General features: G+C 61.2%; 57 protein-coding genes and 1 rRNA gene (1 of these 58 running past the window's edge). 23 read left to right on the top strand and 35 right to left on the bottom strand.

Annotated elements, in window-relative coordinates:
• Positions 1–151, bottom strand: partial view of a glucose-6-phosphate isomerase gene (pgi, locus tag LLY24_RS11455; RefSeq protein ID WP_259036432.1) — the start only. 1,556 nt of this gene lie to the left of the window's left edge; only the first 151 of its 1,707 coding nucleotides appear in the window; the start codon lies at positions 149–151; its stop codon lies beyond the left edge, outside the window.
• Between the two features lie 102 nt (positions 152–253).
• On the opposite strand from pgi, the gene cmoA reads away from it, so the two are divergent.
• Positions 254–997 (top strand): carboxy-S-adenosyl-L-methionine synthase CmoA, encoded by a 744-nt coding sequence (gene cmoA, locus LLY24_RS11450; protein WP_259036431.1) that lies wholly within the window; start codon positions 254–256, stop codon positions 995–997.
• A gap of 1 nt (position 998) precedes the next feature.
• The gene (gene cmoB / locus LLY24_RS11445; protein ID WP_259036430.1) at positions 999–1,991 is read left to right on the top strand and encodes a tRNA 5-methoxyuridine(34)/uridine 5-oxyacetic acid(34) synthase CmoB; all 993 of its coding nucleotides are present in this window, start codon (positions 999–1,001) and stop codon (positions 1,989–1,991) included.
• A gap of 20 nt (positions 1,992–2,011) precedes the next feature.
• On the opposite strand, the gene LLY24_RS11440 is transcribed toward cmoB, so the two are convergent.
• The 3 genes from LLY24_RS11440 to LLY24_RS11430 form a co-directional block, all read right to left on the bottom strand.
• Entirely contained in the window at positions 2,012–3,082 is a 1,071-nt protein-coding gene (locus tag LLY24_RS11440) for a siderophore-interacting protein (RefSeq protein ID WP_259036429.1), read from the bottom strand.
• Positions 3,083–3,196: 114 nt separating this feature from the next.
• Positions 3,197–3,679 (bottom strand): hypothetical protein, encoded by a 483-nt coding sequence (locus LLY24_RS11435; protein WP_259036428.1) that lies wholly within the window; start codon positions 3,677–3,679, stop codon positions 3,197–3,199.
• Between the two features lie 86 nt (positions 3,680–3,765).
• Positions 3,766–5,211, bottom strand: coding sequence for an alkaline phosphatase (locus tag LLY24_RS11430; RefSeq protein ID WP_259036427.1), 1,446 nt, complete (start codon positions 5,209–5,211; stop codon positions 3,766–3,768).
• 233 nt (positions 5,212–5,444) lie between these two features.
• Here LLY24_RS11430 and LLY24_RS11425 point away from each other — a divergent pair, with 233 nt between their 5' ends.
• Positions 5,445–6,527, top strand: coding sequence for a PA0069 family radical SAM protein (locus LLY24_RS11425; protein WP_259036426.1), 1,083 nt, complete (start codon positions 5,445–5,447; stop codon positions 6,525–6,527).
• A 54-nt stretch (positions 6,528–6,581) separates the two neighbouring features.
• Complete coding sequence (locus LLY24_RS11420) at positions 6,582–6,932, top strand: winged helix-turn-helix domain-containing protein (protein ID WP_259036425.1); 351 nt, start codon at positions 6,582–6,584, stop codon at positions 6,930–6,932.
• Here the strand turns inward: LLY24_RS11420 and LLY24_RS11415 are convergent.
• From LLY24_RS11415 to coxB, 4 genes are read right to left on the bottom strand one after another with little or no spacing between them, the layout of a single operon-like run.
• The gene (locus LLY24_RS11415) at positions 6,894–9,146 is read right to left on the bottom strand and encodes a heavy metal translocating P-type ATPase (RefSeq protein WP_345799652.1); all 2,253 of its coding nucleotides are present in this window, start codon (positions 9,144–9,146) and stop codon (positions 6,894–6,896) included. The genes LLY24_RS11420 and LLY24_RS11415 overlap by 39 nt on opposite strands.
• A complete protein-coding gene (locus LLY24_RS11410) occupies positions 9,137–9,493 on the bottom strand; it encodes a hypothetical protein (protein WP_259036424.1) in 357 nt (118 codons plus the stop codon). The genes LLY24_RS11415 and LLY24_RS11410 overlap by 10 nt, the downstream gene beginning before the upstream one ends.
• A gap of 3 nt (positions 9,494–9,496) precedes the next feature.
• Complete coding sequence (ctaD, locus tag LLY24_RS11405; protein ID WP_259036423.1) at positions 9,497–12,031, bottom strand: cytochrome c oxidase subunit I; 2,535 nt, start codon at positions 12,029–12,031, stop codon at positions 9,497–9,499.
• Positions 12,028–13,086 carry a cytochrome c oxidase subunit II gene (gene coxB, locus LLY24_RS11400; RefSeq protein ID WP_259036422.1) on the bottom strand — a complete coding sequence of 353 codons (1,059 nt, stop codon included), beginning with the start codon at positions 13,084–13,086 and terminating at the stop codon, positions 12,028–12,030. The genes ctaD and coxB overlap by 4 nt, the downstream gene beginning before the upstream one ends.
• 59 nt (positions 13,087–13,145) lie before the next feature.
• Here coxB and LLY24_RS11395 point away from each other — a divergent pair, with 59 nt between their 5' ends.
• Positions 13,146–13,625, top strand: coding sequence for a DUF2231 domain-containing protein (locus LLY24_RS11395; RefSeq protein ID WP_259036421.1), 480 nt, complete (start codon positions 13,146–13,148; stop codon positions 13,623–13,625).
• A 33-nt stretch (positions 13,626–13,658) separates the two neighbouring features.
• Here the strand turns inward: LLY24_RS11395 and LLY24_RS11390 are convergent, their stop codons facing one another.
• The 7 genes from LLY24_RS11390 to LLY24_RS11360 form a co-directional block, all read right to left on the bottom strand.
• The gene (locus tag LLY24_RS11390) at positions 13,659–14,084 is read right to left on the bottom strand and encodes a CopD family protein (RefSeq protein ID WP_259036420.1); all 426 of its coding nucleotides are present in this window, start codon (positions 14,082–14,084) and stop codon (positions 13,659–13,661) included.
• 120 nt (positions 14,085–14,204) lie between these two features.
• Positions 14,205–14,489, bottom strand: a complete 285-nt coding sequence (locus LLY24_RS11385) for a YeaC family protein (RefSeq protein ID WP_259036419.1) — start codon at positions 14,487–14,489, stop codon at positions 14,205–14,207.
• A gap of 127 nt (positions 14,490–14,616) precedes the next feature.
• Positions 14,617–15,468 carry a rhomboid family intramembrane serine protease gene (locus LLY24_RS11380; protein WP_259036418.1) on the bottom strand — a complete coding sequence of 284 codons (852 nt, stop codon included), beginning with the start codon at positions 15,466–15,468 and terminating at the stop codon, positions 14,617–14,619.
• A 190-nt stretch (positions 15,469–15,658) separates the two neighbouring features.
• The gene (locus LLY24_RS11375; protein ID WP_259036417.1) at positions 15,659–16,657 is read right to left on the bottom strand and encodes a metallophosphoesterase; all 999 of its coding nucleotides are present in this window, start codon (positions 16,655–16,657) and stop codon (positions 15,659–15,661) included.
• A gap of 2 nt (positions 16,658–16,659) precedes the next feature.
• Entirely contained in the window at positions 16,660–17,592 is a 933-nt protein-coding gene (locus LLY24_RS11370; protein ID WP_259036416.1) for an NAD(+) kinase, read from the bottom strand.
• A gap of 133 nt (positions 17,593–17,725) precedes the next feature.
• Complete coding sequence (locus LLY24_RS11365) at positions 17,726–18,595, bottom strand: DMT family transporter (protein ID WP_259036415.1); 870 nt, start codon at positions 18,593–18,595, stop codon at positions 17,726–17,728.
• Between the two features lie 169 nt (positions 18,596–18,764).
• Complete coding sequence (locus tag LLY24_RS11360; protein ID WP_259036414.1) at positions 18,765–19,379, bottom strand: YqaE/Pmp3 family membrane protein; 615 nt, start codon at positions 19,377–19,379, stop codon at positions 18,765–18,767.
• Positions 19,380–19,667: 288 nt separating this feature from the next.
• Here LLY24_RS11360 and LLY24_RS11355 point away from each other — a divergent pair, with 288 nt between their 5' ends.
• From LLY24_RS11355 to LLY24_RS11335, 5 genes are all read left to right on the top strand, one after another.
• A complete protein-coding gene (locus LLY24_RS11355; protein ID WP_259036413.1) occupies positions 19,668–20,039 on the top strand; it encodes a hypothetical protein in 372 nt (123 codons plus the stop codon).
• A 6-nt stretch (positions 20,040–20,045) separates the two neighbouring features.
• Entirely contained in the window at positions 20,046–20,846 is an 801-nt protein-coding gene (locus LLY24_RS11350; RefSeq protein ID WP_259036412.1) for an AraC family transcriptional regulator, read from the top strand.
• Between the two features lie 148 nt (positions 20,847–20,994).
• Positions 20,995–24,186 (top strand): bifunctional proline dehydrogenase/L-glutamate gamma-semialdehyde dehydrogenase PutA, encoded by a 3,192-nt coding sequence (gene putA / locus LLY24_RS11345; protein ID WP_259036411.1) that lies wholly within the window; start codon positions 20,995–20,997, stop codon positions 24,184–24,186.
• 128 nt (positions 24,187–24,314) lie between these two features.
• The gene (gene putP / locus LLY24_RS11340) at positions 24,315–25,805 is read left to right on the top strand and encodes a sodium/proline symporter PutP (RefSeq protein ID WP_259036410.1); all 1,491 of its coding nucleotides are present in this window, start codon (positions 24,315–24,317) and stop codon (positions 25,803–25,805) included.
• 131 nt (positions 25,806–25,936) lie between these two features.
• Positions 25,937–26,575 (top strand): OmpW/AlkL family protein, encoded by a 639-nt coding sequence (locus LLY24_RS11335; protein WP_259036409.1) that lies wholly within the window; start codon positions 25,937–25,939, stop codon positions 26,573–26,575.
• 97 nt (positions 26,576–26,672) lie between these two features.
• On the opposite strand, the gene LLY24_RS11330 is transcribed toward LLY24_RS11335, so the two are convergent.
• Positions 26,673–27,008, bottom strand: a complete 336-nt coding sequence (locus tag LLY24_RS11330; protein WP_259036408.1) for a YqcC family protein — start codon at positions 27,006–27,008, stop codon at positions 26,673–26,675.
• Positions 27,009–27,368: 360 nt separating this feature from the next.
• On the opposite strand from LLY24_RS11330, the gene LLY24_RS11325 reads away from it, so the two are divergent.
• The 4 genes from LLY24_RS11325 to LLY24_RS11310 all read left to right on the top strand — a co-directional run bounded on the left by LLY24_RS11325 (position 27,369) and on the right by LLY24_RS11310 (position 30,483).
• Positions 27,369–28,418, top strand: a complete 1,050-nt coding sequence (locus LLY24_RS11325) for a DUF3549 family protein (RefSeq protein ID WP_259036407.1) — start codon at positions 27,369–27,371, stop codon at positions 28,416–28,418.
• Positions 28,419–28,449: 31 nt separating this feature from the next.
• Positions 28,450–28,890: an ATP-dependent zinc protease family protein gene (locus LLY24_RS11320; RefSeq protein WP_259036406.1), complete on the top strand. Its 441-nt coding sequence runs from the start codon at positions 28,450–28,452 to the stop codon at positions 28,888–28,890.
• A gap of 96 nt (positions 28,891–28,986) precedes the next feature.
• Positions 28,987–29,895: a 30S ribosomal protein S6--L-glutamate ligase gene (rimK, locus tag LLY24_RS11315; protein ID WP_259036405.1), complete on the top strand. Its 909-nt coding sequence runs from the start codon at positions 28,987–28,989 to the stop codon at positions 29,893–29,895.
• Between the two features lie 141 nt (positions 29,896–30,036).
• Positions 30,037–30,483, top strand: coding sequence for a hypothetical protein (locus LLY24_RS11310; protein WP_259036404.1), 447 nt, complete (start codon positions 30,037–30,039; stop codon positions 30,481–30,483).
• 58 nt (positions 30,484–30,541) lie between these two features.
• Here LLY24_RS11310 and LLY24_RS11305 read toward each other — a convergent pair whose 3' ends face one another.
• The 13 genes from LLY24_RS11305 to fadB form a co-directional block, all read right to left on the bottom strand.
• The gene (locus LLY24_RS11305) at positions 30,542–31,255 is read right to left on the bottom strand and encodes a SanA/YdcF family protein (protein ID WP_267135318.1); all 714 of its coding nucleotides are present in this window, start codon (positions 31,253–31,255) and stop codon (positions 30,542–30,544) included.
• 29 nt (positions 31,256–31,284) lie between these two features.
• Positions 31,285–31,854: a putative Fe-S cluster assembly protein SufT gene (sufT, locus tag LLY24_RS11300; protein ID WP_259036402.1), complete on the bottom strand. Its 570-nt coding sequence runs from the start codon at positions 31,852–31,854 to the stop codon at positions 31,285–31,287.
• A 16-nt stretch (positions 31,855–31,870) separates the two neighbouring features.
• Positions 31,871–33,133, bottom strand: a complete 1,263-nt coding sequence (locus tag LLY24_RS11295; RefSeq protein WP_259036401.1) for a cysteine desulfurase — start codon at positions 33,131–33,133, stop codon at positions 31,871–31,873.
• Positions 33,134–33,166: 33 nt separating this feature from the next.
• Positions 33,167–34,510 carry a Fe-S cluster assembly protein SufD gene (sufD, locus tag LLY24_RS11290; protein WP_259036400.1) on the bottom strand — a complete coding sequence of 448 codons (1,344 nt, stop codon included), beginning with the start codon at positions 34,508–34,510 and terminating at the stop codon, positions 33,167–33,169.
• Positions 34,507–35,259: a Fe-S cluster assembly ATPase SufC gene (sufC, locus tag LLY24_RS11285; protein ID WP_259036399.1), complete on the bottom strand. Its 753-nt coding sequence runs from the start codon at positions 35,257–35,259 to the stop codon at positions 34,507–34,509. Before sufC ends, sufD begins: the two co-directional genes overlap by 4 nt.
• Before the next feature lie 71 nt (positions 35,260–35,330).
• On the bottom strand, positions 35,331–36,773 hold the full coding sequence (gene sufB / locus LLY24_RS11280; RefSeq protein WP_259036398.1) for a Fe-S cluster assembly protein SufB: 1,443 nt from the start codon (positions 36,771–36,773) through the stop codon (positions 35,331–35,333).
• A 106-nt stretch (positions 36,774–36,879) separates the two neighbouring features.
• Positions 36,880–37,347 (bottom strand): SUF system Fe-S cluster assembly regulator, encoded by a 468-nt coding sequence (locus LLY24_RS11275; RefSeq protein ID WP_259036397.1) that lies wholly within the window; start codon positions 37,345–37,347, stop codon positions 36,880–36,882.
• A gap of 224 nt (positions 37,348–37,571) precedes the next feature.
• Positions 37,572–37,910, bottom strand: a complete 339-nt coding sequence (locus tag LLY24_RS11270) for a zinc ribbon domain-containing protein YjdM (RefSeq protein WP_259036396.1) — start codon at positions 37,908–37,910, stop codon at positions 37,572–37,574.
• Positions 37,911–38,012: 102 nt separating this feature from the next.
• Positions 38,013–38,489 carry a YbhB/YbcL family Raf kinase inhibitor-like protein gene (locus LLY24_RS11265; protein ID WP_259036395.1) on the bottom strand — a complete coding sequence of 159 codons (477 nt, stop codon included), beginning with the start codon at positions 38,487–38,489 and terminating at the stop codon, positions 38,013–38,015.
• 49 nt (positions 38,490–38,538) lie between these two features.
• Positions 38,539–39,096: a hypothetical protein gene (locus tag LLY24_RS11260; RefSeq protein ID WP_259036394.1), complete on the bottom strand. Its 558-nt coding sequence runs from the start codon at positions 39,094–39,096 to the stop codon at positions 38,539–38,541.
• A gap of 220 nt (positions 39,097–39,316) precedes the next feature.
• Positions 39,317–39,688, bottom strand: a complete 372-nt coding sequence (locus tag LLY24_RS11255; RefSeq protein WP_259036393.1) for a thiol-disulfide oxidoreductase DCC family protein — start codon at positions 39,686–39,688, stop codon at positions 39,317–39,319.
• A 172-nt stretch (positions 39,689–39,860) separates the two neighbouring features.
• On the bottom strand, positions 39,861–41,039 hold the full coding sequence (gene fadA / locus LLY24_RS11250; RefSeq protein WP_259036392.1) for an acetyl-CoA C-acyltransferase FadA: 1,179 nt from the start codon (positions 41,037–41,039) through the stop codon (positions 39,861–39,863).
• Between the two features lie 63 nt (positions 41,040–41,102).
• Positions 41,103–43,298 (bottom strand): fatty acid oxidation complex subunit alpha FadB, encoded by a 2,196-nt coding sequence (gene fadB, locus LLY24_RS11245; protein ID WP_259036391.1) that lies wholly within the window; start codon positions 43,296–43,298, stop codon positions 41,103–41,105.
• Between the two features lie 237 nt (positions 43,299–43,535).
• Here fadB and LLY24_RS11240 point away from each other — a divergent pair, with 237 nt between their 5' ends.
• Both LLY24_RS11240 and slyA read left to right on the top strand, forming a co-directional pair.
• A complete protein-coding gene (locus LLY24_RS11240) occupies positions 43,536–44,678 on the top strand; it encodes a DUF2914 domain-containing protein (RefSeq protein ID WP_259036390.1) in 1,143 nt (380 codons plus the stop codon).
• A 123-nt stretch (positions 44,679–44,801) separates the two neighbouring features.
• Positions 44,802–45,257 carry a transcriptional regulator SlyA gene (gene slyA, locus LLY24_RS11235; protein WP_259036389.1) on the top strand — a complete coding sequence of 152 codons (456 nt, stop codon included), beginning with the start codon at positions 44,802–44,804 and terminating at the stop codon, positions 45,255–45,257.
• A 94-nt stretch (positions 45,258–45,351) separates the two neighbouring features.
• Here the strand turns inward: slyA and LLY24_RS11230 are convergent, their stop codons facing one another.
• Complete coding sequence (locus LLY24_RS11230; protein ID WP_259036388.1) at positions 45,352–45,912, bottom strand: preprotein translocase subunit YajC; 561 nt, start codon at positions 45,910–45,912, stop codon at positions 45,352–45,354.
• A 193-nt stretch (positions 45,913–46,105) separates the two neighbouring features.
• Here LLY24_RS11230 and LLY24_RS11225 point away from each other — a divergent pair, with 193 nt between their 5' ends.
• Positions 46,106–46,549, top strand: coding sequence for a universal stress protein (locus LLY24_RS11225; protein ID WP_259036387.1), 444 nt, complete (start codon positions 46,106–46,108; stop codon positions 46,547–46,549).
• 122 nt (positions 46,550–46,671) lie between these two features.
• Here the strand turns inward: LLY24_RS11225 and LLY24_RS11220 are convergent, their stop codons facing one another.
• On the bottom strand, positions 46,672–48,618 hold the full coding sequence (locus LLY24_RS11220; RefSeq protein ID WP_259036386.1) for an ATP-binding cassette domain-containing protein: 1,947 nt from the start codon (positions 48,616–48,618) through the stop codon (positions 46,672–46,674).
• A gap of 160 nt (positions 48,619–48,778) precedes the next feature.
• Between LLY24_RS11220 and LLY24_RS11215 the strand changes: the two genes are divergently transcribed.
• Together LLY24_RS11215 and LLY24_RS11210 are read left to right on the top strand one after the other, a co-directional pair.
• A complete protein-coding gene (locus LLY24_RS11215) occupies positions 48,779–49,624 on the top strand; it encodes a TatD family hydrolase (protein WP_259036385.1) in 846 nt (281 codons plus the stop codon).
• Positions 49,625–49,636: 12 nt separating this feature from the next.
• Positions 49,637–50,110, top strand: coding sequence for a hypothetical protein (locus LLY24_RS11210; RefSeq protein WP_259036384.1), 474 nt, complete (start codon positions 49,637–49,639; stop codon positions 50,108–50,110).
• A 9-nt stretch (positions 50,111–50,119) separates the two neighbouring features.
• Here the strand turns inward: LLY24_RS11210 and LLY24_RS11205 are convergent, their stop codons facing one another.
• Positions 50,120–50,695 (bottom strand): elongation factor P hydroxylase, encoded by a 576-nt coding sequence (locus tag LLY24_RS11205; RefSeq protein WP_259036383.1) that lies wholly within the window; start codon positions 50,693–50,695, stop codon positions 50,120–50,122.
• 172 nt (positions 50,696–50,867) lie between these two features.
• On the opposite strand from LLY24_RS11205, the gene LLY24_RS11200 reads away from it, so the two are divergent.
• From LLY24_RS11200 to LLY24_RS11190, 3 genes are all read left to right on the top strand, one after another.
• Positions 50,868–52,313: an MATE family efflux transporter gene (locus tag LLY24_RS11200; RefSeq protein ID WP_259036382.1), complete on the top strand. Its 1,446-nt coding sequence runs from the start codon at positions 50,868–50,870 to the stop codon at positions 52,311–52,313.
• A gap of 34 nt (positions 52,314–52,347) precedes the next feature.
• A complete protein-coding gene (locus LLY24_RS11195) occupies positions 52,348–53,310 on the top strand; it encodes a DUF3080 domain-containing protein (protein ID WP_259036381.1) in 963 nt (320 codons plus the stop codon).
• Between the two features lie 111 nt (positions 53,311–53,421).
• Complete coding sequence (locus LLY24_RS11190) at positions 53,422–54,117, top strand: hypothetical protein (RefSeq protein WP_259036380.1); 696 nt, start codon at positions 53,422–53,424, stop codon at positions 54,115–54,117.
• A 16-nt stretch (positions 54,118–54,133) separates the two neighbouring features.
• Here the strand turns inward: LLY24_RS11190 and tusA are convergent, their stop codons facing one another.
• Complete coding sequence (tusA, locus tag LLY24_RS11185) at positions 54,134–54,385, bottom strand: sulfurtransferase TusA (protein ID WP_259036379.1); 252 nt, start codon at positions 54,383–54,385, stop codon at positions 54,134–54,136.
• A gap of 48 nt (positions 54,386–54,433) precedes the next feature.
• Here tusA and LLY24_RS11180 point away from each other — a divergent pair, with 48 nt between their 5' ends.
• On the top strand, positions 54,434–54,721 hold the full coding sequence (locus LLY24_RS11180) for an antibiotic biosynthesis monooxygenase family protein (RefSeq protein WP_259036378.1): 288 nt from the start codon (positions 54,434–54,436) through the stop codon (positions 54,719–54,721).
• Positions 54,722–54,778: 57 nt separating this feature from the next.
• Here the strand turns inward: LLY24_RS11180 and rlmM are convergent, their stop codons facing one another.
• Positions 54,779–55,870 carry a 23S rRNA (cytidine(2498)-2'-O)-methyltransferase RlmM gene (gene rlmM / locus LLY24_RS11175; protein WP_259036377.1) on the bottom strand — a complete coding sequence of 364 codons (1,092 nt, stop codon included), beginning with the start codon at positions 55,868–55,870 and terminating at the stop codon, positions 54,779–54,781.
• A 155-nt stretch (positions 55,871–56,025) separates the two neighbouring features.
• A 5S ribosomal RNA gene (rrf, locus tag LLY24_RS11170) occupies positions 56,026–56,141 on the bottom strand.
• Between the last annotated feature and the right edge of the window lie 150 nt (positions 56,142–56,291).

The raw sequence follows: 56,291 nt of genomic DNA, 5'->3' as shown, positions 1-56,291 counted from the left end.
GCCCCGCCCCCCGGTGGGTGAAGCGCGAAAACCGCCCCGGCTCGTTACCAAAGAGGTTCTTTAGGTGAATGCGCTTCAACGTCTCAGCGTGATGCTTGAGCGTTTGCCACGCGGGCAGCGTTTCGGGGGTCGCGCGTGATGCTGATGCCATGTGCCTTCTCCAGTGGCGACGATCCATTTGATCCGGGGCTGTTCGGGTCATTTCGGGGGGCGTAAACTATCCCCCCTTCTTTCATGACCCCCGGCTTTCCCCATGAGTGATGCATCTTACCGTGACGCCATCTTTTCGACACCCCTGGACCGCGTGGCGCGCTTCTCCTTCGACGAAAACGTCGTGGCCTGCTTTCCCGACATGATTCGCCGCTCGGTGCCCGGCTACGGTCAGATCCTCGGCATGTTCGGCCTAATCGCCCAGCGCCACCTGCGTCATGGCGGCCACGTTTATGATCTCGGCTGCTCCTTGGGGGCTGCGGGGCTCGCGCTTGCGGGCGCGCTACCTGCCGATGCCTTTCGCTATACCGGCGTGGATCTCTCTCCGGCGATGGTCGAGCGCGCGCGTCAAACCTTCGCCGCCGAGTGCCCCGATCACGCCTTGCAGGTCGATGAAGCCGATATTCGCACCCTCGACTACGCGCCTTCGGGCATGATCATCCTCAACTTCACCCTGCAATTCTTGCCCCCCGAGGATCGCGACGCCCTGCTGGCCAAGCTTTATGCCGCACTCGAGCCCGGCGGCGTGCTGATTCTCTCGGAGAAGACCGTCGACATCGACGAGCGCGACAACGCCTGGCGGGTGGAGCGCTACCACGACTTCAAGCGCGCCAATGGCTATAGCGATCTGGAAATCAGCCAAAAGCGCAACGCCTTGGAGAACGTGCTGGTTCCCGATACCCTGGAGACCCACCACGCGCGCCTGAAACGAGCCGGCTTCACCCGCTCGCTGACCTGGTTCCAGTACCTCAACTTCGCCTCGCTGATCGCGTTCAAGGAGGCCTGACGTGGTACTGCCCGACGACCATCGCCGCCTCTACCAGGCGTTTCTCGATCAGGGGCTAACGACCTGGCTTAAAGATCTACCCGAACAGCTCGCGCGCGGCCTCGACCGCCAGCGCTACGGCGACTTGCCCATGTGGGAGAAAGCCGTTGCCAAGCTGCCGCCGCTGCCCGAGGCGCGAACGGTCGAGCTCGATGCCGATACGCTCAGCGTGACCCTCGACCTCAGCGCCAGTCAGCGGCGCCAGTGCGAAAGCCTGCTCAAGAAGCTCGCCCCCTGGCGCAAAGGGCCTTTCGAGCTCGGCGGAGTGTTCATCGATACCGAGTGGCGCTCGGACTGGAAATGGCAAAGGGTTGCCCCGCATCTTGCCCCACTTGCCTATCGCAAGGTGCTCGACGTTGGCGGCGGCAGCGGCTATCACGCCTGGCGCATGGCGGGGGCAGGCGCTGCCTTCGTGCTGGTGATCGACCCGTCACCGCGTTTCTACTGGCAGTTTCAGGCGGTACGCCACTTCGTCGGCAACGCCGATGGCGAGCGCACGCACTTTCTGCCCGTGGGCATCGAGGACGTGCCAGAGAACCTGGGGTTCTTCGATACCGTCTTCTCCATGGGCGTGCTCTACCACCGCCCCTCACCGCTTGAGCATCTCCTTCAGTTGAAGGCAGCGCTAACGCCCGGCGGCGAGCTGGTGTTGGAAACCCTGGTGGTCGAAGGCGACGAACACACCGTGCTGCTCCCCGGCGAGCGCTACGCCGCCATGCCCAACGTCTACTTCCTGCCCTCTTCGAAGGCACTTTGCCACTGGCTCGAGCGCGTCGGTTTCATCAACGTTCGGGTGGTGGACGAGGCTCCCACCACGCTCGACGAACAGCGCTCCACCGAGTGGATGACCTTTCAGTCGCTGGCCGATTTTCTCGACCCCAACGATAGCAGCCGAACGCTTGAGGGCTATCCGGCGCCGCGTCGCGCCGTGTTCATCGCCAACCGGCCGGGATAAGCCGGTTGGCAAGCTCGCTCTTAGTCGTCGCTCTGGCCTAAGCGCCAGTAGCCGACCACCAGGTGGCTGCCTTTGGGAAGATCATAGGTGTGACGCAGGTAGTCGCGAATCTCCTTGAACGCCTGGAACTCGCAGCCGACCCAGACGTAGGTATCGCCGTCAGCCACGATCGGCGTGGCTTTTATGGCATCCACCAAAAGAGACGTCGTGCCAGGAGCAGCCCCACCGCGTTCGAGCCAGGTGACGGCGATGTCGGCGCGGGTGGTCAGCACTTGGCGCTCGGCAGCGTCGTTGACTTCGATGAAGGCGTGCCCTGAGGCGCTTTTAGGCAGTGCTTCGAGCATCCGGGCCATGGCGGGGAGCGCCGTCTCGTCACCGGCAAACAGATAGCGCGGCTTATCCACAAGCCCGCCGCCCCCGGCGCCGAAAACGCCCACGACATCGCCGGGCACGGCCATCTCGGCAAAGCGCGACCCAGGGCCTGCGTCCTCGTGAACGACGAAATCGATATCGACCTGCCCCGCCGCGACATCGACCCGGCGTAGGGTGTACTTACGCGCCAGCGGCCGGTTGCGTGGGTCGGGCCACTCGATCAAGCCGCTCTCGCCCACCGTGGGCTGCTCTGTGGCGGGCTTGCCGTCGGGTTGAAGCATGATCTTGACGTGAATGGCCTTCAGCGTATCGTAGCGAGCGACATCGCCCGACAGCGTTAGCCGCCGCATGTGCGGGGTAATCAGCTCGTTCGCCACCACTGTGAGTAGGCGGAAATTGGGCGGATGCTTGAAATCCTCGCCATCGACTTCCCAACTGAGCGCTTCGGCCTGGGGCGCGCCAAACTCGATTAAGTGGTGTACCGCCATTTCGCGTAGGTAGTAAAGCTGCTCGTCGTTGGCGGCGGTGAGCTGAATATTTACAGGGCCGCCTGCCGACCAGCGGAAATCGGCCTTTTTGTCGTCGAGCGTGAGAGTAAGTGCCTCGGGATAGCTTTCACGCTTGGCGCCGTGCTCGGCCATGTGTTCGGCCAAGGCGGTAAGCAGGCTAGCGGGCTCGTCGAGCATCAGTCGAGCACGGGCACTGACGGAGTGGGTCATGGTAGTCCTCAGGATAGGCTTCTCTATACCAGCATCGCCCTTATTCTACCGCCCAAACAAGAAAAAAACTCATTAGTATTTGATACCTTCCTTAGTAGCGTACGAACGAAAAGGTCAATGATCGCGAATGACAAAGGGCCCGATAGGCGCGACGTTGGGCATGAACAGAGTCACTTCATTGATATCGTGCATGGGCGCGACGAAGTCGGCCTTCCAGGTACCAACGCGAGGATTGCGTTCGGGGTCATAGTTAAAGCCGAGGTGCAGCCGATCTGGTGCCTGAACCACGCCTTCTTCACGCAGCAGCGAAAAAGATTGATCGCCAAACTCGGCGTAGATCCGTCCATCTATGCGATCGAGAGGAATACCCTCATAGATTAGCTCGCCCGAATAGCCGGGATAGTCGGTTTTGAAGCGCACCTCGAGGTGCAAAACGCCGTCACGGCGCACCGCGCGGTAGGGTTCAGCATAGGCGTGGCCGCTGGCAGTAGGGGCACGCGCATCGGCGTGCGCTGCGACAATCACCGTACTGGTCCAGGTCAGTAGGGCAAAAAGTGCAACATAGCCAAGCGAGCGTGGCGCTCGAATCTTCATCATAGGATCGGCTCGACGAGAGAAAAAAATCCCGGCGGGCAGGCCGCCGGGCGTCTTGGAAGGCAATGCTTTTGAGGTCGCGCACTTTACTAATCTTGCGTGTCGATCCCCATGGCGTTCATGCTGGCGCGGAAGACATCGGTGTTGTCGACCCAGTAGTGGCTGGCTTCATCGACCTCGTAAATGGCAAGCCCTGCTTCCAGCTCGGCGATATCGAGGAAGAACTCCGCACCGCTGCCCTGAGCATAGAGCGGCACCAACTCACGGGTGTGCGTGTCGGTGTGCCAACGCACCAGCGGTAGCGCACCCGCCCCCTGGTTGACGATGGGACTATAGGGGTTGCTGTCCGAGTCCGGCCCTTGAAGTAAGCCATTGCCATGATCGGTAGTGACGATGACCAGGGTGCCGTCCCAGGAGCTATTGCTCTCTACCCATGCCACTACGGCTTCGACCGCTTCGTTGAAATCGATCTGCTCTTCGATCAGTCGCGGCAGGTTATTGGCGTGTGCGGCCCAGTCGACAGCGCCTCCCTCCACCATCAAGAAGAAGCCCTCGTCGCTGCTGCCTTCGAGCACGTTGAGCGCGCCTTGGGTGAGCGTTGCCAGGCTTGGCGACGTTTCCAGGTAGTCGCCGCCGGTTACGCCGGGGCGGTTGTACTGTAGGGTTTGAATGTTCTGCACCAGGCCCAGCACTTTCTCTTTGGGAAGGTCCAACTCTCCCGCTGCCAGCGCCTCGAAATCTTCCCGGCTTTCAATGAAGGCGTAGTCGGTCGCGCCATCGATCAACCGCTGATAGGTCTCTTCGCCGCCGATGAAGCGGAAGTTGCTCTCGCCTGGCTCGTCGATACGCTCGCCCGCGCCATCGTAATAGGGGTGGCCGGTACCGATGGCGACCGTTGCCAGGCCCGAATCGACGATTTCGCGGCCAATGGCGAGGTAATCGTTACGACTGACGTTATGGGCCAAAAAGCCTGCGGGGGTGGCATGGGAGATCTGCACCGAAGAGACCACACCCAGGGCACGGCCGCTTTCGACCACGTACTCGCCGATATGCTTGAGCGGCTGGTCGTCGTTGGACCAGTTGATCGCGTTGTTGAAACTTTTCTGACCCGAAGCGAGAGCGGTGGCGGCCGCTGCGCTGTCGGTATAGTCCGCGCGAGCGTAGTCGTAGCCTTCGAAGTAGCCCTTGTAGTTACCCAAGCTGCCCTCGAAAACGGTATCGGCAGGCGTTGCGTTCCACAGCTCGGCAGGGTCGAAAGTAACGCGCCCTTCGTCGCTATGGGTCGGCTCGTTGGAAGTGTTCAACGGGTGAGTCGCGGAAAAGAGCTGAACATCGAAGTCGTCGTAGACTTCATGGCCGAGCGCACCGTGGCGGAAGTAGCTCGCCGCATGAAACGACTCAATGCCGGTGCCGTCGGTAATCATCAAAATGACGTTCTTGGCCGCCGCTTCTTGGGCCATGACCGGCGCCGCCAGCGCAACAGTAGAGGCGGCAACGCAGAGGGCAAGCGCCGTTTGTTTGAAACGCGTATGCATGGAAATCCCTTGTCGTGTTTTTCAAGTGTTGTAGCGCGGTGGCCAATACCGCTTAGAGCCAAGCCAGCGCGAACGTTAACCCCACGGCATGACGACATGATGACTATCTAATGTAGTAACGATGACAGCGCGACCGCCCCTCACAACTAGAGCATTCACATAGAACGTTTTTCCTTGCGATAAGTGACTCGACCCATTACTGTTCATAAAAACAGTATTAATGAGTTACGCCCATGGCCCTCTCGTTCGATGTTTCCCAGGCGGCGCCCATCAAAGGGCGCGGCGCCACCTACAATCCCGATAATCGCTTTGCCCCAACGCGAAGCAGCGCCGAAGACGACGGCTGGTGGCAGGAGGCGAGTACGCAAAGCCTTGCCACCGAAGTGCGCGAAGAGCGTAGCCACAGCGCGCTTTCCTGGAACCACTCGCCGGATCTCTCTTTTGATCGCTCGCTCAATCCCTATCGCGGCTGCGAACACGGCTGCGTTTACTGTTACGCTCGTCCGAGTCACGCCTACTGGGACCTCTCACCCGGCATCGACTTCGAAACCCGACTGATTGCGCGCAGCGGCCTGGTCGAGGCGCTGGAGCAGGAGCTGTGCAAACCGGGCTACGTTTGTCGCCCGATCAACCTCTCGGGTAATACCGACTGCTATCAACCTATCGAGGCGCGCTACCAAACCACGCGCCGCCTGCTCGAATTTCTGCTCGCCTGCCGCCACCCGGTCACGCTGGTGACCAAGAGCACGCTGGTGCTGCGTGATTTGGCTCTGCTCAGCGAGATGGCCGAGCATCGACTGGTACGCGTGTTCGTTAGCCTCACGAGCCTGGATGCCGGTTTGAAACGTACGCTCGAGCCGCGCGCCGCCTCGCCCCAAGCAAGGCTGCGCGTAATTCGCGAGCTCAATACGGCGGGTATTCCCGTGGGCGTGCTGATTTCGCCGGTCATTCCAGGGCTGACCGACCACGAAATCGAACGTCTTTTGGAAGCGGCCAGCTGCTGCGGCGCGCGCACCGCCACTTGGATGCTGCTACGTTTGCCGCACGAGGTCGCGCCCCTTTTCGAGGCTTGGCTTAAAGCCCACTACCCCGAGCGCGCCGCCAAGGTGATGAGCCTGATGCGTCAGTGCCGCAACGGGAAGACCTACGATGCTCGCTTTGGTAAACGCTTTCGAGGTGAAGGCGTATTCGCCGAGATGATCGACCAGCGCTTTCGCCGCGCCAGCCGCCAGTGGCAGCTACAGCCGCGCACCGAGCAGGGGCTCAACACCCGCGACTTTCGCCCGCCGCTCGCGCAGGGCGATCTGTTTCGGTGATGCATTCGTGGCATGATGAAGCCCCAATGCTGCCCCGTTCTTGAAGGAGCCTTCATGCCCGCTCGCCCCGATGCCTCATCCCAGAACCTAGAAAAGCGCCCAAGCAAGACCCAAACGAGCTTTTATCGCCGCCTTTATGTCGCGTATTTGATCGACCAAGGGATTTCCAGCGTCCCGGCGCTGATAGAGGCGGCAGACATGCCCCGGCGTACTGCGCAGGATACGATCGCTTCACTTGCCGAGTTGGCTATCGAGTGTGAATTCGTACACGCCGAAGGTGAGCGCCACAATAGCGGCGCCTATCGCATTCGCGACTGGGGGCCAATCGATCCGGGCTGGATCGCGGATCACATTGAAACGTTGGCGTCAGCGCTGGGCTACCCGAGTGCCGTCCTCACTAAGTGAGTGTTCGCCCACCGCCTCCTCGGGCGGTTCGCGCCAGGCCAAGCGGGCCGCATTGAGGGTAACGCTGAGTGAGCTCGCCACCATGGCGAGCACGGCCACTAACGGGGGAATCGCCATCACGATGACGAGCCCCAGAGCCAAGGTGTTGTAAAGCGCCGATAGCACGAGGTTTTGCACCATCACCCGACGCGCCGCGCGGGCGTCACGCAGTGCCTGGGGAAGGCGCGCGATACCCGGCACGAGAAGATGCGCCGCCGCGCCTTCACGCGCCGCAGGACTCGCATTGGCAGGCGCCATTCCGACGTCCGCCGCCGCCAAGCTCAAGGCGTCATTGACTCCGTCACCAACGAAGAGCGTCGGTGCAGGCAGTCCTTCCAGCAAACGCGCTTTGGCTTCGGGGGTGCGCTCGGCATAGCAAGCCGAGCGTGCAAGCCCTACCGCATCGGCAACCGCGAACACCGCCCCTGGGCGGTCACCGCTGATCATCGCCACCCAGTAGCCCGCCGTAGCAAGCGCTCCCAGGCTCTGGGCGGTGTCGGCGTAGGGGGTATCGAAAAGATAGAAGCCTGCGAGAAAGCCTTGAGCGTCGGCCAATAGCACTTCCGAGGCCTCGGCGTGATCCTCTTGCTCCGCCTCGGCAGGCACCTCGATATTGGCGTGAGCCAAAAATGCCCGACTCCCCAGCCACAACGTTTCCCCGTCAAGGCGGACTTTTACGCCCTGCCCTGGCACATCGTCGATCTGTTCGGGCTCGAACGCCTGTGTGGGAGCCTCTCGCTCAGCCCAGCGTGCCAACGCCTGGGCCAAAGGGTGCGTACTACATGGCGCGATACGCGCGAGCGCTTTCACGGCGATCTTATCGCCGCCCTCACGCGCCTGCCAGCGCACGAGTCGAGGCTTACCTTGGGTCAGAGTGCCGGTCTTGTCGAACGCAATGGTGCGTACCTGCGCCAAACGCTCGAGCGCGGCCGGGTCGCGCAGAGCGATACCCTGCTGTAGCAGGCGCCCGCTACCCGCAAGGCTTGCCAGCGGCACGGCAAGCCCCACCGCGCAGGGGCAGGCAACCACGAGCACCGACAGCGCGCGCACTAAAGCCTCCTCGACCCCTAGCCCAAGTAGAAGCGCCACGGGAAACGTCGCCAGCCCCACGGCAAGGGCTGCCGGGCTCAGCCAAGCAGCAAAGCGGTCAGCAAGCTTCTGTAGCTCCCCTTTTTGCGCCTGGTAGTGACGCATCTGCTCGCGCAACTGATCGAGCCTGCGGCTGCCCACCGCTTGTGTCACCACCAGCGTGCTCTCCGCACGGCTCAGACGGCAACCGGCGTAGACCTCTTCGCTCGCAGCGACATAGCGCGGCAGACTCTCACCGGTCAGCGAAGCGGTATCGACCCAGGCGCTGGTTTCGAGCACGCCATCGAGGGGTATCGGCTCGCCTGCGGTCAGGCGTATGCGCTCACCCGGGCGAATATCAGCGAGCGCGCACGTCTGCCAGGCCTCACCACGCCAGACGCTCGCCTCTTCGGCGGCGCTCGGCAGCACGTCGAGCGCTTTGAGGCCGCGATGGCGACATAGCGTCTCGACGAGCCTTCCCCCCAACAGCAGCACGATGAGCATCACGGCGGTATCGAAATAGACCTCCGCCGAGCCGCGCAGTAAAAGCCCAAGCGATACGCCCACCGCCGCCAGCACGCCCAGGCTCACCAGCACGTCCATACCCGGGCGCCGGGCGCGCAGGGTACGCCACCCGGCAAGATAAAACGGCCACCCGGCAAAGGTGATGACCGGGAGCGAAAACGCCCCCGAAATCCACGCCAGTACGCGCTCGAGCGTAGGGTCGGGTAGCGCACCGGCGTAGATCACGATCGACGCCAGCATCGTCCACATACCGAACAGCGCACCGACCGCCAAGCGCAGGCTCAGATAGCGGCTCTCCTGCTCCAGGCGTGCGTGGGTATCGCTGGTAGGTTCGAGCGCCGTAAGACGATACCCCAGGCGCTTGATGCGCGGCGCCAGGGTCTCCAGCGCAATGGCGCGCGGCTCACCGGCGATCCAGAGGGTAGCGCTGGGGTAGTGAACGCTAACGCTTTCCACCCCCGCATGGCGCGCCACGGTGCCCTCCACGGCTAGGGCACAGCTGGTGCACCACATGCCATGAAGGGTGTAGAGCGCCTGTGCATCCCCCTTTGGCGCATCCGCCTGCCGGTGTGTTACAGGCAAGGCGGTACGCCGATGATCGGCAGCGCGACGAACACCACCGCCACGGCGGAAAAGGCGTAGAGCCACGCCGAGACCAGGGCATTGAAATGCTGGCGCCCAACGTGTTCACGCGCCGCCGCAAAGCAACCAAGCGAAAGCGCTACCAAGCAGGCGGCGGTGATAGCGCTAACGATCAGCAGCGATGCATTGATCGATGTCAGCGCGCCGAGACCGGGGTCTGGAGGCACCACGGCGCAGGCTACCGAAAGCCCTCCATAAACGGCAACGAACCAGGTGCCCCAGATGGTCAGGCCACTGACGAAGTGCCCCGGATGGGTCAAGTGCAGGCGAGCAAGCAGTCGCTTCATGGCTTAGCCTCCGATGACGCGTGGCAAGATAGCGAGCGCCCCCACGAGCACCCACAGCATCAACACGCTATAGCGCCAGAAGTAGGCCACCACCACCGGCTCGAAGGGCGCCTCGGCGCTAACGTAGCCATAGCCCACGCGCAATGCCTGAAGCAGTGAAAGTAGCGCAGCCAGACTGACATGAAAAAGCGCATAGACGAGCCCCACCATGAGCACGGCATCGTGAGCGGTCTCGGTGATGGCGAGATCGGCACTCAAGATGAGCCACAGAAGAACCATGGAGGCCACGGCGCCGAGCAGTGCGGCCACGAGTAGGCGCAGGCGAAGCCCAAGGTCATTGCGCTGTCGCAGGCGGTGAACACAGGTCTCCATCGCCGTGCATCCCACGGCAAAGAGCAGGCCCACGGCCAGCATGGCGAAGAGCGACAGCGGCGAGGTGTCCGGCATCGACCACTCGGGCGACACCGTCCAGAGATAGAACCAACCAAACAGGAAGGAGAGAAAGAAGGCGCCGTTGGCGATCATCGTTGTGGTCATGGTCCACAGCCCCGGGCCATCCAGGGTGCGCGAATGCAGGGGCGGGTCGCCCTCCTGTACCCGCGCATCCGGTGCTGCGCGCGGGTGCGCCCCGTTCTCCCACGACCAGCGCAGCAAGAACACCCCCGCGACGATCACCGCGATGCCTGCAAGCGGATACCAGCGTATCAGCAAGCTGACGCACACCACGGCAAGCGCGAGTGCGGCACAAAACGGCCACCAGGAGTTGCCCGGTAGGTGAATGACTTCGCGCAGCTTACCGGTCAAGGGGTCGGAGCCCCACAGCTCCCGCCGACCGTGACTCGCCACCGCCAGGCGGTGTTTGCCTTCACGAATGGTGCGCGGCAGATCCGGATCGTCCCATAGCGGGTGGCGCGTCTCGATCTTGGGCAGGCTGACGAAGTTATAGGGACTCGGCGGCAGCGAGTTGGCCCACTCCAGGGTATCGGCGCGCCAGGGGTTCTCTTTGGCGGGCTTGCCATAGCGAAAATGTAGCAGCAGATCGATGACCACCACAGCAAAGCCCGCCGACATCACGAATCCGCCGATCGACGAAATCAGGTTGAAGATGTCCCAGCCCATGCCGGTATCGTAGGTATAGATACGCCGAGGCATGCCCAAAAGCCCGGTCCAGTGCATGATCAAAAACGTTACGTTGAAGCCGATGAAGACCAGCCAGAAGCCCCACTTCCCAATGGTTTCCGACGGCATGCGCCCGGAGAAGAGCGGCAGCCAGTAGTAGAGCCCCGCCATGAGGGGAAAGAGCATGCCGCCGACCAGAACGTAGTGCATGTGGGCAACGACGAAATGGGTATCGTGAACCTGCCAGTTGAACGGCACCAGCGCCAGCATGACGCCGGTCAGCCCGCCACAGACGAAGATCACCAAAAAGCCCACGATCCATAGCATGGGTAGCTCGAAGCGGGGCTTTCCGACCCACAGCGTGGCCAGCCAAACGAACACCTGAATGGCGGTCGGAATCGCCACCAGCATGCTCGCCGCCGAGAAGAACGCCTGAGCCAGCTGAGGAATCCCCACGGTGAACATGTGGTGCACCCAGAGCCCGAAGCTGATGAAGCCCATGACGGTAATGGCGAACACCACCCAGCCGTAACCGACCAGCGGGCGCCCGGCAAACACGGGGATCAGCGTCGAGACCACGCCCGCCGCTGGCAAGAAGATGATGTAGACCTCAGGGTGACCAAAGAGCCAGAAAAGGTGCTGCCAAAGGAGCGGGTCGCCGCCGCCCGCTACATCGAAAAAGGGCATGCCCACCGCGCGCTCGAGTTCGAGCAGAATGCTGCCGAGGATCAAGGGCGGAAAGCCCACCACGATCATTAGCGCCATGGCCAGAATGTACCAGGCAAAGATCGGCATCTTGTGCAGCGCCATCCCCTGAGTGCGCGTGCGCAGGATCGACACCACGAGCTCCACCCCGGCCGACACCGCCGAAATCTCGACGAAGGTGATGCCAAGCAGCCAAAAATCCGACCCCAGCCCCGGCGAATACTCGCTGCTGGAGAGCGGGGTATACATGAACCAGCCACTGTTCGGGGCCATCTCCAGCACGATACTGAAGGTCAGGATGGTGCCGCCAAAGAGATAGCAGAAGTAGCCCAGGGCACTTAGCCTGGGGCACACCAAATCACGTCCGCCGATCATCTTGGGGATCATGTAGATCGCCAGACCCTCGAGCATGGGGATGGCGAACAAAAACATCATCACCGTGCCATGCATGGTGGTGACTTGATTATAGATATCCGGATTCATGAAATTCTGATCCGGCATGGCGATCTGGGTACGAATCAGCATGGCCAGAATGCCGCCGATCAGGAAGAACACCATACCGGTGACCATGAAGCGCAGCCCGACCGTCGTGTGATTGACGATGGTCAGCGCGCGGATGCCCCGGGGATTGCCCCAAACTTCCTGTAAGTCGTCGTGCAGCCCCTTGAGGTGATCGGGGTCTTGCGGTGTCGCTTGGCGATTGAGGGTCGTCATGGGGTCAGCGTCTCCAGCCAGCTACCCAACGCTTCGAGCGTGGCAGCGTCCATATCGTCGTGTGGCGGCATCTTGTTTCCCGGTTTGAGCGTTTGATGGTGTTCGAGCCAATGGGCGATGGCGCCCTCTTCCATGGTCAGCACGCCGCCGCCAAGGGTCGCACGCGCGCCAATGTCAGAAAGGTCTGGGCCGGTATCGCCTGTGGAAAGCCCGGCAACGCGGTGACAGCGCGCGCAGCTCTCTTCGAAACTGGCCAAGGTGGCAGCATCCGCAGTGGCGGTGAGCGCTTCGATGGCCTCGGGCTGGCGGGCGGCGAGCCAGGCATCGAACTCCTCGCGTGGCAGCACCTCGACGGGAAACGTCATGTGGGCATAGCCTACGCCGCTGAACTCCGCGCTTTGCGCTAGTAACCTACCGGGGGCATCGGCATCGAGACGAATGCGGTTGGTCCGCCCGGGTAGCATGTCGATCTTGCCGCCAAGGCGAGGAATCCAAAAAGAGTGGATGACGTCGGCGGCAGTCACGTGGAAATCGACCGGCTCACCGGCGGGCATGACGATCTGATTGGCGGTCACTACCGCCTCGCCTTCGGCGTTGGGATAGCGCACTTCCCACCACCATTGATGCCCGACGACCTCGATCACTACCGGCGCATTGTCCAATGGCACCGGCAAAACGCGCTTGCCCGTAGGCACACCAAACGCCAACAGCGCGCAGATGGTGAGCCCGGGCAAAAGCAGCCCACCACCAACGATCCAATAGCGTACGATGCGCCGCTCCTGAGTGGGTGTATGCTCGCGGTGCTTGCGCAAGAGGGCGTAGAGCCACAGCGATACCACGGACACGAACACGACGGTGGCAAAACTCAGCATCACCCACCAGATCAGTGCCACCTCGCGTGCAACCTGGCCTGCGGGGTCTAGAATGGATTTATCGCCTGCGCAGCCCATCAGTGCCAAAGGGGCAGCAAGCGCTAACAGCGTGGCTGGGTTGACCTGTCTGGCCCCGGCGCGTTGAATACACGAGGCAGTGCAGCGCTCCTTGCGTTCGCTCATCGTCTCATCCCTATTACATCCTCGATCTCATTGTTATCGTCAGTCCACAGGAAGTGATCATGACTACCCCACCCTCTCCATCCTCTTCCCCACGCCGCTCGATCAAAAGCCGTGCCTCGCTTGCAGGCCACCCGCTGCATCCGGTTATGGTGCACTTTCCCGTCGCCGCGCTGCTGGCGCTGGTGGCCTGTGATGTGGGCTACTGGTACACCCAAGACCCGTTCTGGATTCGGGTGGGGCTCTGGCTTGCCGGTATTGGGGCGCTTGGCGGCTGGCTTGCCAGCATTGCGGGCATCATCGACCTCACCACGGTCAGACGCATACGCCGTTTGGTCACCGGCTGGAGTCACGCCATCGTTGCCGTAGTGCTGCTCTCCTTGGCCTCGCTCAACTGGATGCTGCGCTTCAACGATCCAACGCTGGTACTGCCCTGGGGGCTTACTCTTTCGCTGATCACGGGCGCGCTGGTGGCCCTGGCCGGCTGGCTTGGCGGTCAGTTGGTCTACGATCACGCCGTAGGCGTTGACGTGGATGATTGAAGAGGAAGGCATCGATAAGACAGGCGACATGGGCTAGCTCCAATCCAGGGGCTTGGCCAGCACCAGAGTCAGCACCGCGATGATGCCGCCAAGCGCAAGCACCAGCGCACCGAGTGTCGCCGCGCCAACGAAGCGAAAATGGCCCTGCTCGAGGCGTAACATCAACCAGCCAAAACAGCCGTGAGCGGCCACCATCACCACCACGGCCATGAGTTTGAGCACTAGCCAACCGCCCATCACGCCGTGAACGATGAACAGCAGGGTACCGGAGAAGATCGCCAGCAGCGCCGCAGGGGTTGCAATGGAGGTATAGACGAAACGCGCCATGGGCGGCGCACCCTGGGCGAAGCCCGCATCACGACGCAGCTGCAGCGAGTGGCGTATAAGAGCGGGGAGATAAAGCAGCGAGCCGCACCAAACCACGAGCGCGGCGATATGAAAGAGTTTCAACCAGGGCATAGAGCGTCCTTGCATAAAGGCTAGATAAGCCAACGATTTCGCTTACCTAACCTTAGTAAAGCCTGATCGAATTGGCGAGACGCCGACAGGGCATCCTACCAACGGTAGAACCTTGGAAAACTACCCTTTCGACACGTCGCGGCCCAATCCCGCCATCTCCGGCGACACTCCCGCACCCGAATTTGAAGCACCGCAGGTGCGCTGCTCCAGATAGCCTACCCGGCTCTCTTCGGGAACGTTGTTCTCCACTTCATAGCGAATCACTGCCTCAAGGCAAAGCTCGGTCTGCTCGACGCTCAGCCGACGGCCATCGGGCCATTTGCGTAGCGCCACCGCCTGCTTCAGGCTTTCATAGATCGCGGGCGTCATCTGGTTGATCATACGATCGAAGGTCATTTCGCTCATGGCATGCCTCTTGGCAAAAATAACAAATGGCTAAGCAACAAATGGCTAAAAACAAAACTCGGTCTTTGCGGTGAGACGCCCTAGAGCATCCCTCCAGGAAACTTCAACGGTCTCGCTAAACCTGCGTTCAGCGTTTTTTGACGTGGCGCGAGGCATGATACCAGCCCGTTGCCAACCCCACGAGCAGCCCACCAAGGTGGGCTTCGTTGGCCACGTTGCCAAAGCCTACGCTGCCCGCCGCGCTGGTCATGGTGAAGACCATCCAGCCGAGCATGAACACGACCAGCATGGTGGGCACGAAAAAGCCGCTGGCGGGCGCCTTGCGCGACATGAGCCAGACGTGTCCGAGCATGGCGTAGACCACACCGGACATGCCACCAAAGAGTACGGTACCGGTCAGGTATTGGGCCACGTTGGCGCCCACACCGGCCAGCAGCAACAGTAGCAGCATCATCCGACTACCTTGCAACAGCTCGATCTGGCGACCGAAATACCACACCCACATCAGGTTGAAGACCAGGTGCATCCACCCGAAGTGCAGAAACGCTGGAGAGAGCAAACGCCATACCTGGCCGCTTGAAAGCGCTTCGGTAAGGGGCGGGTAGACGATCTGATTGCCTACCACGTTCACCGGCACGATAGTCAGCATGACGATCAACGCGTCGCCCCAAAGCCCCACCAGGGCGAAGATGAGCAGTGAGATGGTCACCATAGCAACGGTGACAGGAAGCTTGTGCAGAAGTGTCATCGTTTCGCCTCGACGGGCCTGACCGGGTGCTGGGGCAAACGACTCGAGCGGCTCTCCCTGCGCCCAGCGCCCCAGAATGAGTTCGGCTTCGCCCCGCTGGCGCGGGTCCGCCAGCCACAAAAGCTGGCCCTCGCTTTCGTGGGTAATTTGATGACCGATACGGCTGCGCCAGAGCGCCTGACGCAGACTCTGGGTGTTAGCGTCGTGGGGGAATAGCTTCAGAGGCTGCATTGCCGGTTCTCCATTGCACTGGCGTCTGGATGAAAGTCGTTCCGACCGGCAAAAAAAACCGGCGGAGGGGGCCGCCGGATATAAAGCAAGGGATCATTCAAGGGAACACCTACTCTGATAGCCGCCGACGGGGTTAGTTCAGCCGTTTTGCAAAAAATATGTAACCAAGTGTAGCGCTTTATAACATGGGTTAATCGGTGTCGTTACCGACAGATCGCCGCCCATTTAGCTCCTCTTTGGCAACCGGTATCCAGACGAAATTATCCGCGCTTAGGGTAGCTTCGCCGCTCCAGCGGTAGGCCACCAAGCGACCATATTTCACCGCGCTGTAATCTAGGCAGGCAACGTTGCCCACCGGCAGCGCCGGTATGCCCTCACACCAGTAGTGGCCAACGAACAGCGGCCGCTCATTGCTGCCATAGTAGCTTAGCTGGCGGCGCTCCTCGGTGCTCAACGCACGCTCTTCAAGCGCCCCGGGAAGATTATCTGGCTGAAAGACGACGTCTCCCCATGTGCGCGGGCCGTCGGCCCAGAAGTGAGCGCGAAAGCTCGTACGCGTAAAACCATCGCCGGAGTGAATGGCCACCCCGGCGGGTAGCTGTACGTAGGGGCCTCGGGTAAGGCGATCCATGATGCGATAGGCTTCGCTTCGCGGATCGCAGGTTTCGAGCAAGAAATCGTCGTCCATGGAGGCATCCGGTCGTCGCGCCCAAAGCGCCTCCACCAGCGCCTGATCCCAGCAGGCATGTGCAACGCGAAACCCATCGAATTCGAGGCACAGTGGCAGCGTCTTGAACCAGGAGAGCGCCTCCTCCCACTCATCGGGGTAGTCACGGTACTGTGCCAGCGTATCGGCGATGATACGATTATGCCGTGGGGTATGCTCACGCAGCCAGCGCTGGCCGCTTTCGGGTGGCGCTGGCTGCGAGTAAGCCACGGCGTTGTACTCATGATTTCCCATGACGATATACGCCGCCCCCGCCTCTACCATACGCTTGGCAACGGTAACGGCCAAACGAATACGCGGGCCGCGATCAATCAGGTCGCCGAGAAACACCACCTTGCGCTTGGGATGGCGGTAAACACCGTTGTCGAGCTTATAGCCCAGCGTTTCGAGCAGCGTCACCAGCGTTGCCCCGCAGCCGTGCACATCACCGATGAGGTCGTAGCCTTTTATGCCCTCCTGCATCGTCAATCTCCCAATCGATGGCCCCAGCCCAGCTTGCTGCGCAGAACCTCGTAGAAATTGTGACCGATGGGATGCACCAGTTGAATGCGTTCGGGCTTGCGGGTCACGACCAGCACGTCGTCGGGCTTGGCCACCGCACGGGTTTGACCATCGCAGCTGATATGCGGGTAGGTATGATTGGTCTCGCCGATATGGATACGAATCTCACTGGCGGCGTCGATGACCAACGGACGACTCGATAGCGTGTGGGGGAACATGGGGACCAGCGTGACCACGTCGAGCTTGGGCTGAACGATCGGCCCGCCTCCGGAAAGCGCATAGGCGGTGGAGCCGGTTGGCGTAGCGATGATCAAACCGTCGCTGCGCTGGCTATAGACGAACTGGCCGTCGATGAAGAGTTCGAATTCGATCATCCGCACCGCTTTTCCGGGGTGCACCACCACTTCGTTGAGTGCCTCGCCGTTGCCTACTGCCACGCCGTTGCGATAGAGCACGGCATCGAGCAAAAAGCGCTGCTCGACCTCGTAGGCACCTGCCAGCACTTCACCAACGCGGGTTTCCAACTCGTCGGGGGAGATATCGGTAAGAAACCCCAAGCGCCCACGATTGACGCCCAGCAAAGGCGTACCGCTACGGCACAGGGTGCGCGCGGCTCCGAGTAGGCTACCATCGCCGCCCACCACAATGACCAGATCGCACAGCTCGCCGAGCATACGCCGACTGGCTTCGGGTTGGCCATGGCCGGGCAGCGCCGTGGCGGTACGGTCTTCGATCAGCACGTGGTAGCCGTTGTCGTTTAGGTAGCGAATCAGCCGTCGCAGCGAATCCACCACTTTGTCGCTCTCCAAGCGGCCGATCAGCCCGATACTCGAAAAGGCGCGCGTCGGCGCGTGGGATGCGCTCGACGCAAATGATTTCTGGGAAGTTTTCGACATGGCGCGACTCTCGATGGCGTCAGCCTCCATTATGCGGACTGGCGCCTGAGGGTACAAACCCGTATGCGCTTCAAGGGGCTTTCAATGCTTAAGCTTTCAATGCTTAAGCTTTCAGTGCTTACGTTTTCAGTACCTAGCTCGACGCCAGCGCTTGGCGCTTCAGCCACCACTGATTGAGCCACAGCGAGAGCGCGATGATCAGCGCGCCCACGCCCAGACGTAAAAGATCGGCATCACGGTTCCAAATCACCAGGTTGACCAGTAGGCCGGCTGGGATCAGCACGTTGTTCATGATCGCAAGTGTCCCCGCATCTACTCGGGTAGCGCCCTGGTTCCATAGGAAATAGCCGCCCCCCGAAGCCGCCAAACCAAGCCACGCCAGCACGCTCCACTGCACCGGGGTGCTGGGCAGCATATGCGCATTACCGAAAAGCAAAAAGGCGGGCAGCACAACGACCAAGGCGCCGATGAAGAACCAGCCGAAAACGTTGTGCCAGGGGAGCGATGAAGGCAGTGAGGCCGCCAGACGCCGGTAGCCTACCTGGCCGATGGCGAAGCAGAGGTTGGCCCCCTGAACGACGATAAATCCCAACCAGAAATCACTATTGAGCCCGTCGTAGCGAATCACCCCGGCGCCGATGACCGCGATGATGGCGGTGACGAGATAGATGGGGGTAAAGCGCCCGAAGAGCAGATCGTCGAGCAGGGCAATATAGACCGGCGTAAAGATAGTGAAGAGCAGAACTTCGGGCACCGACAGCAGTAAAAACGACTGATAGAGCAAGGTGTACATGACGCCAAGTTGGATGGCTCCCAAGGCCATCAGCACGACCCTAGCGCGCCCAGTGAGCAGGCGTGGGCGCAAAAACGGCAGAAACACCAAGGTCGCGAGCACGACCCGCATCAGCACGGCAAAATAGCTATCTACTTGCCCTGCCAAGTAGACCCCGATCAGCGAAAAGGAGAACGCCCAAAGCGCGGTAACGCCAACCAGATACCCCATGGTAAACCTCTTATCGATTCAAAGTTTACGCGAGTATACGGCGACGATTCGCACTTGGCTATGTAATGAGCTACGTCCTGGGCTATGTAATGAGCTACGTTCAGGGCTACGTAATGAGCTATGTGATTGGCTGCGCTAGGGATGAATAGCCCTTTAGCAGACCCATCGCCTAGCGACGCAGCCAAAAAAACGCATGCATAACACCCGGCACCCAACCAAGCAGGGTAAGCACGAGGTTGATCGCTACCCGGCGTCCACCGCCTTCGGCAAGCGCTACGGCAAGCGGCGGTAGCACCACGGCAAGGGCGTACAAGGCCAGGCGCTCGCCGCCAGCAATGTCTTTCCCTGTGCGTGTCCGTTCTGATGCAGCGGGCACCGAAGCAGGCGCAGTAGGCGCCGGGGCAACGCTTACCGAGGAGGCAGGCGCGCTATGTTCGACTGCGGCCTGCTGCTTTGGGTCGAAGTGCTCGACATCACTGCTATCACTGCTTGACGGCGTGCCAGCCGATGCCTGCGAGGGTATGGAAGGCGCGCTACGCTCGCGACCGCTAGCCTCGCGACGGTGTGCCTCCTTATCGATTTTCTGCTCGAGGGTTTTCGCCCCTGCGGCTAGATCAGCGTGAAAACGCTCCCAATCTTCCCAGTCGTGAGGCGTGCCCGCCTTTGGGCGCTGGTCGCCAGAGCCACGGGCGCGTTCCCAGGCCTTCTCTTCGAGCGTATTGGGGCGGTCTTGTTCGCGCTCTTGCCCCACCCCTTTGCGGTTGAGGTACTCTCGTGCGTCCATTGTCGCTCCTTCGCCGATGCGTGCTGCGTTGATGAACACATGGTGATAGCGTGTTCGTAAGGCGCAGTATAAATAAAAAAAACGCTGCTCAAGGAGCAGCGAAAGCAAGGGATCGAGAACATAAGCCAGTGCAACACTTCTAGCGACTGCTATCGCTGGTTGCCTGTCCCTTACTCAGACACGCTGAAAATAAAAAGTTCGTCAAGAGGCAAAATTTTCGTTCATACCCGCCGCCAGCGTATACTAGCCCTCGCTTTCGGCGTGATTGTACCTACGGGGAATGTTTCCATGGCACTCTATCTACTGGTTTTCGGCGTCTGCTTGGTGGTCATCGCGGCCGTACTATTAGTGCTGCTCACCGCGCGTACGCCGCGTTATCGCACCGAAGCCAAGGATTTACTGGCGCTTTTCGATAAGGCCTTGGCAAGCCAGGTGAGCGACGCCGAGTGGCACACCATCATCGGCTATCCCATTCGCCATAACGAGTATCTTGACGGCGTTCGCCGTCGCGCAGCGCATTTGATGGACGAACACGGCCGCCGCTGGCAGATCGCCCAGGGTAAACCGCTACTCAACCGTGAGGGCCAGGAGGAACTTCAAATCCTGCGTGATCATCTAGCAGCGCACACCGCTCTGCGCGAACGCGCCATGGAGCGCTAAGCGCGCATGCAGAGCATCATCCGCCAGGCGCCGCTAGAGAGCGACACCCACCACCATGCCCACGACTTCCACCAGATCGTGATCACCCTATGCGGCTCGGCGGAGTTCGAGATCGAAGGGCTCGGCGGTCACGTTAACGCCTTTTCCGGCTGCATCGTGCCCGCCAATCACGAGCACTACTACTCGGGTAACGGCTACAACCGCCAGTTGATTCTCGATTTGCCCGCCGATGCCCCTGCCCTGACCGGCGAGCACCGCGAGCTGGTCGCCTTGTTCGATGCGCCGCGTTTTTTTGCCCTCGATACTTCGCTGCGCCACTATCTCGCCTTCATCGAGAGCGAACTCGCGCTAGGCAGTGCAGTACCCTCGGGACAGCAGGAGCGCATCGCCGCGACGCTGCTCGGCGCGCTCAAGGCGCGCCTGGGCAGCACGCCCGGGGGCGCGCCGGGGCGCCTGGATCTCGACCAGCTCAACCGCTACATCCTGCGCCACCTAGCCGAAGAACTGCGCGTGGCCGACCTTGCCCGAGTGGCGTGCTTGAGCGAAGCACATTTTTCCGAGCGCTTTCGCGCCCAGACCGGGCTCTCACCGTGGCAGTACGTCAAGCGCCAGCGCCTAAGTGCAGCGCGCCAGTTGATCGCCACGAGCCGCTTGCCGCTGACCGACATTGCCCTGCAAACGGGCTTTGCCAACCAGAGCGCGCTCTCTCATGCGTTTCGTCGCAGCTTCGGGATCTCGCCGCGCTCACTGCGCCAGGCCGAGCGCCAGCATGACCCCATTCTGGCAGCCTCAAACAAGCTTAACTAAGGTTGTAAACGTAACGCGCTTACCGCGAAATTGACACGTTTTACCATGAAACGGACATACACCCGCGGTGCGGGCGCTCTACATTCGAGCGTTGGCTCGGCTTGCGCCCGTGGCCTGTTCGTTTTGGTTCAACTCTCCGGGGAATCCCATGCTTAACGCCAAGAAAATGCGCGACCCTGCCGTGTGGCAAACCGATCTCGATACGCTGATGGCCCGTATCAGCGATCACTACATCGTTGATGAAAATGCCTTCGTAGGTGAGCTGGTCGCTCTTTTGAATAGCGATGGCGATGATTTCGCCCGCCTGGAGAGCAAGACCGCCGATCTGGTACGCGACGTGCGCAAGATGGATACCGCCGTCGACACCATCGACGAGCTACTGCAGCAGTACAGCCTGGATACCCACGAAGGGCTGATGCTGATGTGCCTGGCCGAGGCGATGCTGCGCATCCCCGACCCCGCCACTGCCGATGCCTTGATCGAAGACAAACTCGGCCCTGCCGATTGGCAGGCCCACGTCGGCCAGAGCGACTCTTGGATGGTCAACGCCTCGACCTGGGGTCTGCTGATGACCGGTCGCGTGCTGAAGATGGATCAGCCGCGCGAAGGCAAACCGGCAAGCTTCATCAATCGCATGGTCAACCGCATGGGCGAGCCAGTGATCCGTCGCGCCATGATGGAAGCGATGAAGATCATGGGTAAGCAGTTCGTCCTTGGGCGCAACATTCGCGAGGCGCTCAAGCGCTCGGCGCCGCTGTTCAACAAGGGCTACACCTACTCTTACGACATGCTTGGCGAAGCCGCGCGCACCCGCGCCGATGCCAAACGCTACTTCGACGACTACGCCCGCGCCATCGAGCAGGTCGGCCAGGCCGGTAAGCGGCTGGACAAACGCACCCCGGCGCCGTCGATCTCGATCAAACTCTCGGCGCTGCACCCACGCTACGAATTCGGCCGCCGCGAGCAGGTGCTCAAGGAGCTGGTCGATACCGTCATTCAGCTGGTGACCAAAGCGCGCGAGCTCAGCGTCGCCGTTACCATCGACGCCGAAGAGGTCGATCGCCTGGAGCTCTCGCTCGAAGTCTTCCGCGCCGTTTTCGAAAGCGAAGCGGTCAAGGGCTGGGGCCACTTCGGCTTGGTAGTGCAGGCTTACTCCAAGCGCGCGCTGCCGGTACTGCACTACCTCAACCGCCTCTCGCAGCAGCAAGGTGACGAAATTCCGCTGCGCCTGGTGAAAGGTGCCTATTGGGATAGCGAGATCAAAGAGTCCCAGCAGCTTGGCGTGGATGGCTACCCCGTCTATACCCGCAAGGCGTGCACCGACGTGGCCTATTTGGCCTGCGCGCAGTTTTTGCTCTCCGAGGATACCCGCGGGCAGATTTTCCCTCAGTTCGCGACGCACAACGCCCATACCGTTACCGCCATCATCGAGCTTGCCAACCGTACCAGCCGCCCCTTCGAGTTCCAGCGCCTGCACGGCATGGGCGAAGCGCTGTATGACGCCGCCCTCCCCCGCGCGCCCAAAGGCACCTACTGCCGCGTTTACGCCCCGGTCGGCGCGCACAAAGACCTGCTTCCCTACCTGGTGCGTCGCCTGCTGGAAAACGGCGCCAACTCCTCCTTCGTACACCAGTTGGTCGACCCCGAAGTGCCGGTGGAGTGGCTGTGTAAGCACCCGATCGAGACGCTGAACCAGTACGACACCTATGCCAACCCGCGTATTCCGCTACCGCGCGACATCTTCGGGCCCAAGCGCCTCAACGCGCGTGGCGTCAACCTGAACATCCGCAGCCACTACACGCCACTGATGGAGTCGATGGCGACCTTCATGGACAAGCGCTACGTCGCCAAGCCGCTGCTCGCCTTCGATGTCAATGATGAAGCCAGCAACACCCACGCCGTGACCTCGCCCTACGCGCGTAATCAAGCGGTCGGTAGCGTGCAGTGGACCACTCGGGAGCAGGCCGAGAAGGCCCTGGACGCTGCCTGGAACGCCTTCCCCCGCTGGGACGCCACGCCGGTTGCCGAGCGCGCGGCCATCCTGCGCCGTCTTGGCGACTTGATGGAAGAGCATATGGCGGAGCTGATGACGCTCTGCTCGCGTGAAGGCGGTAAGCTGCTCACCGACGGCGTCGACGAGATCAAAGAGGCGGTGGATTTCTGCCGCTACTACGCCATGCGCGCAGAGGAGAGCTTCGGCGCCCCCATCGAGCTGCCTGGCCCCACCGGCGAATCCAACCGCCTGCTGATCGGCGGCAAGGGCGTGTTTGCGGCCATCAGCCCGTGGAACTTCCCGGTGGCGATCTTCTGCGGCCAGGTGGTCGCCGCAGCGGTGGCGGGTAATACCGTACTGGCCAAGCCCGCCGAGCAGACCTCCATCGTCGCCCACCGCGTCATCGAGCTGCTCTACGAAGCCGGTATGCCGCGCGACGTGGTTCAGCTACTGCCCGGCGATGGCCCGACGGTCGGCAGCGTACTGACCTCGGACCCGCGCATCACCGGCGTGGTCTTCACCGGCGGCACCGATACCGCCCAGATCATCAACCGCGCGCTTGCCGCGCGCGACAATGCGCCGCTGCCCACGCTCATCGCCGAGACCGGCGGCATGAACGCCATGATCGTCGACTCCACCGCGCTGCCCGAACAGGTGGTGATGGACGTGATTCATTCGGCCTTCCAAAGTGCCGGTCAGCGCTGCTCGGCGCTGCGCGTACTTTACGTTCAGGATGACGTGGCTGATCGGGTCATCGAAATTCTGAAGGGAGCGATGAACGAGCTTCGCATCGGCGACCCGCGCGATCTAGGCACCGATGTCGGCCCAGTCATCGACGACGAGGCGCGGCGTAATCTGCTCGCGCATATCGAGCGCTTGAAAGGCGAAGGTCGCCTGATCGCCGAGACGCCGATGCCCGGCGACGCTACGGCCAACGGCACCTTCGTCGCGCCCGTGGCGTTTCAGATCGACAGCATCGATGCGCTGGATCGCGAGCAGTTCGGCCCCGTGCTGCACCTGGTGCGCTACAAGGCCAGCACGCTCGACAAGGTAATCGACGACATCAACGCCCGGGGTTACGGTCTCACCTTCGGTGTCCATAGCCGCAACGAATCCTTCGCCGCTGAAATAGCGCGGAAAATTCGGGTAGGCAACGTCTACATCAATCGTAATATCATTGGCGCCGTAGTGGGCGTGCAGCCCTTTGGCGGCCAGGGCCTCTCCGGCACCGGCCCCAAAGCAGGCGGACCGCACTACCTGCTGCGCTTCATCACCGAGAAGACCATCACCAACAACACGGCAGCGCTTGGCGGCAACGCCTCGCTTCTGGCGCTGGGCGACGAGTGATCTTCTCACGCTAGGCGACGCCTCTGCTCTGACGCTCACCCCCATTCGGGGGTGAGGTATACCTACCTGAGGCGTCGACAACAACAAGCCGGATCGGAACACCCGACCGGATCATCAGGGGAAACGTTATGGATATCGGCGTTTGGATCAGCCTTTTCGCTTACTTCGCGCTCATGATCGCGCTTGGCCTCTACGCCATGCGCACCTCGACGTCGACCTCGGAGGACTACGTGCTGGGCGGGCGCACCTTGAGCCCCAAGGTGGCGGCGCTCTCCGCCGGGGCATCCGATATGAGCGGCTGGCTGCTGCTCGGGCTGCCCGGGGCCATGTTCGTCTCGGGGCTAGGCTCGGCCTGGATCGGCATCGGCCTCTTCGTCGGCGCCTTCTTCAACTGGCTTTTGGTAGCCCCGCGTTTGCGCGAGCAGACGGTGCACTACGGCAACGCCATCACCATTCCAGCCTTTTTGGCTAACCGCTTCCCCACCCGGGCGATGTCGCTGCGCACCGTTTCGGCCATCGTCATCGTACTGTTCTTCGCCGTTTATACCGCATCAGGCTTGGTTGCTGGCGGTAAGCTGTTCCAAAGCGCCTTCGCCGACATCATCAGCATCGGCGGGCTGAGCGACTACGCCACTGGCGTTATCGTGACGCTGGGTGTGGTGTTGATCTATACCGTGGTCGGCGGCTTTCTTGCCGTAAGCCTGACCGACTTCGTTCAGGGCTGCATCATGATGCTGGCGCTGGTGATTATGCCCGCCGTGGTGCTTTTTGGCGAAGGCGGTGGCGGCTTTTCGCAAGCGTCGGAGACGTTGAACAGCGTCGACCCCACGCTACTGTCGTGGACCTCTGGGCTAACCTTCATCGGCTGGCTCTCGGCGGTGACCTGGGGCCTTGGCTATTTTGGCCAGCCTCACATCATCGTGCGCTTCATGGCCATCCGCTCGGTCAAGGACGTACCCACGGCGCGTAATATCGGTATGAGCTGGATGGCGATCTCGCTAATCGGCGCGGTATCGCTGGGGATCTTCGGACGCGCTTACGCCATTCGTAACGGTATGGAAATCGCCGACCCGGAAACCATCTTCATCGTGCTGGCCAACCTACTTTTCCATCCGCTGATTACCGGTTTCCTCTACGCGGCCCTCTTGGCAGCGGTAATGAGTACGATCTCCAGCCAGCTCTTGGTGGCCTCCTCCTCATTGACCGAAGACTTCTATCGCCTGTTTTTAAACAAGCAGGCCTCGGAGAAACAGATCGTCACCGTCGGCCGTATCAGCGTAGTACTCGTCGGCATCGCCGCGGCAATCATCGCATCGGACGAGAACTCGCAGGTGCTGGGATTAGTCAGTAACGCCTGGGCCGGTTTTGGCGCCGCCTTCGGCCCGCTGATCCTGCTTTCACTGATGTGGTCGCGCACCAACGGCGCGGGCGCCATTGCCGGTATGGTGGTCGGCGCGCTCACGGTCATCGTTTGGGTGGCGCTAGGCTTCAACGGCGAGTTCCTCGGCGGCCCCGGCGTCTACGAGATCATCCCCGGCTTCATCGCCTCCCTCATCGCCATCGTCGTGGTCAGCAACATGACCGCCGATGCCGGCGAGTATCAGCATATCGAACGCTAGTCGCGCGCGTATGCTGCTTATCAGGCCGCCTTCGGGCGGCCTTTTGCGTCTGCCCTTGCGCTGAGTCAATACCCTTGGGCGCTCGCGTGGTTAAGGTAGCGCGGTACGGTTCATACGCTAAGGAGCTCAGCATGCACACCCCTTCACGTTCTTCGTTTTTGATCGCCGGTATTGCGGTGGCAAGTCTTGTCGGCAGTGGCCAGGCGTTGGCCTACGGGGCGGGGGACGTCTATACGCGGATCGGTGTGGCGAAGGTCTCACCCAAAGGCGGTAACGGCACGCTCGACACGGCGCTGGGCGATTTGGCGGTAGACGTTCAGGACAAGACCGATTTTGCCTTCACCCTTGGCTACCGTTTTCACGACAAATTCGGGGTAGAGTTGCTCGCCGCCCTGCCCTTCGAGCACGACATCCACCTAAATGGCGCCAACATCGCCTCGACCAAGCACTTACCGCCTACGCTGACGCTGCAGTACTACCCGCTGGGCGGAAGCGACTCGCGCGTGCAGCCGTATGCAGGCGTGGGGGTCAACTACACTCGCTTCTCCAGCGAGCAGGTGGACATCGAAGGCGTCGATTTACATTTGGACAACAGCTGGGGGGCAGCCGGTCAGGTCGGCGTGGATCTGTTGATCGACGAGCATTGGGCGCTTAACGCCGCCGCCTGGTATCTCGATATCGACACGGATGCAAGCGTGGGCGGCAGCGCTGCGGGTAGCGTCGAGATCGACCCCGTGGTGGTAATGGCGGGGGTGAGCTACCGCTTTTGAATTGAGCGCTAGGGCACAAGCAGTTCGGCGCCCTGACGGCTTTGCTACAGCGCCTCGGCCAGCGGCCGGGGCGCGTATGTTTTACGCCACCCGGTATTTAGGCGTGATCAGTCACCAGTTGGTCGACGTGCCTGAGTGCGCCGATCAGTGCCGCTTGGCCCGCCATCGGGCGCTTCTCTTGGGCAATGTAAGCTTCAAGAGCAGGCGCCACGTCACATTTTGCCGGCAGCGCCGCGCGTGCATCCACCAGCGCTTGCAGGCGAGCGATGAAGACGAAGCGCAGCCACTGGGGAAGCGACATGGTGTCGATGCAAAACGGCTCCTGGCTTGCGAAGGCGGATGCCTCAGGGATATCTAGCTGCCATAGACCGGCCGCATCGAGTCGGACCTCGAGCTCGTCCAAGGCAAGCTGGAGCTGGTCGTGTATATGCATGATGCCTCGCATGGACTAACGAAAGGGGCGGTCATTATCCCTGGCATGGACGCCACTGGCTACCACAGGCGGCACTGCTGACAAGTGCTGTTGACAGGGACTACTCGCAAACACTATACCCGGCGTTTTCCACACCTCACCGACAATGCACAGAAAACTTGAAAGAGCCTGTGGATAAACTATGGAAAGAGTGCGCAAGCGTTACAACGACGGGCGCTTACGCAAGGTGCTCATTTTTTGATCGCCTCGATTTATCCACGCTTGGAACGATGCCAAGCAAGGCCATGATTTATCGAAGAGCAAGGCTGACAGCCCGGCATCGGCAAGGTAGAGTGCACGCTTGTTCTTCGGAAGGACGCTATGCAACCGATTCACACCCTTTGCGACTTTTTCACCCGCAGCGGTGCCGAGGTGACGCTCTATCATCTGGGCCGCCGCGTGGTGCCCTGCGCCCGCGACACGCTACTCGCCTTCGAGCAGCAGCAACTGGCCTGGCCCGAGCCGTGGCAAGGCCAGGCGCGCATCGCGGTGCTCTTTCGCTTAGGCGACATGCCGGAGCCCGCCATTTGGTTTCTGGCGCTGCCGCTGGATGAACAAGGGATGCTCTCTCCCGCGCCGCGCGACGCCTTCCTTCAGCGGCTCTTGGAAACCCTGGGCCGCAGTGTCTTACAGGTCGGTGAACCTGCAGCGGCCGACGCCGAGCATTTGATGCAGGACAACCCATTAGCGTTTACCCCGAGCCTTACCTTCCAGGCGCTGCTCAATGCCCGTGCTACCCATGATCGCGCTCTGCCAGCAAGCCAGCACTTCGAGCTCGCCCAGGCCTACCTGGATGGCAGCCAGACGCTTGACTGGCAGGCGTTGGGCCTTCAAGGCATCGCCGATGTGGTGGTACGCCTGGACGCTGAGACCAGCACCACGCTTGCCCAGCGCCTCGATGCGCTGCCGGCCGAGGTGTTGCACTCGCTCTGCTACTGCCTGGAGCACATCGACGTTGCCCCTAGGCTAGCCGCTGCCCTCAGCGCGCGCGGTGAACAAGCCGCTCGCGAAGGCGATCTCGAAACCTTCTGTGCCTGCCTTCGCAGTGTAGGTAGCAGCCAGGCAGCTGCGGCTGGCACCTGGTACGATGCCGTGCTAGAAGACGCCCACGCGTGCGGCCCCGACACCCTCGCCGCCATAGCCGGACGCGGCTGGCCGCAGCTGGAGCATGCCGAACGCCTAACCCGCTTTCTCATCCGCTTGGCCGACGACCCGCGACAGGATTTCGCCGCCGTAGTGCGTGACCTGGCGCTAATTCCGCGCCTGCGTTTACTGGTGATGATGCAGCTTCGTGATGCACCCACCGACTCCAAGATGGCCCGGCGATTGGCTATGATGACGTCTACGGCACGTGTGACGCCGCGCTCATGAGCGCCACTTCGACACTCAAGAGGAATCGACGGTGAAGGAACTTCCCTATCAAGTGAAGGCCGTGATCGGTCGTCGCGAAATGGTGACGCTACCGGAACTCAAGCTGCACCTTTGCTGTAAGGCCGATACCGGTGCCCGTACCTCGGCACTGCACGCCGAAGAGATCGAAACCCACGAGGACGATCAAGGCCAGCTGTGGGTCAGCTTCGTGACGCATAGTGGCGGCCCCGACACGCCGATGCACCGCTGCAAGCTCCACCTGCACGATCGTCGCCGGGTGACCAGCTCTAATGGCCACAGCGAATGGCGTTATGTCATCCGCACACCAATGCAGATGGGAGAACTCACCTTTCCGGTCGAGCTGACGCTGACCGATCGCAGCAATATGCGCCACCCCATGCTGCTGGGACGACGCGCCATGCGGCGCCTGCTCGTAGCGCCAGGGGCCGCCTTTTTGCACGGCGAACCCTGAACGCCATTGCGTTACTCGGTGGCACTGCTTTACTTATCTTAGATACCCATTTCCCGTACGCGCTACCGCTTACTCTACTTTGGCCCGGAGCCTTGTATGCATATCGCCCTGCTTTCGCGCAACCGCAATCTCTACTCTACGCGTCGACTCGTCGAAGCAGCGGAGAGCCGCGGGCATACGGCCCGCGTGGTGAATACCCTGCGCTGCTATATGAGCATCGCCTCGCATCACCCTTCGATCCACTACAAAGGGGCCGAGATCGAGCCGTTCGATGCGGTCATTCCGCGCATTGGGGCCTCGATCACGTTTTATGGCTGCGCAGTACTGCGCCAGTTCGAGATGATGGGCACTTACGTGGTCAACGACTCGGTGGCGATTACCCGCTCGCGCGACAAGCTGCGCTCACTGCAGTTGCTCTCGCGTAAGGGGCTCGGCCTGCCGATCACCGGCTTTGCCCACTCGCCCGACGACATTCCCGACTTGATCACTATGGTTAAGGGTGCCCCGCTGGTCATTAAGCTTTTAGAAGGCACGCAAGGCATCGGCGTGGTGCTGGCCGAAACCAACCAGGCGGCGGAGTCGGTGGTACAGGCGTTCATGGGCATGAAAGCCAACATCATGGTTCAGGAGTACATCAAGGAAGCCAAAGGCGCCGACATTCGCTGCTTCGTCATCGGCGACAAGGTGGTCGCTACCATGAAGCGTCAGGCTGCCGAAGGCGAATTCCGCTCCAACTTGCACCGCGGCGGTACTGCGAGCCTGATTCGCATCACCCCCGAAGAGCGCTCAACCGCCATTCGCGCGGCCAAGGCTATGGGCCTGAGCGTGGCCGGGGTCGACTTGCTGCGCTCCAACCACGGGCCGGTGATCATGGAGGTCAACTCCTCACCGGGGCTCCAGGGCATCGAGAGCGCCACCGGTAAAGACATCGCCGGGATGATCATCGAGCACATCGAAAAGAATGCCGCGCCGAGCAAAAAAGTGCCACCCAAACCCAAGGGATGAGCTGAAGCGGGTAAAAACCGTCGCGCCAAGCGGTCGATTCATCTAAAGAATAAGAAACAGACTGAAAAATAATCCCTTTTAGGGGTGGCAAATAGGCGCCGCCCCCCCCACAATTTGCGTCACCGAAGGAGGTAGACGCTCATGTTCCTTGATAATCGCCAAGTGGCGATGGACAGCGTATTGGAAGCGCTGGCCGACAGCATCGATTATTTCCAAGACAATCTCGAACGCCTGCGTCCCTCGCTGCGTGATCGCCTCAAACCCTACTACACGACCCGCTTGAAGCAGTTGGGTAAGCTTCAGTCGCTCGCACGTTCGCATTTGAAGATGCTGCCGCGCGACGCCGACGTCGAGCGCGATGATTTCCTTTGGCTATGGAGCCGCCTGAAAAGCTTCGTCGGCAACGATAGCCAGGTGTTGATCAACGAACTGCTGGAGCAGGAGCGCGTTTTGATGCAGGCGTTATCGACGCTGTTCACCCATCCGCTGCCCGATCCGATCGAGCCGGTCGTCGAAGAAGCCATGCAGGGATGTCGCCAGCTAATTCGTGAGCTCTACGCGCTGCAAAAGCATAAAAGCCGTCGCTGAAACGACGCTGTCCACCTGCTGCGTAATATATACCTGCTGGCGTAAAGAGAGCGCTTGGCTAACGCGTTCCTGGCGTTTCGGGTAATGCAACCGGGGCCACCGGCGCAGGCTCGGCCGGAATGACGATAGGCTCGGCAGGGCCAAGAAAATAGGGCGCCCTCCCCCAGAGGTAGAGATCGCCTAGCGTGGCCACACGAGCCAACCATTCGCGTATGCGTAGCCGCCACTCCCCGACGATAGGCGCTGGCGCCTCGGCCAGGCATCCCGTCACCTCCATGCCCATGGCCCGCGCGATATAGATGGCTCGGGGCAGATGCCAGTACTGCGTCACCAGCACCGCCTCATCGAGCTGAAACACCTCGTGCGCCCGCGCCAGGGTGTCGTAGGTACTAAACCCAGCGAAATCCATGGTCATCTTCTCGGCCGGTACGCCGCGTCGATGCAGGTCGCGCCACATTGCCCGTGGCTCGTTATAGGCTTGGGTACGGTTATCGCCCGACAGCAGGAGATGCTCGACGCGGCCGGTCGCCACGAGCTCGGCGGCGCTATGCATACGGGCGTGAAAGTGGGGATTACGCACACCGCTACGCGTCCAGTTCGAGGTACCAAACACCACCCCTACTCGGCTGGCGCGACACTGGCTAAGCGGCTGCTCGATATAGGTGCGGGTCTGCGCCAGCACCCAAGCATTACCTGCTAATAGCAGCAAAAGCGCCAGAAGCAGTGCTGCTCCTAGCGCTATCAATGTTCGCTTGATCCACTTGATAACCATCGTGCCCACGTTACGTCCCCGACGGGCAATTAGAACATGCCGAGCTCGAGCTTGGCCTCGTCGCTCATCATGTCACGGCTCCAGGGTGGACTGAAAACGATTTCGGTATGCACCTTGCTGATCTGCGGGGCCCCCAGAATCTTGTTGCGTGCATCGGCGGCGATAACGTCGCCCATGCCGCAGCCAGGAGCCGTTAGCGTCATGCGAATGGTGACGATGCGCCCGCCGCTGATCAGTCGCTCGATCCGACAGCCGTAAACCAGCCCCAAATCGACGATATTGACCGGAATTTCAGGATCGAAGCAGGTGCGCAGTTGATCCCAAACGAACTGCTCGATCTCCTCCTCCGTCGCCGTCTCGGGTAAGGTCGGGCGCGGAAGCGGCTCCAAGCCTAAAGCATCGAGATTGCTGCCTTCGATCAGATAGAGCCGCCCTTCGAAGCCCACGCTCACGGAGCTCCCCTTGGCCTGCATGACACTGACCACGCTGTCTTCGGTCAGCGTTTGCGTCTTGCCGAAGGGAATCGCGATAGCGTCGACGTCACGCTGCAGCGGCAACGTCTGGCCGCGCTCCAGGCTCGCGATCTGCTCGATATCCATAAGGCTCCTCAGCGCTTTAGCGCACCATGTCGATCACTCGTTTCAGCGCCGCCACGAAGACGTCGACTTCATCGAGGGTATTATACGCGGCAAACGACGCCCGGCAGGTAGCTTCGACGCCGAAATGATGCAGCAGCGGCTGAGCACAGTGGTGACCGGTGCGAATGGCCACCCCAAGCTGGTCGATCAAAAGACCGATATCCTGGGCGTGGGCCCCCTCGACCACGAAGGAGAGCACGCCCGCCTTCTCAGGCGTGGTGCCGAGAATACGCAGGCCGTCGATCCCGCTCACGGCTTGAGTCGCGCGTTCGAGCAGCACGTGTTCCCAAGCGCCAATCGCCTCGATTCCAACGCCCTCGACCCATTCAAGCGCCCGCCCCAAAGCGATCACCTCGGCAATCGCAGGCGTTCCCGCTTCGAACTTGTGCGGAATGTCGGCGAACTGCGTGCCTGCATCGAAGGAGACGGTTTTGATCATCTCGCCGCCGCCCTGCCAGGGCGGCATGGCCTCTAGCAGCTCGCGCTTGCCGTAGAGCGCGCCCACGCCCGTGGGACCATAAACCTTGTGGCCCGAGAAGGCGTAGAAGTCGGCGTCGATGGCCTGTACGTCGATACGCTGGTGTGGTGCAGCCTGCGCGCCGTCGATGAGAATGCGCGCGCCGACGGCGTGAGCCAACTGCGCCATTTCGCTCACCGGGTTGATGGTGCCCAAGGCGTTCGATATGTGGTTCACCGCCACGAGTTTGGTCTGCTCGCTCAAGAGCGCTCGATAAGCGGCAAGATCGAGCGCACCGCGCGCATCGACCGGAATCACCTTGAGGGTGAAGCCACGCTCGGCGGCCAAAAGCTGCCAGGGCACGATGTTGGAGTGGTGCTCCAGCAGCGACACCAGCACCTCGTCGCCTGGGCCTAGATTCGCCCGTCCCCAGCTCTGGACAACCAGATTGATCGCCTCGGTCGTGCCGCGGGTGAAGACGATCTGGCGCGCCTCTTCAGCGTTTAGAAACGCCCGCACCTTGTGGCGTGTCTGTTCGAAGGCGGCGGTCGCTTCGTCCGCCAGGGTGTGCAGGCCACGGTGAATGTTGGCGTTGTAGCGCGCGAAGTAGTCGTCGAACGTCGCGATAACCTGACGCGGGGTCTGGCTAGTCGCGGCGTTGTCGAGATACACCAGAGGCTTTTCGTGTACGCGACGCTCGAGGATGGGGAAATCCTTGCGCACCTGCGCCACATCCAGTGGCGCAGTGGGAGCGGTGGCATTCTCGATGACATGCTCGGACATCGACGACTCCTATAAGTGGTAAAAGCGCGAGGGCTAGTCGTGCAGCGCGGAGGCCGTCTCGACGAGCCCGGCGAGGTTGAAACGCTCCGGCAGCTTACCCGCTACGGCGAGTTCGACGCGCTCGGCGATGGCGTCGAGCGCCACCTCTTCGAGCACTTCACCGGCGAAGGCGAGCGTCAGTAGGCCACGTGCGGTCGCTTCATCGATGCCGCGCGTACGCAGGGCGTAGATCGCTTCGGCATCGAGCTGACCGGTCGTGGTGCCGTGGGAGCACTTGACGTCATCGGCGTAAATTTCGAGCTCGGGCTTGGCGTTGATCTGGGCGCGATCAGAGAGCAAGAGGTTCTGGTTGCTCTGAAAACCCTCGATCTTCTGGCTGTCTTTTTTGACATAGACGCGGCCGTTGAATACGCCCACCGCACGGTCGTCCAGGATGCCCTTGTAGTTCTCGTTGGAGAACGTCAGCGGCGCATTGTGGTTGACCTTGGTGTGGTTATCCACGTGCTGGCGATCCTGCCCGAAGAATAGGCCGTAGAAGTGGGTCTCGGCCCCCTGACCGTTGAGATCGCTGATCAGATCGTTACGTACCAGCGCCCCCCCCAGGTTCAGGTTGTACGAGGTATAGCGGCTATCACGCGCCTGCTCGACATGGATGCTGGCAATGTGGAAGTCACCCTGAGGCGCTTCTTGCAGCTTGTAGTGAGACAAAATCGCGCCGCGCTCGAGAATGACCTCACTCGCTACGTTGGTGAAGTTACGCGCCTCGCGCTCACCGCAGAAGTGCTCGATCACCGTGGCTTCACTGCGCGACCCCGCTTCGATCAACACCCGCGGATGCGCCATCACGGCCTGCTCTTGGGCGCGCGAAAGAAACTGCAAGATCAGCGGCTTCTCGACCACCGTGCCAGGGGCGATGCGGATAACCGCGCCCTCCTCCACGAACGCCATGTTCAGCGCCGAGAACGGTGAGAACTCGACGCCGGTGAGGCGCCCAAGCGGCCCGCCTACGGCTTCGTGGTTATCAGCAAGCGCGCGAGAAAGCGGCGCCAGCTGCACGCCCTGGGGTAGGCCCTCGAGATCCGAGAGCGCCGAGGCAAAGATACCGTCGACGAAGGTCAGGCGGTGAGCGTCCAAAGGCAGCGTCAGCGTAGCGGCCTTGGCCGGCGAGAAATCAGCGTCGTCTGCCAAGGCAAAGTTACCCTGGGCGATGGCGCGTACGTCGGTGTATTTCCACTCCTCGTCGCGGCGCGTGGGGAAGCCCAGGGCATCGAAGCGGGCCGCACCCGCCTGGCGCCGCGCCGCCATCCAGGTCGGCTCGGCACCGCGCGCTTGGCTGCGCGCCTTCAGCGTCTCTAGAAAGGTGGCGGTATCGCTCATGCCGCAGACTCCCCGATTAGCGCTTCGTAACCGTTGGCTTCGAGCTCTTTGGCAAGCTCGGCGTCACCGGTCTTGACGATGCGGCCGTTGACCAGCACGTGGACCTTGTCCGGTACGATGTAGTCGAGCAGGCGCTGGTAGTGGGTAACCAGCAGGATCGAGCGGTCTTGGCCGCGCAGACTGTTGACCCCGTCGGCGACGACCTTCATGGCGTCGATGTCGAGGCCCGAGTCGATCTCGTCGAGCATCGCAAGCTTGGGCTCGAGCACCAGCATCTGCAGGATCTCGTTGCGTTTTTTCTCACCGCCTGAGAAGCCTTCGTTGACCGCCCGCTGCAAGAAACTTGGGTCCATCTTCATGAAGCCCAGCTTCTCTTTGACCAGCTTCATGAACTCGGACGCAGGCATCTCGCCTTCACCGCGCGCCTGACGGATGGCGTTGAGGGCGGACTTGAGCAGGTAGATGTTCTTCACCCCTGGAATTTCGACCGGGTACTGGAAGCCCAACAGCATGCCCGCCTGGGCGCGCTCTTCGATCTCCATCTCCAGTACGTCCTGGCCTTCGAAGGTGATGCTACCTTGGGTGACTTCGTAGCCGTCCTTACCGGCGATGACCGCCGACAGGGTCGACTTACCGGCACCGTTGGGGCCCATGATGGCGTGAACTTCACCAGCGTTGATCGTCAGAGAAAGCCCCTTGAGGATCTCTTTGCCTTCGACGGTGACATGCAAATCGTTAACTTGAAGCATCGTGATACCCTTTTGAATCCAGGGCGCAAGCCGGTGGCGCCCTTCATTAAATCAAGCGATTGACGCGGCGCTTAGCCGACCGCCCCTTCCAGCGTGACGCTCAGCAGCGCCTCGGCTTCCACGGCGAACTCCATGGGCAACTCCTGGAAGACATCCTTGCAGAAACCGTTGACGATCATGCTCACCGCGTCTTCCTCAGAGATACCGCGGCTCTGGCAGTAGAACAGCTGGTCATCGCCGATCTTCGAGGTAGTCGCCTCGTGCTCGATGGTCGCCGTGCTGTTACCGATTTCCTGGTACGGGAAGGTATGGGCACCGCACTGATCACCGATCAACAGCGAATCGCACTGGGTAAAGTTACGCGCGCCCTTGGCCCGCGGGCCGATCTTGACCATGCCGCGATAGGACTGATCGCTACGCCCAGCCGAGATGCCTTTGGCCACGATATAGGAGCGTGTGCCCTCGCCGATATGAATCATCTTGGTGCCGGTATCGGCCTGCTGGCGGCCGTTGGTCACCGCCACGGAGTAGAACTCACCGATGCTGTCCTTACCGCGCAGCACGCAGGAGGGGTACTTCCAGGTGATCGCCGAGCCGGTTTCGACCTGGGTCCAGCTGATCCGTGAGCGGTCGCCACGGCAGTCGCCGCGCTTGGTAACGAAGTTGTAGATACCGCCTTTGCCATCTTCGTCGCCGGGGTACCAGTTCTGTACCGTGGAGTACTTGATGTAAGCATCGTCCAGGGCCACGAGCTCCACGACGGCAGCGTGCAGCTGGTTCTCGTCGCGCATCGGCGCGGTACAGCCTTCGAGGTAGGAGACCTCGGCGCCGCTTTCGCAGACGATCAGGGTTCGCTCGAACTGACCGGTATTTGCAGCGTTGATGCGGAAGTAGGTGGAGAGCTCCATGGGGCACTTCACGCCCTTGGGCACGAATACGAAAGAGCCGTCGGTGAAAACCGCCGAGTTGAGCGCGGCGAAGTAGTTGTCCGCCACCGGCACGACGGTTCCCAGGTACTGCTTGATCAGTTCCGGGTAGTCACGCACGGCCTCGGAGATCGAGCAGAAGATCACGCCCGCTTCGGCGAGGTTCTCTTTGAAAGTGGTGGTGACCGAGACCGAATCGAATACCGCATCGACGGCCACGCCCGCGAGTGCGGCGCGCTCGTGCAGCGGAATACCCAGCTTTTCGTAAGTTTCGAGCAGCTTGGGATCGACTTCATCCAGGCTTTGGGGACCATCCTCGGGGCGCTTGGGCGCGCTGTAGTAGGAGATCGCCTGGTAGTCGATTGGTGGGTAGTCGAGATGCGCCCAGGAGGGCTCTTCCATCTTGAGCCATTGGCGGTAGGCATCGAGACGCCATTCGAGCATCCACTCGGGCTCACCCTTCTTCTTCGAGATGAACGCAATGGTGTCTTCGTTGAGACCCGGCGGAAGCGTGTCGCTTTCGATGTCGGTAACAAAGCCTTCTTTGTACTCTCGACGAACCAACTGTTCCATTTCTTCCGTTGCCATGGTCAAACCCTCCGGGCAGTTGGATGGCGAGCTGACTCGCCGTAATCACAATCGTAATGGGGCATCGCGCGCGCCGCTGCGCACATCAGAGCTGATCTCATGATCGTCATAACGAGGAGACGGCGGGAATGGTGATGCTTTGAATGGGAAGCTGCACGGGCAGCTTGAGAGGCGTCGAGTCGGCCAGGTGCGCCAGCGTCACGCTCTCGAGTAGCGTACGCATCGCCAGCGACACACGCTGCCAGTTGTCCGCCAAGCCACAGGTGGCCGCCAACTCGCAGTCGCCCTGCTCCTGACTGCACTCGGTCATGGCGACCGGACCTTCGATGGCGGCGATGATATCGGCAGCGGTAATCCGCGAAGCGGGCCGCGCCAAGCGATAGCCACCGTGGGCACCGCGCTGCGAGGTCAGAAGCCCTGCGCGCACCAGCGACTTGAGCGTTTTACTCACCGTGGGGTGCGGCAGCTGAACGGCATCGGCAATGTCGGTGGCGGCGTGAGGCATATGCGGAAAGCGCGCGATGTGGGCCATCACTACGGCAGCGTAGTCGGTCATTCGCGATAGCTTGAGCATTAATAACCTGCCTGTGATCAACGTCTCGATGATTGAGGACTATTTTAGTCCTATATAAATTCGATGTGAAGCCCTACTGCCGCATTATTGCCATTTCTTGGCCGTTGCCAGCATGATCGCCACCGTTGTCATCAAAAACAGCAATCATTTTCATTTGTAAATTCTATGAAACAAATCTCAGCAGCGTCTTCACGCGCTACCGATGCTGCCTCGTTGCACGCGGGCTAGGCCTTTTTAACGTAGATCGACTTAAGCTTCATCGGGCCAATACCATCGACCTTGCAGTCGATGTCGTGATCGCCGTCAACCAAGCGGATGTTCTTCACCTTGGTGCCCACCTTGACTACCAGGGAGCTGCCTTTGACCTTGAGATCTTTGATTACCGTAACACTATCGCCATCGGCCAAGGGGTTACCGTTGGCATCGCGCACCGTGGCGCTCTCATCTTCGCTTGCAGGGGCGGTATCGGACCATTCATGCGCGCACTCGGGGCACACGTATTGAAGGCCATCATGATAGGTATAGACAGAAGCACAGGCGGGGCAGGCAGGTAGGACGTTCATCGAGGCTCCAAATTGGCAAAACGCAGGAGCCTACACCGATTGCCGCCGGGGCTCCAGCCCCAGCGGCACGTTCAGGATTCAAAACAGCGCAGAAACGGAGGCTTAGCCGCGCTGGTAGACGCCTACCAAGCGGTTCATACCTAAAAGATGCGGTTCGAGTTCGGTCAAAAGCTCGGGCAAGCTAAGCCCTTCGGGCAGTGACGTTTGATGATCCAGCGCCAGCACCCAGAAGTAGTAGAGATGATTGCCATGGCCTTCGGGCGGCATGGGGCCCATATAGCCGGTCTTGCCACCATCGTTTTTACCACTAGTGCCAACGGCGGTATTTTCGACCACCTCGAAGGTGTCACCGGGTAGGTTGTAGAGCGTCCAGTGAACGAACCCGTACATGCCGTTTTGCACCAGCGGTGCGTCGGGGTCGTGGCACACGATGGCGAATCCCTTGGTGCCCTCCGGGGCGTCGTGCCAAGCAAGCGCTGGCGAGACATTATCGCCCTCACCAGTATGCCTGGTCGGGATCACAGCTAACTGTTCGAAAGCAGGGCTTTTGACCTGCATGGAAGTAGGAACGAATGCCATAACGTAGTCTCCTTGGCGGTGGGTGAAAGAGAAAAGCCGAAGTCCTTGTCTAGCCGCCCGGCCCGATCGGCGGCGCAAGAGCATGTTGGTGGCGCCCCCACCACGCCTGAGCGATGGCCTGATTACTGGCATTGGCAGCGGGGTCGAGGGCGGGCTCGAGGCGCACGTAGTCGCTGCCCGTTTGCGCCATCAATACCGGATCCTGGGTCGCCAGCTGCAAGGCGTAGAGCACCAGCATCTTTTCGTAGTCGTCTTGGGTGGTGAGTCGCGCAAAGAGTAGCGGCACGGCGGGTGCGCCGATGGCTCCCAGTCGCTCGGCGGCGATGTAGCGCACCTGCGGCTGGGCAGGATTACCATAGCGGGCAACGAAGCGCCGATCGGCCAAGCGGCTCACGTAATAGGCCGCCTCCTCTTCGGGGCTGGTGAGATACGGCGGCACCCAGTCCTGGGCCTGCGCGCCCATGCTCACTGAAGGAGATGAAGGCGCAACAGCGGGAGACGAAGGCGTTGGCGCTGTGGCGGCAGTAGGACTCACTTGTGCCGCAGGCATTGAGGGCTGCCCCGCACAGCCTGCCAGAATAAGGGCGAGCAGCGTGAGCGCAGGCACGCCAAGCGCCTTTCGAGGCACTTTTGTCTGAGCGATTATCGGCGCCGCGCTCCCAGCGAAACCTTTGGGTGACGCGCTTGCCTGCATGTTGCATGTTTGCGCTTTTACGTTCGTCTTGCTCACGTCGTTCTGTCTCATCGATGGCGGATAGGGATAGCAATAGGGTTAACGTCTACATCTGCTTGCATTAGCGCGTTCACATAAACGCGTTGAAGAGTGTTCACTTACCGTGTTCGGACCAACGGCCGTCGCGCTTGAGCCGCTGTTTTACCCAGCGATCATACCCCACCCGTAGCCCTTGCTTGATGCCGGGTAGGCTGATCAACCATCCAAGCGGCGCACCCGGGGTATGCGCCAGCAGTAGGCGGTAGGCATCCATCCCTTCGCTGATGCGGCCCTGGGCATCTTTGACGTGTAGGGAGCGCAGCGCATCTTGTGGGTGAATACCGAGTGCGCGCAGCTCCTCGTGGTGCTGATTGAGGTCGCGCCACTCAACGCGCCGCGCCTGAGCGCCCGCCCAACGCTCGTAGCGGCGGCGGTCACGCCGACAGATCGGGCAAGCGGCATCGTAGTAAACGGTCAAGTGCGACATAGATCGGCCATGAGTAGCATACACGTGCCTACCAGTGTGGCACCGATGAGCCAAGCTGCAAGCAGCGCAGACCGCGCAATCGAAGACCCTAACAATAACGCCGACGCCTTTAGAGGCGTCGGCGTTATTGTGCCGCAAGGGGGGGGCTGCCCAGGAGGCGCCCCGTTAGCATTTACTTCAGGCGTTCGAACACGGTGGCAACGCCCTGCCCCATACCGATACACATGGTGGCAAGCCCCAGGGTAGTGTCTTGCTGGCGCATGACGTTGAGCAGCGTGGTACAGATGCGCGCACCCGAGCAGCCGAGCGGATGCCCCAGGGCAATCGCCCCACCGTTGAGGTTGACTTTGTCGTCCATGGCATCGAGCAGCCCCAGGTCCTTGAGCACCGGCAGGCTTTGGGCGGCAAAGGCTTCGTTGAGTTCGACCGTCTGAATGTCCTCGATGCCAAGCCCAGCGGCCTTGAGCGCTTTCTTCGTTGCAGGCACCGGGCCATAGCCCATGATCGAGGCATCGCAGCCCGCAATGCCGGTCGACAGCACCCGCGCGATGGGCGTCAAGCCCAGCGCCTGGGCACGCGCGTAGCTCATCACCGCCATCGCCGAAGCACCCACTGAGAGTGCCGAGGAGGTGCCGGCGCTCACGGTACCATTGCGCGGATCGAAGACGGGCTTGAGCTGGGCCATGGACTCAAGGCTGGCATCGGCGCGAATGACTTCGTCCTGCGCGATCAGCGCTTTGAAACCCTGGGCGTCGTGGCCTTCGATACCCACGATTTCGTTTTCGAAGTGCCCCTGGTCCTGGGCCGCCTGGGCGCGCTGGTGCGAGCGCACGCCAAACTTGTCCTGATCTTCGCGGCTAATGCCGTGCATCTTGCCCAGAAGCTCAGCGGTTAGCCCCATCATCATCGACGCCTTGGCGGCGTACTTACTCAGCGCCGGGTTGACGTCGACGCCGTGGGCCATGGGTACGTGCTCCATGTGTTCGACGCCACCGATGACGTAAAAATCGCCCATCCCCGCCTTGATGTTGGCCGCAGCGATGTGCAGTGCGCTCATCGACGAGCCGCACAGGCGGTTGACCGTCTGCGCCGGTACGCTGCGCGGAATGCCGGTCATAAGGGCAGCGTTACGAGCGATGTTCATCGCCTGCTCCAGCGTCTGGTTGACGCAGCCCCAGATCACGTCATCGACCTCGGCCGGGTCGAGATTGGCATTACGCTCGAACAGCGCCTGCATTACCGCAGCCGACAGGTTCTCGGCGCGCACGTGGCGAAAGCCACCGTTCTTGGCCTTGGCCATGGCGGTACGCACCCCGTCGACCACCACGATATCTCTTGGATTCAAGCTCATCTTCCCTATCTCCTTTTCGCACTGGCGTAGCACACAGGCATAGCACACGGGCTTAGCGCGGGCTTAAGCGTTGGCGTTCTGGGCGCTGGATGCATTGGCGGCGTAGAAGCGCTCGCCCTGCTCGGCCATGCGGCGCAGTTTATCGGTCGGCGCGTAGAGCGGGCCGAGCTCTTCGGCCAGACGGTCGGCGAGGGCCACGAACTCAGCGACGCCCATGGCGTCGATGTAGCGCAGCGCACCGCCACGGAAGGGCGGAAAGCCAATGCCATAGATCAGTGCCATATCGGCTTCGGCCGGGGTATCGACGATGCCATCTTCGAGCGCGCGCACGGTTTCGAGGCACAGCGGTACCATCATGCGCGCAATGACCTCGTCATCGCTGAACTCGCGATGCTCCTTGACCACCTCTTTGATCAGCGCATAGGCCTGCTCGTCGGTGACCTTCTTGGGTTTGCCTTTCTTGTCCTCTTCGTAGGCGTAGAAGCCCTTGGCATTTTTCTGGCCCAAACGGTCGTTGTCGTACATCACCTCAATGGCCGTTTTGGTGTCACGGGCCATGCGCTCGGGGAAGCCTTCGGCCATCACCTCGTTGGCGTGCACGGCAGTATCCATGCCGACGACGTCGAGCAGGTACGCCGGGCCCATGGGCCAGCCGAACTTCTCCATCACCTTATCGACTTTCTGGAAATCAGCCCCCTGCTCGACCAGGAAGCTAAAGCCGCCAAAGTAGGGAAAGAGCACGCGGTTGACCAAGAAACCTGGGCAGTCGTTGACCACGATGGGTGTCTTGCCCATGGCGCGGGCGTAGGCGACGGTCGCCGCCACGGCGGCATCGGAGGTTTTCTCACCGCGAATCACCTCGACCAGCGGCATGCGGTGAACGGGGTTGAAGAAGTGCATACCGCAGAAGTTGTGCGGACGCTTGAGATTCTGCGCCAACCGGTCGATGGAAATGGTCGAGGTATTGGAGGCGAGGATCGTCTCTTCGCCGACCTGCCCTTCTACCTCGGTGAGTACGGCATCTTTCACCTTGGGATTCTCGACCACGGCTTCGACGACGAGATCGACGTGACCAAAATCACCGTAAGAGAGCGTCGGGCGAATGTTGCTCAGCTTTTCGGCCATCTCGGCGCTGGTCAGCTTGCCGCGCTCGACCTGCTTGGCAAAGAGCTTGCGCGCCTCTTTGAGGCCAAGCTCGATGGCATCGGCCTTGATATCCTTCATCACGATCGGTGTGCCCTTGGAAGCACTCTGATAGGCGATACCACCACCCATGATGCCCGCCCCCAGAACCGCTGTCTGCTTGACCGCCTGGGCCTGCTTTTCGTACTTGCTGGCCTTTTTCTTGATTACTTGGTCGTTGAGGAAGAGCCCCACCAAGTTGAAGGCGACGTCGCTCAGCGCCATCTTCGCAAAGGTGGCAGCTTCGATCTGTTGGGCGCGTTCGCGCTGTTCGCCCGCCCCTTTCTGGATCACCTTGATCGCTTCCACCGGCGCCGGGTAGTGCGGTCCGGCTTTACCGGCGACGAAGCCCTTGGCGGTCTCGAAGGCCATCATCTGCTCGATGGGGTTGAGCTTGAGCGGGCCTTTCTTGTCGGCGCGACGCTTTTGGTAGTCGAGTTCGCCGCGCTGGGCACGGGCAAGAATATCCAACGCGCCCGCTTCGAGCTGCTCAAGCGGCAGCACGGCGTCTACCGCCCCCATCTTCAAGGCGGCGTCGGCACGATTTTCGCTGCCCCCGGCGATCCACTCGATGGCGTTATCGGCGCCGATCAGCCGCGGCAAGCGCACGCAGCCACCCCAGCCGGGAATGATGCCGAGTTTGGTTTCGGGCAGGCCGATCTTGGCGCGCTCGGCCATGACCCGAAAGTCAGTGGTGAGCGGCAACTCGCAGCCACCGCCAAGCGCCAGGCCGTTTATCGCAGTAACGGTGGGGAACGGCAAATCTTCGATGGCGTTGAAGATGGCGTGCACCCGCTGGTTCATCTCGACCAGATAATCTTCGCCTTTATCGAAGAGCGCGTGGAATTCGGTGATATCGGCGCCGACGATGAAAACGTCCTTGGCGCTTTGGATCATTAGCCCGCCAAGATCGCTTTCAAAGCGAATGGCCTTGACGGCATCGTCGAGCTCGGCAACGACCTGACTCGACAGCTTGTTGATCGATTCGCCCTGCAAATCGAAGGTGAGAACCGCAATAACGTTGCCATCGGGGACATCACGTCGAGCCACCGTGATGGCGTTGCCTTGATAGATCATTCGCGCTACTCCAGTCAGTGAGGCGAGAATCGGCGCTTCGAACCCGCATCGAGGCTCGAAGCACTTTCATACGGCCGTTTGATCGCCTTAGCTTGGTGGAGATGCCCCATGGCGTCAAGCCTATACTTTCGGCCCATAGCCTGGGTAATGACGGGGCATTTACTCCACCGACGTGCGGCTGCCAAGACGTATCGCTGCTGTTAGGATAGTCGTCTTCTTGGCAGGCAATGGTCAATCATGGGTTCTTTACTCACAGCGCAGCGCTTGGCGCGCCTGCAAGGTCTTCTCGAGCGCGTCATTGCGCGCATCAAACCCTGGAGCTGGCTATGGCCGCCGGTGGCCTTCGGGGCCGGGCTCGGCAGCTTCTTTTTGGTCGACCGCCAGCAGTGGCTAGGCGCAGCCTTGGCACTCGGGCTCGTCGCTGCTTGGGTGCTGCTGCTCTCGGAAAGCCTGATTGCACGCTGGCTGGATGCGCGCGGCTACCCGACACTGTCGCGCGGCGTTACGGTCTTCTTTGCGCAGATGATCCACCAGGAGACTCTCTTTTTTACCCTTCCCTTCGTCCTCGCTACCACGGTGTGGAACAGCGGCCAAACGCTGTTCGCCCTCATGGTGGTCGGCATGGCGATCGTCTCGATCATCGACCCCCTCTACTATCGCATCGCCAACCGCTGGCGCAGTCTCTACTACCTGTTTCACGCTCAGTGCGTATTTCTGGTGGTGCTGGTCATTCTGCCCATCATGCTGCATCTCACCACTACCGAGAGCTTGAAAATCGCGTTGGTCGTCACGCTGCTAACGGCACTGCCTAGCGGCTGGCATCTACTGCGCCAGCCCTCGGTGCTGCGGTGGAGCGCTTTTTTGGTGATGACGCTGCTGTTCTCGGGAGCGGCTTGGCTTGGGCGCATCTGGGTACCTCCGGCAAGCGTGTGGATGACCGCCAGCGCCCTGTCACCCTCGCTGGATATACAGCAGCGCACGCCGCGCGGTGATCTGGCGCTGACCCCCGAGGCGCTGCGCGAACAAGGGATTTATGTCTATACCGCCATCCGCGCCCCGCGTGGTTTGAGCGAAACCATTGAGCACGTGTGGTATCACCAGGGTCAGCGCCTGGATCGGGTAGCGTTGAACATTCAAGGAGGAAGCGAAGCGGGCTATCGCGCCTGGAGCCACAAGCAGAATTTCCCCGCACATCCCGAAGGCGACTGGCGCATCGATATCATGACCGAGGGGGGACAGCGCATCGGGCTAATCCGCTTTCATGTCGATGCCGACCCTGAGCGCGCCTCCACCGCCGACAGCCGCATTCAGCCTGCAGGGCTAAGCCGTTTCAATCTGCGCCGCTTCATTCCTGGCGCCAGCAGTGAGACGAATAGCTAAACAAACCCTGCGTTTAGACGTGCCATCGGAACCTTAGCCTGCGCTCGGTTGTCGCAGTAACTTGCATTCAACCATTCAGCTAATGACAATTCACCAACTCACTTTTATTGGTAATTGATGCTTATGGCCTCATCGATTGGTTTTCGTCTGGCAAGATTGCCGCACCTTTGGCGCTCGATTCTGGACCGACGTCTGGCACCGCTGGAACTGACCCAAACCCGTTGGGTCACGCTGTACCATATTTGGCGCGCAGGCGACGGCCAGCCACAGTGCGACTTGGCGCGCGCCATTGGCGTCGAAGCGCCTTCGCTGGTGCGTACTCTGGGTCAGCTCGAAGAACAGGGGCTGGTCGAACGGCGCACCTGCGAAAACGACCGCCGCAGCAAGCGCGTTCACCTGACGCCAGCCGCCATGCCGCTGCTCGAACAGATCGACAGCGTTGCCCAACAGGCGCGCGAAGAACTGCTCGTTGGCCTAACGCCAGAGAACATCGAACAGCTCGACGAGTGGCTTGGCATCATCGAAGCCAACGGCGTAGCCATTCAGGCCCGAGAACTCGAAGCTACTTCGACGCCCTAACCGCTGCTGTAGCAACACGACTGTGTTCGGCCTTTGATTGAGCCTCGTGCTCTTGACCTCATTTACTGGCACCGCTCAAGCGGTGCCAGTGGCGTTATCGAGCGTCACTCCCGTGCTGGCTAGTCGCGTTGGCATCCACGCGTGCGTTGAAGGGAATTGGTCGCTTGTCGGCGTAACCTTCCAAGGCGTCGCGTAGAGCCTCGAAATCAGCCAAATAGGTTGCGAAGCGCTCGCCGTTTTGCGACTCCCACCACCACAGACTGATGCTTTCTGGCGTCGACTCCAGCACCAGGGCGTCCTGGGGCAGCTTCTCGACGATACGCTTGAGGTGATAGGTCGCCTTATCGCTCAACGGCCGTAGTGGCGCTATACGCCAGCGCCAGCCCGCGTGATAGGGTTCGAGCGCGGCGCTGGCCTTGGCATCACGCACTAGCAGAAAAGTCGGCCCCGGCGTCTCGGCGGGGAAGAACCAGCGGTAGGTTGGCATGGTGCCCTTGAAGTGGTGCAGCGGCGGCGTGGTCTCTCTGATCGTAACGCCTTGACGGGTCAGCCGATCCCGCAGCGTCATCCGGCGCTTTTGCTGTGGACTAGGGCGCAGCCACAGCACCGGCGAGAGAATGAATAACAAAACGAAGACGATCACCAACCATTTCACCGTACTACCTCACCTTTAGCGTGGGGCTCCATCGGCGAGCCACCTTGACTTACGTTAAAAAAACGTCGACCTCATTACCTAAAAACAATGATCTACATCGTTGTGTCCTGACGGCGAGCGGCCTAAAGTAAGCTAGACACACAGGGTATCGCTTCACTTGTTCACTGCTTTCTCACCGCCGAGGAGATACGCCATGAGCTATCGCCATATTCTGGTCGCCGTTGACCTGACCAAAGACTCGCACAAGATTTTGGAGCGTGCGATCGCGATTGCCGAGCGCAACAACGGGGCCAAGATCTCCATCATGCACACGCTCGAACCGCTGGGCTTTGCCTATGGGGGCGATATCCCCATGGATTTGACCAGCATTCAGGACCAGCTCGACGATCACGCCAAAAAGCGTCTGGCCGAAATCGCCGCGCCGCACATTCTCGAAGCCGACCAGCACGTCGTTGTCGGCATGCCGGATACCGAAATTCACCGCTTTGCCGCCGACCATGACGTCGATTTGATCGTCGTTGGCTCGCACGGTCGCCATGGCTTCGCTCTACTGCTGGGCTCGACCTCGACCGGCGTTCTGCACGGCGCTCAATGCGACGTTCTCGCCGTGCGCGTCGGTAAAACCAGCGACGAGTAAACGACCCTCAAGGGCGCTGCCTTTTTGCCCTTTATCCAAGCCCTTTATCCAAGCAATTCATCGCCGGGGCGAGCAACGCTTGCCCCGGCGCTCTTTTATGTTCTTGCTTAGCCTTACAGCGCCTATTCGCCTGCAGCCATGGCTTCGAGCTCCATCCAGCGCTCCATGGCGTTTTCCAACTCACCCTGGACGACGCCGAGCGCTTCGAGCTTGGCCGTTACCACGGTCGACGGCTGCTGGTAGAAGGCAGGCTCGGCGATTTCCGCTTCGATTTCGGCTACTTTGGCCTCTAGTTTTTCGATCTCGGCGGGCAGGCCATCGAGTTCACGCTGAAGCTTATAGGAGAGTTTGACGCTCTTCTTGGCGCTTTCTGCCTTGGCCTGCGCTTCTTTGGGCTGCTCGCTGGACGCTGCAACCGCGCTCGTCTCCACCTGGGCAGCACGAGCACTTTTCGCCGCCACCGGCGCATCCCAGGGCGCAGGCGGTAGTTTGCCACCCTGGCGAACCCAGTCGCTGTAGCCACCGACGTACTCACGCACGCGCCCCTCGCCTTCGAAGGCCAGTACGCTAGTCACCACGTTGTCCATGAAGGTTCGGTCGTGCGACACCAGCAACAGCGTGCCATCGAAGTCGAGCAGTAGCTCTTCGAGAAGCTCGAGCGTCTCCATATCAAGATCGTTGGTTGGCTCATCGAGCACCAGCACGTTAGCAGGCTGGGTGAAGAGCTTGGCCAGCAAGAGGCGGTTGGACTCGCCGCCCGAAAGCGCCTTGACCGGCTGGCGTACGCGCTCGGGGGTAAACAGGAAATCCTGCAAATAGCTCATCACGTGGCGATCGCGCCCGCCGACCGAGACCCGGTCGGTGCCCTGAGCAACGTTATCGTAAACCGTCTTTTCCGGCTCGAGCCCCGCGCGCAGCTGGTCGAAGTAGGCTACCTGTAAATTGGTGCCCAACTTGACGCTGCCTTCACTGGGTTCGAGCTGACCCAGCATCAGCTTCAACAGCGTGGTCTTGCCCGCGCCGTTGCGCCCGAGCAGACCGATGCGGTCGCCGCGCTGCACGTCGAGGCTGAAGTCACGGATGATGGCGTCACCGGCAAAGCGCTGGGTGACGTTTTTAAGCTCGACCACGCGCTTGCCCGAGCGCTCGCCGCTATCGACGCTGAGATTGGCGGTACCTTGGCGCTCACGGCGCTGGCTGCGCTCGACGCGCAGCGCTTCGAGCGCGCGCACCCGCCCTTCGTTGCGGGTGCGCCGCGCCTTGATCCCTTGGCGAATCCAGGTCTCTTCCTGGGCTAGCTTTTTATCGAATTCGGCGTTTTCACGCGCTTCTACTTCGAGCTCGTGCTGCTTGCGCGCCTGATACTCGGTGTAGCGTCCGGGATAGCGCGAGAGCTTGCCGCGATCGAGCTCGAGAATGTTGGTGGCAAGCTTGGAGAGAAACGCACGGTCGTGGGTAATCAGCAACACCGCGCCCTGGAAGGCCAGCAGCTGCTCTTCGAGCCAGGCGATGGTATCGAGATCCAGGTGGTTGGTCGGCTCGTCGAGCAGCAGTAGGTCAGGCTCGGCGACCAGCGCGCGCGCCAGCGCAACGCGGCGACGCCAGCCACCCGAGAGCGCACTCATGGGCCGCTCAGGGGGCAAGCCTAGGCGCGTCATTACGACATCGATACGCTGGTGAAACGACCAGCCATCGATGGCCTCCAAGCGCGTCTGCAGCGTCGCCATGCGCTGCATATCGGGCTCGGGCGCGTTGATCAGATGCTGGTATTCGGAGAGCAGCTCGCCCGCTTCGGGAAGGCCCTGGGCGACCACATCGAAAATCGTCATGCCCGAGGCATCGGGAAGATCCTGCGCCAGCACGCCGATCTTGAGCCCTGGCGCACGCCAGAGCGTTCCGTCATCGGCCTGAATGTCACCGGCGATGAGCTTTAACAGCGTCGACTTACCGGTGCCGTTGCGCCCGACCAGCGCCAGCCGTTCGCCCTTTTCGATCGCAAGCTCCGCATGGTCGAGCAAGACATGCGTTCCGTAGGCAAGCTGTAGCTGTTCTAGTCTTAGCAGGGTCACACGGCATCCTCCTGATTGATTCGGCGCACAGTGTAACGCAAGCCCTGCGCGGCGACACGAGGAGATAGCCCCTATCGCGCATCACGCGCCGATGCCAGTCGCCGCGAGGCGCAGACTTCCGGTAGACTAGCCGCTTTTGCATACTGGCAAGGAGCTTACCGTGGCTGCCCCGCTCGACTCGCTTCCCGAAGCGCTGCGCTTTCACTCCCCTGCGGCCCTGGTGGATATCGGCGCCAATCTGACCCACGAAAGCTTCGCTGCGGATATGGAGGCGGTACTTGATCGCGCCCGTGCGGCCAACGTCACCACCTTCATCGTCACGGGGACCGATCTCGATCACGCCCGTCAAGCGGTGGCGCTGGCTGACGCGCATCCAGGGCTCTACGCGACCGCGGGGGTCCACCCGCACGATGCCAGCCAATGGTCGTCGTCTCTGGCCACCGAGATGGCCGCACTCTACCAACACGATAAGGTCGTTGCGGTGGGCGAATGCGGGCTCGACTTCAACCGCAACTACGCCACGCCCACCGAGCAGGAGCGCGCCTTCGAAGCGCAGCTGACGCTGGCCGCAGAGCATGGACTTCCGCTTTTTCTCCACGAGCGCGATGCCAGCAAGCGCATGCGTGAGATACTCGCTAGCTGGCGCGATAGCCTCAGCGATGCGGTGATTCACTGCTTCACCGCCGATAAAACCGCGCTCTACGCCTATCTCGATCTGGATCTGCACATCGGCCTCACCGGCTGGATCTGCGATGAGCGCCGCGGCCATCACCTGCGCGAGCTGGTTAGCAGCATTGCCCTCGACCGCTTGATGATCGAAACCGACTGCCCATACCTGCTACCGCGTAACTTACCCGCTAAGCTCAAGGGAAGGCGCCATGAACCAGCGCTGCTGCCTTGGATCAATGCAGAAATCGCACGCTGGTACGGTATCGACGCCGACGAGCTGGGCCGGGCCACCACGGCCACCGCCCAGCGTTTTTTCCGCCTGCCCGCTGCTTCCTAAAGGAGTCTGGACGTGTCTACCTACCCTGGCTTCATCGCCATCGAAACCGGCGACGACGACGGTCTGCCGCTGGCCATTGCCTGGTCGCTACCCGATGGTCGCGTCAAGCACACCCTGATCCAGCCCGACGACAGCTGGATCGACGATGACAGCAACGTCATGGGGCAATACACCATCGAAGAGTTGGAGAGCCTAGGAGTGAGCCCGCTCGACGTCATCCGCGAGCTGGAAAACGATCACTTCTCGGCCACGCTCTACACCAACGGCCACGGCGACGACGAAGCGGCGCTGACGCGCCTGTTCGATACCTACGGGCTCGACCCCTTCGTCGAGCTGGCCCCGGCCGAGGCGCTCTACCCGGATCTGGATGACTGGCATCGCCAGCGCAGCGAACTATTCAACGAAATGGGCCTGGAGCCGATGCGCCCAGAAGACGAAATCCAGGTCATGCTGTCGCTGCACCAGCGCCTCAGCGACGATAGCTGAACTCTTTTCTCACGAATGCCGTTCGGCGGCATCGAGCCGTTGGCGGCCCTGAGTGATTGCATCCGCTAAAGAGGCGCCATCTAGATAAAACGCCGCCAATGCCGCCACGAGCGCTCCGGCACGCAGCGGCAATCCCTCCTCGACATAACGCTCGGCGCGCTGCTGCACCTTAGCGGCAAAGCCGCCGCGATCGACCTCGGCTTCACCGCCGAGGTTGTCAACGCTGACGTGAAAAGTGCGCCCGCACGCCTGCGTCAACAGTGATTCCAGCGCCTGCGGCGCCACCTCCACCGCTTCGAAGGCGCTTTGCTGAACGGCATCGCGCCCGTCGGGCTCGTACCAGTAGCCGTAATCCTCCAGCATCCGTCGCTTGGCCCCCGCGATGCACCAGTGGCTGATTTCGTGCAGGGCACTGGCATAGAAGCCGTGGGCAAAGATCACCTGATGATAGGGTGTTTGGGCGTCGGCAGGTCGATATAGCGGCTCGTCGGCGCCGCGTATCAGGCGAGTCTGATAGGTGTCGGCAAAAAGGCCGTCGAACAGGGCGATGATGTCGGCGAGCTGCCAGCGTTGGTCTTGATCCACAAGGGTCTCTGAGTCGGTCAAAAGCGGCTAGTATAACCGCGATAGCAGACGGCCTGAATCATCGCCTCGGGCGAGGCGGGTAAAACGCCGGCCATCCTGCTATGATCGCGCCCCTTTCGATAGCGGTTAACCGGGCCGGTACGCGCTTACCCTGTGAGCACGGTGGCCGATGATGATTCAGGAGCATACGTTGGGCGGTTTCGTCGATAACTTCAAGCGCGTCTACTGGCCAGAGACGCGGGCGCTGGTCACCCTGGCCCTGCCGATTTGCGGTGCGCAGCTGGCCCAAGCGGGTATGGGCGTGACCGACGTCATGATGACTGGGCGTCAAAACGCCACCTCACTGGCAGCCGTTTCCGTAGGCACGAGCCTTTGGGCGCCGCTAATGCTGTTCATGACCGGCACCCTGATGGGGCTAACGCCGATCGTGGCGCATCTGCTCGGCGGCCAACGTCACAGAGAGATTCCCGGCGCGGTGCACCAGGCGCTCTGGCTGGCGCTGCTCTTGGGCGCGGTCGCAGCCTGGCTCTTGCACACGGCGGTCATGCCGATCTTCGAGCTAATGCAGGTGCCCGTTCACGTCGCCCGTGAGTCGGCGGCATACCTCGCGGCGGTGGCCTTTGGTCTTCCCGGCGTTGCGCTCTTTCAGGCGCTGCGCGCCTTCTCTGACGGTATGAACCATACGCGCCCGGCGCTGTGGATCAGCCTGATCGGACTCGGGGTGAACATTCCGGCCAACTACCTGCTGATTTACGGCGGTGATGGACTGGTTGCGCTTCTGGGAAGTGGCGTGCCCGAAGCGCTGCAGACGCTTCCTGCACTCGGCGCCTTGGGCTGTGGCATCGCCACCGCCGCCTCGATGTGGACCATGGCCTTGGCGATGCTGCTCTATACGCGAGTGGGAGCGGCCTACCGCAATATTACGCTCTGGCAGCGGTTCGTTCGGCCGCGCTGGCAGGGCATTCGTGAGCTAATCGTCGTGGGCATGCCGATCGGCGTGGCCATTTTCGTCGAGGTCACGCTATTCACGCTGATTGCGCTGTTCATCGCAAGCTTTGGTGAGATCACCGTCGGCGCGCACCAGATCGCGCTAAGCTTTACATCGATTCTGTTCATGCTACCGCTGTCGCTGAGCATGGCGCTGACCGTGCGCGTGGGTAATACGCTCGGCCAACGCCGTTTCGATATAGCAAAGCGAGTCGCTTGGAACGGCGTCGTGGTGAGTATCGTCGTAGCGGCGTTCAATAGCCTCTTGCTGTGGAGTCTGGCCAAGCCGGTGCTGGCCCTCTATACCGCCAACCCCGATATCCAGGCGCTGGCGCTGTCGATCATTCTTATTGCGGTGATCTTCCAGCTCTCCGATTCGCTGCAGGCCAATTTGGCCGGCGCCCTGCGTGGCTACAAGGATACACGAATCGTCATGATCATCACCGTGCTCTCCTACTGGCTCGTCGGCCTGGGAGGCGGCCACTGGCTGGGCACGCAGCCACTCTGGGGGCGCGAAGAGGCGCTCGGCATCCACGGCTACTGGATCGGTCTGACCGCGGGGCTGAGCGTAGCCGCCCTACTCCTCGGCTGGCGGCTTTACGTCATCAGCCGTCGGCAAGCGCGTGCTTAGACACTGGCAACGGCGGTTAAATGGCGCCCTGTTGATGGCGGCGCTCGTCACGTTTGCCGGGTGCGGCAATGACGACGCCGAGCGCCCCTGGCAGCGTTACCACGCCGAGCTCGAGCGTGCGCTGGGCAAAGGCGCAATCACGTCCTCTACGCCGCCCAACATTGGCGCCTACCCTGAGCGCCAGGCGCGGCGCTTCACCATCGAGGAGACACGCGGCACGCTGCTTGGGGTCTACGCCCTGCGCGAGTGCCAGATCACCTCGTTAGTAGCCGCGCGCAACAATCAGCTAGGACGCGTTGCGCCACCTAGCCAGCAGTGGCTCTACGAGCGCGAACTGTGGCTGCGCCTGGACGTTTGCCAGCGCAGCGAGGTGCCTACGTCGCTCAGCGAAGAGAGCCAAGCGCGCTTGGCCGAGCTCACCCACATCAAGACCGAGCAGTTGCCCTACGTTGGCTGGAATACGCTGGTCGATTCGAGCGAATGGCGCTCGAGCTTCGCTCGCGCCAGTCACGCTCAGCCGCCGGATGCCTTCGCTGAGATCGAAGCGCCGCTCGCTGCACTCGACTATCTGGAGCAGATGCTTCGCCGCCAGTTCGACCCGCGCTGGGAGCAGGACTCTTCGACCCTTGAACACCACCTGCAAGTGCTACAGCGTCGGCCGCTCACGGCTGAGGTGCTGCGAACGCTGCTGCTCGCTCAGCAGCGCCTTAACGAGGCAACGACGTATCTTGATGCCAACTACGATGACAACGCAGCCTGCCTGCCGAGTTGGCAAACGGCGTGGCTGGACACACTTCAGGCTGACGCCGAGCGCTGGCTGCGCGCCGTCGAGGGCGCTCTTAGCGCTTCGCCCGTAACGCCACCCGCGGCCATGCGTGACTATCAACGACGCTGGCTCGCGTTGGACGAAGAGGAGGCGCCTTGGGCGCAGTTTCTCGCGGCACGACAGCAGCACGAGCAAGCGCGAGCACGCTTTCAGCCTTGCGATGAGGATTAAAAACGCCCCACCCCCTTAACCTCTTGGGTAACCTGTGCTATTGGTGAGATAAACGACAGTTGGTTAGGCAGACCTGTCGATATCGTGGCCACGCAGCATTTGGAGGGACTCATGGGCGCATCCTTGTCACCCCGCTCTGCCCAGGTCATCGATCTGGAAAGCGTTCGTCAGCGCCATCAGGCACAGCAACGCTTGGTTCGCCTGGCGCCTGAACTCGATGGAATGGAGATGGTGTATCAGTTGGCCTCCGACCCGGAGAGCTACTACGGTATGCCGATTTTGGCTTGGGGGCTACGCGGTCAGGACGAGATCGTGGCGCTTGTGCCTTGGATGGATACCCTCGCGGTGTGTCACGAGCTGCAGCAGTCCGAAAGCGGCCGCTTCGTTGGCTATCGCGATCCAGAAATCGACGATATCTGCACCCTACCCCCTGAGCATAAATATCAGGAGCTGCTCGCCGCCGCCGACTACTTCGAGTACGAGGAGGCAAGTGAGCCAACGCTGATCCAGCAGCTTCCCGATACGCTGGGTACCCACGCACTCTGCATGGATCACCCCGATCACCCTTGGCACCTCAAGCAGGTTCACGGCTGGCGGCTCTATAGCGATGGGCATATCGATGCCCTACTCGCCGATGAGACCAAGCCCTGCTTAACCCCTATTCTGCCTAGCGACGACTGCTTATATAGTGCTCAAACGCGCCATAAACTGGTTTACTTCTTCCAGCGCCATATCGCCAACCGAATCTTGGACGAGGACCCGGCCACGCTCGACGCGCTGGCACTTATGGTGATGCCAGAGCGTTGAGCTTTTAGCCAAGCGTTCAGGCCAGGCGGATGAGGTAAACGTGAGTGTCATCTTGGTGGCGCTCATCTAGAAGCGTATGGCCAAGAAACTGGCAGAACTTGGGCACGTCGCGCGTAGTGGCCGGATCGGTGGCCGTCACCTCGAGCACCTGCCCGGAAGCCATATCGCGCACCTTGTTGTGCATCATCATGATGGGCTCCGGGCAGTAGAGCCCGCTGGTGTCGAGGGTTGCATCGCTTGTGGGCAGAGTGTCGTTATCGTCGGCCATGTCTCGTCTCGTTTAGGACTCAAGGGTATAAATTAAGGGTATAGCATCATGCTCAACGTCATCATCGAACGGCGTATCATGCCAGGCCTCGAAGAGGAGTATGAAAACGCTGCACGCAGTGCCATGCACGCTTCGCTCGGCGTTAGCGGCTTCATCGGCGGCGAGACCTTGGTGGCGCTCGATCGCGCCGATCAGCGGCTGATGGTGACGCGGTGGCGCGATGAGCGCGCATGGAAAGCTTGGTACACAAGCGAGGCCCGCGCTATCGCCATGCAGCGTATTCTCCCCCTACTCTGCGAAGAAGAAACGGTCCGACTTTATCAGTCCGCGCGCTGAAAAACGCCTGCCCCTCTTTTCCAATATACGCTTTAGACGCTCGCTCAGTTCAGACACTCAGTCGAGCAGCCTAACGTGCACCGTGACCTCTTCGCGATCATGATAGAGGTGGCGACAGCGAAGGGTGGCGCGCACGCCCGCTTGCCCCAAAGAGGCTTCGAGTCGGCCCAGGCATTTGTTTACTTCTTCCCAACGCCGCTTCATGGGCAGTTTGAGATTGAAGATAGCCTCACGACACCAGCGCCGTTCGAGCCAGCGCTCCACCATGGCGGTTACGCGGATGGGCTTATCGACGATATCGCACACCAGCCAATCAAGGCGCTGGGGCGGCTCCCAAACGAAGCCGTCCTCTTTGAGATGCTCTACTTGGCCCGAGTCCATCAGTTGGCGGTCCATGGGCCCGTTATCGATGGCGTAGACGTAGATGCCTCGATGTACTAGCTGCCAGGTCCAGCCGCCGGGAGCAGCCCCTAAGTCGGCAGCTTGCATATGCGAGCCCAAGCGCTCCTCCCACTCATCGCGCGGGACGAACTCGTGCCAGGCCTCTTCCAGCTTCAGCGTCGAGTGGCTTGGGGCACGGCTGGGAAACTTGAGGCGGCGGATACCGTTGAGTAGCTCACTGCGGTTACCCGGGAAACTCATGGCCACATGCACGCACTCGCCCGAAGACCAGAAAAGGTGCAACCGACGCCCGCCCGCCTTGCGCCGCAGAGCGCCACTTTTCTTGAGTATGCTCGCCATGGGTTTGGCCAAGGCCTTGGTCAGTCCCGCCAGCGCCTTGCCATCGTTAGTATCAGGCACTTCGTGGACGATCTCCTCGAAGCTCCAGCCGCTCGCTTGAATGGCGCCGCGCAACGGTGTTAAACGGTCTTCACGTTCCAACACGAGCATAGGCAGCGCGATAAGGCTTTGCCGGGCAAAGATCAGCCTGTCGAAAGCCGCCTGTCGGTGCAACCCATTGATTGGCTCGCCATCTTGGCTTTCAAGGCTCACCCAGCCCTCGCCACGCTTGGGCACAGTAGCCATGCCATAGGCTTCGGCATGATGCTCGAGCTCTGCCAATGCATCGCTTTCAAAGCCCGGGCGACAGTACACCAACCACGTTGTAGGTTGCCCTTGCGCTAGCTTGTCGTTTCCCACCTTCCCCATGCCCCACCTTCATCTAATGTGCCGCTTTTTTCGGCTGCGATTTTCTGTGGGCGCATCATACCATCCTCCAACGGCAACCCAGTATGGCGCTTAAAGCTAAATCGCACCCACAGCAAAAACCCCGAGCACAGAGTACTCGGGGTTTTCTAATAAGTGCCTGACGATGACCTACTCTCGCATGGGGAGGCCCCACACTACCATCGGCGCTGAGCGGTTTCACTACTGAGTTCGGCATGGGATCAGGTGGTTCCCGAACGCTATGGTCGTCAGGCGTAACTGGTAACGTCTATCATGCTGACACGTGATCGTCTCGCGTATCCGTCGTGTTCTTACCCCTCGACCCCTTGGGTGTTATAGGGTCAAGCCTCACGGGCCATTAGTACACGTTAGCTCAACGCCTTGCAGCGCTTCCACACCGTGC

It is taken from the genome of Halomonas dongshanensis (assembly GCF_024790395.1).
GTDB lineage: Bacteria > Pseudomonadota > Gammaproteobacteria > Pseudomonadales > Halomonadaceae > Vreelandella > Vreelandella dongshanensis.
The sequence above is the reverse complement of the archived record's forward strand: the minus strand, read 5'-3'. Positions and strand labels throughout refer to the sequence as shown.

Coding starts and splice junctions, on each gene's coding strand:
- LLY24_RS11200 (WP_259036382.1), top strand. CDS start 50,868: ATGATTCAGGAGCATACGTTGGGCGGTTTCGTCGATAACTTCAAGCGC.
- LLY24_RS11325 (WP_259036407.1), top strand. CDS start 27,369: ATGCAACCGATTCACACCCTTTGCGACTTTTTCACCCGCAGCGGTGCC.
- LLY24_RS11420 (WP_259036425.1), top strand. CDS start 6,582: ATGCCCGCTCGCCCCGATGCCTCATCCCAGAACCTAGAAAAGCGCCCA.
- LLY24_RS11380 (WP_259036418.1), bottom strand. CDS start 15,468: ATGCAGCCTCTGAAGCTATTCCCCCACGACGCTAACACCCAGAGTCTG.
- LLY24_RS11390 (WP_259036420.1), bottom strand. CDS start 14,084: ATGCCCTGGTTGAAACTCTTTCATATCGCCGCGCTCGTGGTTTGGTGC.
- LLY24_RS11240 (WP_259036390.1), top strand. CDS start 43,536: ATGGGTTCTTTACTCACAGCGCAGCGCTTGGCGCGCCTGCAAGGTCTT.
- LLY24_RS11370 (WP_259036416.1), bottom strand. CDS start 17,592: ATGTCGAAAACTTCCCAGAAATCATTTGCGTCGAGCGCATCCCACGCG.
- LLY24_RS11360 (WP_259036414.1), bottom strand. CDS start 19,379: ATGGACGCACGAGAGTACCTCAACCGCAAAGGGGTGGGGCAAGAGCGC.
- putP (WP_259036410.1), top strand. CDS start 24,315: ATGGATATCGGCGTTTGGATCAGCCTTTTCGCTTACTTCGCGCTCATG.
- sufD (WP_259036400.1), bottom strand. CDS start 34,510: ATGAGCGATACCGCCACCTTTCTAGAGACGCTGAAGGCGCGCAGCCAA.
- LLY24_RS11275 (WP_259036397.1), bottom strand. CDS start 37,347: ATGCTCAAGCTATCGCGAATGACCGACTACGCTGCCGTAGTGATGGCC.
- LLY24_RS11180 (WP_259036378.1), top strand. CDS start 54,434: ATGCTCAACGTCATCATCGAACGGCGTATCATGCCAGGCCTCGAAGAG.
- LLY24_RS11435 (WP_259036428.1), bottom strand. CDS start 3,679: ATGATGAAGATTCGAGCGCCACGCTCGCTTGGCTATGTTGCACTTTTT.
- LLY24_RS11350 (WP_259036412.1), top strand. CDS start 20,046: ATGCAGAGCATCATCCGCCAGGCGCCGCTAGAGAGCGACACCCACCAC.
- LLY24_RS11310 (WP_259036404.1), top strand. CDS start 30,037: ATGTTCCTTGATAATCGCCAAGTGGCGATGGACAGCGTATTGGAAGCG.
- LLY24_RS11430 (WP_259036427.1), bottom strand. CDS start 5,211: ATGCATACGCGTTTCAAACAAACGGCGCTTGCCCTCTGCGTTGCCGCC.
- tusA (WP_259036379.1), bottom strand. CDS start 54,385: ATGGCCGACGATAACGACACTCTGCCCACAAGCGATGCAACCCTCGAC.
- LLY24_RS11375 (WP_259036417.1), bottom strand. CDS start 16,657: ATGCAGGAGGGCATAAAAGGCTACGACCTCATCGGTGATGTGCACGGC.
- coxB (WP_259036422.1), bottom strand. CDS start 13,086: ATGAGCGAACGCAAGGAGCGCTGCACTGCCTCGTGTATTCAACGCGCC.
- LLY24_RS11225 (WP_259036387.1), top strand. CDS start 46,106: ATGAGCTATCGCCATATTCTGGTCGCCGTTGACCTGACCAAAGACTCG.
- LLY24_RS11255 (WP_259036393.1), bottom strand. CDS start 39,688: ATGTCGCACTTGACCGTTTACTACGATGCCGCTTGCCCGATCTGTCGG.
- LLY24_RS11440 (WP_259036429.1), bottom strand. CDS start 3,082: ATGACCCACTCCGTCAGTGCCCGTGCTCGACTGATGCTCGACGAGCCC.
- sufT (WP_259036402.1), bottom strand. CDS start 31,854: ATGGATATCGAGCAGATCGCGAGCCTGGAGCGCGGCCAGACGTTGCCG.
- fadA (WP_259036392.1), bottom strand. CDS start 41,039: ATGAGCTTGAATCCAAGAGATATCGTGGTGGTCGACGGGGTGCGTACC.
- LLY24_RS11330 (WP_259036408.1), bottom strand. CDS start 27,008: ATGCATATACACGACCAGCTCCAGCTTGCCTTGGACGAGCTCGAGGTC.
- sufB (WP_259036398.1), bottom strand. CDS start 36,773: ATGGCAACGGAAGAAATGGAACAGTTGGTTCGTCGAGAGTACAAAGAA.
- LLY24_RS11410 (WP_259036424.1), bottom strand. CDS start 9,493: ATGAAGCGACTGCTTGCTCGCCTGCACTTGACCCATCCGGGGCACTTC.
- LLY24_RS11270 (WP_259036396.1), bottom strand. CDS start 37,910: ATGAACGTCCTACCTGCCTGCCCCGCCTGTGCTTCTGTCTATACCTAT.
- ctaD (WP_259036423.1), bottom strand. CDS start 12,031: ATGACGACCCTCAATCGCCAAGCGACACCGCAAGACCCCGATCACCTC.
- LLY24_RS11265 (WP_259036395.1), bottom strand. CDS start 38,489: ATGGCATTCGTTCCTACTTCCATGCAGGTCAAAAGCCCTGCTTTCGAA.
- LLY24_RS11305 (WP_267135318.1), bottom strand. CDS start 31,255: ATGGTTATCAAGTGGATCAAGCGAACATTGATAGCGCTAGGAGCAGCA.
- cmoA (WP_259036431.1), top strand. CDS start 254: ATGAGTGATGCATCTTACCGTGACGCCATCTTTTCGACACCCCTGGAC.
- LLY24_RS11355 (WP_259036413.1), top strand. CDS start 19,668: ATGGCACTCTATCTACTGGTTTTCGGCGTCTGCTTGGTGGTCATCGCG.
- rimK (WP_259036405.1), top strand. CDS start 28,987: ATGCATATCGCCCTGCTTTCGCGCAACCGCAATCTCTACTCTACGCGT.
- LLY24_RS11425 (WP_259036426.1), top strand. CDS start 5,445: ATGGCCCTCTCGTTCGATGTTTCCCAGGCGGCGCCCATCAAAGGGCGC.
- LLY24_RS11395 (WP_259036421.1), top strand. CDS start 13,146: ATGACTACCCCACCCTCTCCATCCTCTTCCCCACGCCGCTCGATCAAA.
- sufC (WP_259036399.1), bottom strand. CDS start 35,259: ATGCTTCAAGTTAACGATTTGCATGTCACCGTCGAAGGCAAAGAGATC.
- rlmM (WP_259036377.1), bottom strand. CDS start 55,870: ATGGGGAAGGTGGGAAACGACAAGCTAGCGCAAGGGCAACCTACAACG.
- fadB (WP_259036391.1), bottom strand. CDS start 43,298: ATGATCTATCAAGGCAACGCCATCACGGTGGCTCGACGTGATGTCCCC.
- LLY24_RS11295 (WP_259036401.1), bottom strand. CDS start 33,133: ATGTCCGAGCATGTCATCGAGAATGCCACCGCTCCCACTGCGCCACTG.
- LLY24_RS11195 (WP_259036381.1), top strand. CDS start 52,348: ATGGCGGCGCTCGTCACGTTTGCCGGGTGCGGCAATGACGACGCCGAG.
- LLY24_RS11365 (WP_259036415.1), bottom strand. CDS start 18,595: ATGGGGTATCTGGTTGGCGTTACCGCGCTTTGGGCGTTCTCCTTTTCG.
- LLY24_RS11335 (WP_259036409.1), top strand. CDS start 25,937: ATGCACACCCCTTCACGTTCTTCGTTTTTGATCGCCGGTATTGCGGTG.
- LLY24_RS11190 (WP_259036380.1), top strand. CDS start 53,422: ATGGGCGCATCCTTGTCACCCCGCTCTGCCCAGGTCATCGATCTGGAA.
- LLY24_RS11385 (WP_259036419.1), bottom strand. CDS start 14,489: ATGAGCGAAATGACCTTCGATCGTATGATCAACCAGATGACGCCCGCG.
- slyA (WP_259036389.1), top strand. CDS start 44,802: ATGGCCTCATCGATTGGTTTTCGTCTGGCAAGATTGCCGCACCTTTGG.
- putA (WP_259036411.1), top strand. CDS start 20,995: ATGCTTAACGCCAAGAAAATGCGCGACCCTGCCGTGTGGCAAACCGAT.